The 57671-nt window shown below is 42.2% G+C and carries 52 protein-coding genes (2 of these 52 cut by a window edge); 20 read left to right on the top strand and 32 right to left on the bottom strand.

The window, feature by feature from the left end:
- From V7L01_RS24490 to V7L01_RS24470, 5 genes are all read right to left on the bottom strand, one after another.
- Positions 1-431 carry the beginning of an Hsp70 family protein gene (locus V7L01_RS24490; protein ID WP_335039310.1) on the bottom strand. It extends 1168 nt beyond the left edge of the window, so only the first 431 of its 1599 coding nucleotides appear in the window; its start codon is at positions 429-431; its stop codon lies off the left edge, out of view.
- Between the two features lie 444 nt (positions 432-875).
- On the bottom strand, positions 876-1115 hold the full coding sequence (locus V7L01_RS24485; protein ID WP_335039308.1) for a hypothetical protein: 240 nt from the start codon (positions 1113-1115) through the stop codon (positions 876-878).
- Positions 1116-1515: 400 nt separating this feature from the next.
- Complete coding sequence (locus V7L01_RS24480; RefSeq protein ID WP_335039305.1) at positions 1516-2499, bottom strand: polysaccharide deacetylase family protein; 984 nt, start codon at positions 2497-2499, stop codon at positions 1516-1518.
- A 98-nt stretch (positions 2500-2597) separates the two neighbouring features.
- Positions 2598-3482, bottom strand: a complete 885-nt coding sequence (locus tag V7L01_RS24475) for an aspartoacylase (RefSeq protein WP_335039303.1) — start codon at positions 3480-3482, stop codon at positions 2598-2600.
- 52 nt (positions 3483-3534) lie between these two features.
- Positions 3535-4572 carry a glutathione S-transferase family protein gene (locus tag V7L01_RS24470; RefSeq protein WP_442937014.1) on the bottom strand — a complete coding sequence of 346 codons (1038 nt, stop codon included), beginning with the start codon at positions 4570-4572 and terminating at the stop codon, positions 3535-3537.
- Between the two features lie 829 nt (positions 4573-5401).
- Here V7L01_RS24470 and V7L01_RS24465 point away from each other — a divergent pair.
- Together V7L01_RS24465 and V7L01_RS24460 are read left to right on the top strand one after the other, a co-directional pair.
- Positions 5402-6889, top strand: coding sequence for a galactose oxidase-like domain-containing protein (locus tag V7L01_RS24465; protein ID WP_335039299.1), 1488 nt, complete (start codon positions 5402-5404; stop codon positions 6887-6889).
- Between the two features lie 67 nt (positions 6890-6956).
- Positions 6957-8099, top strand: a complete 1143-nt coding sequence (locus V7L01_RS24460) for a hypothetical protein (RefSeq protein WP_335039297.1) — start codon at positions 6957-6959, stop codon at positions 8097-8099.
- A gap of 146 nt (positions 8100-8245) precedes the next feature.
- Here the strand turns inward: V7L01_RS24460 and rbsK are convergent, their stop codons facing one another.
- The 4 genes from rbsK to V7L01_RS24440 form a co-directional block, all read right to left on the bottom strand.
- A complete protein-coding gene (gene rbsK / locus V7L01_RS24455) occupies positions 8246-9181 on the bottom strand; it encodes a ribokinase (protein WP_335039295.1) in 936 nt (311 codons plus the stop codon).
- A gap of 103 nt (positions 9182-9284) precedes the next feature.
- On the bottom strand, positions 9285-10613 hold the full coding sequence (locus V7L01_RS24450) for an Nramp family divalent metal transporter (protein ID WP_335039293.1): 1329 nt from the start codon (positions 10611-10613) through the stop codon (positions 9285-9287).
- 439 nt (positions 10614-11052) lie between these two features.
- A complete protein-coding gene (locus tag V7L01_RS24445) occupies positions 11053-12735 on the bottom strand; it encodes a SulP family inorganic anion transporter (RefSeq protein ID WP_335039292.1) in 1683 nt (560 codons plus the stop codon).
- Between the two features lie 236 nt (positions 12736-12971).
- On the bottom strand, positions 12972-13130 hold the full coding sequence (locus tag V7L01_RS24440) for a hypothetical protein (RefSeq protein ID WP_335039291.1): 159 nt from the start codon (positions 13128-13130) through the stop codon (positions 12972-12974).
- A gap of 16 nt (positions 13131-13146) precedes the next feature.
- Here V7L01_RS24440 and V7L01_RS24435 point away from each other — a divergent pair, with 16 nt between their 5' ends.
- The gene (locus V7L01_RS24435) at positions 13147-14955 is read left to right on the top strand and encodes an ABC transporter ATP-binding protein (RefSeq protein ID WP_335039288.1); all 1809 of its coding nucleotides are present in this window, start codon (positions 13147-13149) and stop codon (positions 14953-14955) included.
- 38 nt (positions 14956-14993) lie between these two features.
- Positions 14994-15422: a beta-carboxysome assembly chaperone CcmS gene (gene ccmS / locus V7L01_RS24430; RefSeq protein WP_335039286.1), complete on the top strand. Its 429-nt coding sequence runs from the start codon at positions 14994-14996 to the stop codon at positions 15420-15422.
- A 66-nt stretch (positions 15423-15488) separates the two neighbouring features.
- Here ccmS and V7L01_RS24425 read toward each other — a convergent pair whose 3' ends face one another.
- The 3 genes from V7L01_RS24425 to V7L01_RS24415 form a co-directional block, all read right to left on the bottom strand.
- Positions 15489-17069: a HEAT repeat domain-containing protein gene (locus tag V7L01_RS24425; RefSeq protein ID WP_335039284.1), complete on the bottom strand. Its 1581-nt coding sequence runs from the start codon at positions 17067-17069 to the stop codon at positions 15489-15491.
- Between the two features lie 112 nt (positions 17070-17181).
- Positions 17182-17589, bottom strand: coding sequence for a helix-turn-helix domain-containing protein (locus V7L01_RS24420; RefSeq protein ID WP_335039282.1), 408 nt, complete (start codon positions 17587-17589; stop codon positions 17182-17184).
- A 225-nt stretch (positions 17590-17814) separates the two neighbouring features.
- On the bottom strand, positions 17815-18117 hold the full coding sequence (locus V7L01_RS24415; RefSeq protein WP_335039280.1) for a type II toxin-antitoxin system HigB family toxin: 303 nt from the start codon (positions 18115-18117) through the stop codon (positions 17815-17817).
- Positions 18118-18355: 238 nt separating this feature from the next.
- Here V7L01_RS24415 and V7L01_RS24410 point away from each other — a divergent pair, with 238 nt between their 5' ends.
- Positions 18356-18949, top strand: a complete 594-nt coding sequence (locus V7L01_RS24410; RefSeq protein WP_335039278.1) for an acyltransferase — start codon at positions 18356-18358, stop codon at positions 18947-18949.
- 47 nt (positions 18950-18996) lie between these two features.
- Here V7L01_RS24410 and V7L01_RS24405 read toward each other — a convergent pair whose 3' ends face one another.
- Positions 18997-20379: a cytochrome P450 gene (locus V7L01_RS24405; RefSeq protein WP_335039276.1), complete on the bottom strand. Its 1383-nt coding sequence runs from the start codon at positions 20377-20379 to the stop codon at positions 18997-18999.
- 232 nt (positions 20380-20611) lie between these two features.
- Here V7L01_RS24405 and V7L01_RS24400 point away from each other — a divergent pair, with 232 nt between their 5' ends.
- Both V7L01_RS24400 and V7L01_RS24395 read left to right on the top strand, forming a co-directional pair.
- A complete protein-coding gene (locus V7L01_RS24400; RefSeq protein ID WP_335039274.1) occupies positions 20612-21244 on the top strand; it encodes a ParA family protein in 633 nt (210 codons plus the stop codon).
- 2 nt (positions 21245-21246) lie between these two features.
- Positions 21247-21870 carry a hypothetical protein gene (locus tag V7L01_RS24395; RefSeq protein WP_335039271.1) on the top strand — a complete coding sequence of 208 codons (624 nt, stop codon included), beginning with the start codon at positions 21247-21249 and terminating at the stop codon, positions 21868-21870.
- A 261-nt stretch (positions 21871-22131) separates the two neighbouring features.
- On the opposite strand, the gene V7L01_RS24390 is transcribed toward V7L01_RS24395, so the two are convergent.
- Positions 22132-23022, bottom strand: coding sequence for an alpha/beta fold hydrolase (locus V7L01_RS24390; RefSeq protein WP_335039267.1), 891 nt, complete (start codon positions 23020-23022; stop codon positions 22132-22134).
- Between the two features lie 272 nt (positions 23023-23294).
- Between V7L01_RS24390 and V7L01_RS24385 the strand changes: the two genes are divergently transcribed.
- The 7 genes from V7L01_RS24385 to V7L01_RS24355 all read left to right on the top strand — a co-directional run bounded on the left by V7L01_RS24385 (position 23295) and on the right by V7L01_RS24355 (position 33736).
- Positions 23295-23606, top strand: a complete 312-nt coding sequence (locus tag V7L01_RS24385) for a BMC domain-containing protein (protein WP_094352432.1) — start codon at positions 23295-23297, stop codon at positions 23604-23606.
- An 85-nt stretch (positions 23607-23691) separates the two neighbouring features.
- Positions 23692-24039, top strand: a complete 348-nt coding sequence (locus tag V7L01_RS24380; RefSeq protein ID WP_335039264.1) for a carbon dioxide-concentrating mechanism protein CcmK — start codon at positions 23692-23694, stop codon at positions 24037-24039.
- A gap of 1285 nt (positions 24040-25324) precedes the next feature.
- The gene (locus tag V7L01_RS24375) at positions 25325-26512 is read left to right on the top strand and encodes a HetZ-related protein 2 (RefSeq protein ID WP_335039262.1); all 1188 of its coding nucleotides are present in this window, start codon (positions 25325-25327) and stop codon (positions 26510-26512) included.
- A gap of 301 nt (positions 26513-26813) precedes the next feature.
- Complete coding sequence (locus V7L01_RS24370; RefSeq protein ID WP_335039260.1) at positions 26814-28052, top strand: pilus assembly protein PilB; 1239 nt, start codon at positions 26814-26816, stop codon at positions 28050-28052.
- A 199-nt stretch (positions 28053-28251) separates the two neighbouring features.
- Positions 28252-28935 carry a Crp/Fnr family transcriptional regulator gene (locus tag V7L01_RS24365; RefSeq protein ID WP_099101639.1) on the top strand — a complete coding sequence of 228 codons (684 nt, stop codon included), beginning with the start codon at positions 28252-28254 and terminating at the stop codon, positions 28933-28935.
- Positions 28936-29045: 110 nt separating this feature from the next.
- A complete protein-coding gene (locus V7L01_RS24360; protein WP_335039258.1) occupies positions 29046-31160 on the top strand; it encodes a hypothetical protein in 2115 nt (704 codons plus the stop codon).
- A gap of 305 nt (positions 31161-31465) precedes the next feature.
- Positions 31466-33736: a pentapeptide repeat-containing protein gene (locus V7L01_RS24355; protein WP_335039256.1), complete on the top strand. Its 2271-nt coding sequence runs from the start codon at positions 31466-31468 to the stop codon at positions 33734-33736.
- A 7-nt stretch (positions 33737-33743) separates the two neighbouring features.
- Here V7L01_RS24355 and V7L01_RS24350 read toward each other — a convergent pair whose 3' ends face one another.
- Both V7L01_RS24350 and V7L01_RS24345 read right to left on the bottom strand, forming a co-directional pair.
- Positions 33744-34991: a vWA domain-containing protein gene (locus V7L01_RS24350; RefSeq protein WP_335039254.1), complete on the bottom strand. Its 1248-nt coding sequence runs from the start codon at positions 34989-34991 to the stop codon at positions 33744-33746.
- Between the two features lie 14 nt (positions 34992-35005).
- A complete protein-coding gene (locus tag V7L01_RS24345) occupies positions 35006-36007 on the bottom strand; it encodes a MoxR family ATPase (RefSeq protein WP_335039252.1) in 1002 nt (333 codons plus the stop codon).
- 429 nt (positions 36008-36436) lie between these two features.
- Between V7L01_RS24345 and V7L01_RS24340 the strand changes: the two genes are divergently transcribed.
- The gene (locus V7L01_RS24340) at positions 36437-38218 is read left to right on the top strand and encodes a M61 family metallopeptidase (protein WP_335039250.1); all 1782 of its coding nucleotides are present in this window, start codon (positions 36437-36439) and stop codon (positions 38216-38218) included.
- A 160-nt stretch (positions 38219-38378) separates the two neighbouring features.
- Here V7L01_RS24340 and pyk read toward each other — a convergent pair whose 3' ends face one another.
- Complete coding sequence (pyk, locus tag V7L01_RS24335; RefSeq protein WP_335039248.1) at positions 38379-40148, bottom strand: pyruvate kinase; 1770 nt, start codon at positions 40146-40148, stop codon at positions 38379-38381.
- Between the two features lie 367 nt (positions 40149-40515).
- On the opposite strand from pyk, the gene crtR reads away from it, so the two are divergent.
- A complete protein-coding gene (crtR, locus tag V7L01_RS24330; RefSeq protein WP_335039246.1) occupies positions 40516-41415 on the top strand; it encodes a beta-carotene hydroxylase in 900 nt (299 codons plus the stop codon).
- Positions 41416-41657: 242 nt separating this feature from the next.
- Here the strand turns inward: crtR and V7L01_RS24325 are convergent, their stop codons facing one another.
- The 7 genes from V7L01_RS24325 to V7L01_RS24295 form a co-directional block, all read right to left on the bottom strand.
- A complete protein-coding gene (locus V7L01_RS24325; RefSeq protein ID WP_335039244.1) occupies positions 41658-41894 on the bottom strand; it encodes a serpin family protein in 237 nt (78 codons plus the stop codon).
- Positions 41848-42843, bottom strand: a complete 996-nt coding sequence (locus tag V7L01_RS24320) for a serpin family protein (RefSeq protein WP_335039241.1) — start codon at positions 42841-42843, stop codon at positions 41848-41850. Before V7L01_RS24320 ends, V7L01_RS24325 begins: the two co-directional genes overlap by 47 nt.
- 100 nt (positions 42844-42943) lie before the next feature.
- Complete coding sequence (locus tag V7L01_RS24315) at positions 42944-43495, bottom strand: opioid growth factor receptor-related protein (protein WP_335039238.1); 552 nt, start codon at positions 43493-43495, stop codon at positions 42944-42946.
- A gap of 252 nt (positions 43496-43747) precedes the next feature.
- Positions 43748-44242: a hypothetical protein gene (locus V7L01_RS24310; RefSeq protein ID WP_335039236.1), complete on the bottom strand. Its 495-nt coding sequence runs from the start codon at positions 44240-44242 to the stop codon at positions 43748-43750.
- A 156-nt stretch (positions 44243-44398) separates the two neighbouring features.
- On the bottom strand, positions 44399-44812 hold the full coding sequence (aroH, locus tag V7L01_RS24305; protein ID WP_334883875.1) for a chorismate mutase: 414 nt from the start codon (positions 44810-44812) through the stop codon (positions 44399-44401).
- A gap of 131 nt (positions 44813-44943) precedes the next feature.
- Complete coding sequence (gene sppA / locus V7L01_RS24300; RefSeq protein WP_335039234.1) at positions 44944-45765, bottom strand: signal peptide peptidase SppA; 822 nt, start codon at positions 45763-45765, stop codon at positions 44944-44946.
- Positions 45766-46279: 514 nt separating this feature from the next.
- Positions 46280-46576, bottom strand: a complete 297-nt coding sequence (locus V7L01_RS24295; protein WP_335039233.1) for a hypothetical protein — start codon at positions 46574-46576, stop codon at positions 46280-46282.
- Between the two features lie 460 nt (positions 46577-47036).
- Here V7L01_RS24295 and V7L01_RS24290 point away from each other — a divergent pair, with 460 nt between their 5' ends.
- The 4 genes from V7L01_RS24290 to plsY all read left to right on the top strand — a co-directional run bounded on the left by V7L01_RS24290 (position 47037) and on the right by plsY (position 50646).
- Complete coding sequence (locus V7L01_RS24290) at positions 47037-47831, top strand: MlaE family lipid ABC transporter permease subunit (RefSeq protein ID WP_335039232.1); 795 nt, start codon at positions 47037-47039, stop codon at positions 47829-47831.
- A gap of 114 nt (positions 47832-47945) precedes the next feature.
- Positions 47946-48332 (top strand): DUF3119 family protein, encoded by a 387-nt coding sequence (locus V7L01_RS24285; protein WP_335039229.1) that lies wholly within the window; start codon positions 47946-47948, stop codon positions 48330-48332.
- A gap of 215 nt (positions 48333-48547) precedes the next feature.
- The gene (locus V7L01_RS24280; RefSeq protein ID WP_335039226.1) at positions 48548-49822 is read left to right on the top strand and encodes a DUF3086 domain-containing protein; all 1275 of its coding nucleotides are present in this window, start codon (positions 48548-48550) and stop codon (positions 49820-49822) included.
- Positions 49823-49968: 146 nt separating this feature from the next.
- Positions 49969-50646 (top strand): glycerol-3-phosphate 1-O-acyltransferase PlsY, encoded by a 678-nt coding sequence (gene plsY, locus V7L01_RS24275; protein WP_335039223.1) that lies wholly within the window; start codon positions 49969-49971, stop codon positions 50644-50646.
- 152 nt (positions 50647-50798) lie between these two features.
- On the opposite strand, the gene V7L01_RS24270 is transcribed toward plsY, so the two are convergent.
- The 8 genes from V7L01_RS24270 to V7L01_RS24235 all read right to left on the bottom strand — a co-directional run.
- A complete protein-coding gene (locus V7L01_RS24270) occupies positions 50799-51056 on the bottom strand; it encodes a hypothetical protein (RefSeq protein WP_335039220.1) in 258 nt (85 codons plus the stop codon).
- Positions 51057-51119: 63 nt separating this feature from the next.
- On the bottom strand, positions 51120-51359 hold the full coding sequence (locus V7L01_RS24265) for a hypothetical protein (protein WP_335039218.1): 240 nt from the start codon (positions 51357-51359) through the stop codon (positions 51120-51122).
- Positions 51360-51702: 343 nt separating this feature from the next.
- Positions 51703-52272: a hypothetical protein gene (locus V7L01_RS24260; protein ID WP_335039215.1), complete on the bottom strand. Its 570-nt coding sequence runs from the start codon at positions 52270-52272 to the stop codon at positions 51703-51705.
- 124 nt (positions 52273-52396) lie between these two features.
- Positions 52397-53998: a hypothetical protein gene (locus V7L01_RS24255; RefSeq protein ID WP_335039214.1), complete on the bottom strand. Its 1602-nt coding sequence runs from the start codon at positions 53996-53998 to the stop codon at positions 52397-52399.
- Entirely contained in the window at positions 53995-54699 is a 705-nt protein-coding gene (locus V7L01_RS24250) for a hypothetical protein (RefSeq protein WP_335039212.1), read from the bottom strand. The genes V7L01_RS24255 and V7L01_RS24250 overlap by 4 nt, the downstream gene beginning before the upstream one ends.
- Positions 54700-54850: 151 nt before the next feature.
- Positions 54851-55678, bottom strand: coding sequence for a hypothetical protein (locus V7L01_RS24245; protein ID WP_335039210.1), 828 nt, complete (start codon positions 55676-55678; stop codon positions 54851-54853).
- A 285-nt stretch (positions 55679-55963) separates the two neighbouring features.
- Entirely contained in the window at positions 55964-57025 is a 1062-nt protein-coding gene (locus V7L01_RS24240; protein WP_335039208.1) for a hypothetical protein, read from the bottom strand.
- A 200-nt stretch (positions 57026-57225) separates the two neighbouring features.
- On the bottom strand, positions 57226-57671 hold the 3' portion of the coding sequence (locus V7L01_RS24235; RefSeq protein WP_335039206.1) for a hypothetical protein. 412 nt of this gene lie beyond the right edge of the window; the window shows 446 of its 858 coding nt (coding positions 413-858); its start codon lies off the right edge, out of view; the stop codon is at positions 57226-57228.

Genomic DNA, 57671 nt, shown 5'->3' with positions numbered 1-57671 from the left:
CCCAACCAATGACGATAGGCTTCAAAACTGTCTACGGGCACGGTTAACACTAGAGAATCTAACCCACCTTGCAGGGGTGCTAGTTCCTCAATTACTTTGGTGAGGAACCATTGCCCTACTTGCTCAAAGGTGACAATTTGCCCATCTAGTTCGGGTAAGAAACCTTGGATATCTGCACCAATGCCGCGCTTGAAGCTGCGGAAAAATCGCGTTTCGCCCTTGAGGTCAAGACCGCGATCGCGTACTTGTTGCCCGACTAAGACTTTATTTTGGGCTGCGTCTTCAACATAAACCAAGCTGGGAATCAGTGGCGGATTGAGACTTTGTTTAATTGACAAGCCTGGTAGAGTCAGGGTTTCTGGCTGCTGGGTTACAGGGTTCCAACGAGCAATGACTGTGTTGCTAGTACCAAAATCGATTGCGATCGCCATATTTTATATTTATTCTCTCGCACGAAGATGCCAAAGCTGCTTTATTTGTGATTATTCTCTATAAGCTACCAAGAAAGCAAATGCACCCATAGGCATACTCTTACAAGGAAGCAAGCTACGCTGTCCTCATGCATCAATCATCGGATTTAAATTTTATATCAATTTCTTAGACTACAAGCTAAAACGTAAGGGTGCAAAGCTGGTTGAGATTCATAAATAATTCCCTAGTTCCAAACTCTGTTCTAATTGTTTCCATCAAATGAAGCGATAAATATTAGAGCAGAAAGTATCAGATGGCTACTGGGGGAAGATTCAGCCGTCTGTGCTGTAAAAGGGGAGGTAACACCTTATGCTGGGCGAAAGTCTAAGTGGAGGCACTGGCTAATGAATATTAGTACAGAAACCCGATCTAACCCGGAACTCCGGGTTAGTGGTGGTTCACGCTCAATCTTCATGCCGTAACTGCCAGACTGCACCAAAAGCAGCCCCAGCCCCTGCTACCAATCCGGTACTCATCCCTTGGATAGTTTTTTGGATTGGATCTTGGGTGAGACACTCACTTGTAACCTTGCTGTCATCCAAGCAGAGACTACTTTCTGCCCAACCGGCAGTACCTCCCAAAATTACGCCAGCTATACTACAGGAAACAACTAGCAGCAAAAGACGTTGCGTTTTTCTAACCATAGATGGATGTGTCAAATATTAGAGATAGTGATTGACTCTTAATTACTTTACACATTCTTGCCAGCAAATGTCAGCTGGTTTCAAGAGAACTGGCTGTTATTTAAAATCTAGATAAGTAGTGACATGCTCTATACACTGATTTGGAGTACCAAATGAGTGTGGGGGACTTATGGGCAATTAGGTAAAAAAATCTGATTGGACATCACATCTTAAAAAAATAACCTCTGGGGAAGGGATATCACCAGAAGTTTTTGATAAAGACATTGGAATAGGGAACTATTATAAGGATAAATTTATCTTTTTGCCAACACTATTTCTTTCTTCTCCAAGACAGGTCAAAGTTAATTTTGCCTGTAATTAAGGATACAAATTGGATTGAGAAATCGCATAGATCGTATTTTTACCTCTTTTGAGGCACTAATACAGGCAGTTGATGGGCGTCGGCTACGAATTTGGCGTGTTGTCCAACAGTCAAAACATTGAACTGGCTGGATATAAGTTCTAAACTTTTGTTCACTATTGCCAGCTTTTTGTAGGTGGGAACGCTCATACCAGGAAAGAATGATAGCTCCGGCACATCCTCTTGACTTACAAAGTCTGTAGGATGGAGTAGCAGAGAAGGCTGGACGCGTGTAAGTTTACATAGCCACAGGGCAATTCGCAGGTAGAGTAACGCCACTTCCGAAGAAAATGTACTCAGATACATTATGTAACTGAAGTGAATTGGCACCTTGAAAATTGGCATGGTGGTAACGGGAATCTCGGTGAGTTTATCCTTACCCATGTGCCACTGGTAAGGTTTCAGAGGCTGCAAACCCTCTTTAAAACCGCCAAACAGGGCTTCCCGTTTCTTGCGTTCTTCCTTGCTCAGTTTACAGGTCATCAAATAATATGCTCGTGCTACGGGCCCCAAAAATGTGGGAAAAGTCGAAGCATCATATTGGTATCCCCGTCGTGCTAAGACTTTCAATACCGCAGGAGAAAAACTGTATCCAGGCCCCCGGAAGCCGATAGGATGTTGATGAGTCACCTGCTTGATATGTTCTTCGGCCAAGGCTACTTCTTGTTCAATCTCATCCTCTGAATACAGATGCAGCCAAGGATCGTGGTAAAATGAGTGATTGCCAATTTCGTGACCAGCGTTGGCGATCGCTTGTAATGCCTTGGTGTTCTTTTCCAGCGCTGCATCCTGACCCACAATGAATACTGTGATAGTCAAATCCCATTGCTGGAGAATATCTAAGAAACGAGGTACTGCGATATCCAGGTAAGAAGGGAAAGTCTCCCAACCCGGAGCACCCTGATTTTTCAGGTAAGACCAAATATTATCCAAGTCTAAAGAAAGACTGGCTATTGGTTTGTTTACTGCTCGCTTGGTTTGCATTATTAGTTTAAGTATTTAGATAATTTTAAACGTAAATTATTATAGTGTCATGGGCTTGAGCAACTGTTTAAAGGTACGCAAACTTAAGCGACAGTTTACTAGATATTAATTTGCTGCTTCTTAGTAAAACACATTGCAATTCCTTTTTCGTAGTAAGCTGCCTCATTAATAAAAATAGGCCAAACGGTAGATACACCTTCATAAAGAATTGTTTTACCTTCAAAGTCCAAAAACATTGGATCTCCTGGGTTTAAGGCTTGATAATCTTTATCCTGAAGCTGTGGATGAATCATTCCAAAAATTGTCCCATCCTGTTTTTTTGGATAGTCCACAACTGATAAATGGTCGTAGATAATTAACGTTTCTTTGGTTGATGAAATTTCATCCTGGTTAAATTGTTCCAGATAGTCCAGAACCGCATGAACAAGTTCTTCTGCTTGTTGGAACAGCGTCGCTTTTAAGAGTCCTTGGGCAATCGGGCCAACCTCGATCGCAAAGCCTAATTCGCACAGAGAATTTACAAATGGGTTTTCTTCAATTGATTTAAAAGAGCAGCGATAAACCCTTACCAAAGGATTAATCCGGCTCAGATGAGCAGCCAGCTTCAAATTGAAAGGATGACTGTTATCGAGAATAATTGTCAGACCCATATTAGCTGTACTGCTGTGCAAGTCTAAGATGAAATCTGCTTGTTTATCCCTGTTTGATGCTAGGGTGTTCTGAATTGATTTAGCTTGCAATTCTTCATAACTGCTCAGAGTCGGATTTTGTAAATCTTGCTTGAGAAAACAGCGATTTAAATCCTTCTCTACATATCGCCTGCCCGCCGCAAAAGCGTTAGGATTTGCTAATAGAGTGACTGTCTCAAAACTTGGTCTAGTAATCAAGTCTGGAAACTGGGCAAATTTTTGGATCAGGTAAGCTCCCGTAAACTCATTACCATGAGTTCCACCGACAATTGCAACTCGATTAATCTGGTTCACGATTACACCAACTGCGGAATGCAGCCATCGAGATATCAATTCTCAATGTAACTTATGAAGCATTCACTTTGCCGATGCGATCGCGATCGTGTGGTTGATTAAGATAAGACATATCAGGCCCATCGGGAATAATCCCACCGGGATTGAGTGGGAATAGGTTCCCGTAGTAATCTCGCTTCACACTCTCGACATCGCAGGTGTCAGCTACACCAGGAAGCTGATATAGATCCCTTAGGTAACCTCCGAGATTTTGATAGTCTCGAATTCGCCGCCTATTGCACTTAAACAACCCGTAGTAGGCGCTATCAAAACGAAATAACGTCGTGAATAAACGGACATCTGCGAGTGTGAGTTTGTCTCCACACAGATATCGACTAGTCTGCAATGCAATCTCTATCTCATCTAGAGTTGCGAACAGTTCATTACAAGCTTGATTGTATGCTTCTTGACTCTGGGCAAAGCCGCAACGATAGACACCGTTATTTACTGCGTGATAAATTTTCTCATTCCACCAGTCAATTTTCTCTTTGAGTTCTTCTGGGTAAAGATCGAGTGTGGGATTATTGGCGAACTCGTTAAATTCAGAGTTCAGCATCACGATAATCTCTGAACTCTCATTATTAACGATAGTTTTTGTTTGGTTATCCCATAAAATTGGAACTGTGACGCGTCCGCTGTAGCCAGGTTCTGCCAGCTGATAAAATTCAGCTAGCGTGCGGCAACCCTGTTCTTCTTCGTTGAATATCCAACCGCCTTCAATGGGAGAAGGAGAGACGATACACACTGATATTACCGCTTCGAGTTTTTTGAGCGATCGCACAACCAGAGTTCGGTGTGCCCAAGGACAGCCCAGCCCAACATAGAGTTTGTAGCGCCCCGCTGCTGGTGGGTGTGGGTTTCCTTCTTCTGTGCCAATGAACTTCCGAAACTGGCTATTAGGACGAATATAGGCTCCCGATTGATTGCTAGGAGCAAGCTTTGACATCATTATTTGCCACATAGTCGTCCAGACAAACTTTCCTAGCCAGATGATTAGCTTGGGAGGCAGTGTCTTACCCTTTTTCTTTGGGAGATTTTTCTCGTCATCCATTGGATTTGAGTTCCTCATGGCGACAATCTTGCTTTGGGAGCGATTGACGTTACCACTGTTTCTACTGAGCAGGTTTCCATACTTACAACCTACTCTGAGTTTTACTACTTTACTACGCTTTGCCTGTACTTTATATGATATTCATATTTATTGCGAAAAATCTCTGAGCTTTAGGCTAATTTTCATTTTAATTGCATATTTGCCTGAACTACTCTACGGATAAATCCGGGGGTTTCAATTCCATTAGAGTGAGTTTCGTATTATATGTATGTAACCATTGTAACATCATCCTATTGGTGACAAATTAACGCGATCGGCCATTTGTCAAAAATCGAGGTTCCAAACACAATTTTTAAGCCAGCAATACCCAATAGCAAGCTGCTTTCAAAGTTATGAACAAAAGGGAACTGACCCTTAAACTTCTCATTTGCGTCTACGCATTATATTTAAAAGTATCGTTTATCCTTACCCGAAAAAATCAACAAAAGGTGTAATTAAGTACGGACTATACAAAAATAATAACAGTATAATTACTATTGACAAACCGAATTTTATCTTAGCTTTAAAAAAAAAATATTACATCTTAACAGTAAGTAAACCTAAATCAGTATAGATATAATTAGGTGGGCATGAATAATTAAAGGTTTGTAGTAAGGGCTGAAGCCCTTTTTTTTAGGCTTCAGCCCTTACTACAAACCATTTTATTGAGTACTACATTACGTAATACATAGAATTTGATTTATTCTTGCCCACTTACTTAAATTTCGGAAAAAATTACTGAAAGAAAGAACAAAACTAGGAAATTTACGTAGGTAAAATTGCACATAAAATGACCCAACTTAATAACAAGACTAACCTTCAAGAAGATCCGGATTTAGGGACTTTCATAGCTCAGGGTACTACCACAGACAAATGGGAAGTATTGCCGTACAATGCTCCAATCCTACCTATACATGCCGCTCTACTTCGTACTGGTAAAGTATTCTTTTTCTGTGGCTCAGGTAACGATCCCAGTCGCTTAAATACTCCCTATGACAGCGTGGTCTGGGATGTAAACAAGGGAACCTTTTCCCGTCAACCGGCTCCATTGGATGATAATAATCAACCTATTGATATTTTTTGCGCCGGTCAGTCCTTCCGCCAAGATGGTCTGCTACTGGTTGCCGGTGGAACTCTGCGCTACGATCCATTTTATGGTTCGCCCTCTGCTCTGATGTTCGATCCCATTGCCGAGAAATGGATCAAGAAGCCATCAATGAATAATGGGCGCTGGTATCCTACTGTATTAACACTAGGCAGCGGTCGTATCTTTGCACTGTCTGGGCCGGATAAAGATGGCAAGCTCAACAGACAACCAGAAATTTATTCGGTTACATTTCCAAATGGTTGGAACGCTTTTCCAACAACTAGTCCCTTCCCACCATACGCACAGTTGTTTCTACTAAGTAGTGGGAAAATTTTCTACTCAGGTGCTCAGATGGGTGGCAACTCTGGAGTAGCGCCAACTATACTAACCCTGCCAGGGACATTTACGCAATCCATTGCAGAAAAAGTAGTGCCAGGGCTACAAGACCCAGATTTCGGTAACCAAGGTACTAGTGTACTTTTACCACCTGCACAAGACCAGAAGGTGATGATTCTCGGTGGGGGTAGTGGTAGTGCGGCAACAAACAGAGTCAATATTGTAGATTTCAAAGCTACTAACCCAACTTACGTACCAGCAAAGCCTCTAAATTATGCCCGGATGCATCACAGCGCAGTTTTGTTACCCGATCGCACAGTGTTTGTTTGCAATGGTAGCAAAATTAATGAAGACAACAGAGGAGCGATGCTGCCAGCAGAAATCTACAATCCAACCACAAATACCTGGACAGCAGTAGCTAAACAAAATGTCCCCCGCGTATATCACTCGGTTGCCTTGCTCCTGCCAGATGGTAGGGTAGTCACAGCTGGGGGTAACCGAGCGCGGACTATCAATGAAATGCGATTAGAAATCTACAGTCCTGCGTATATGTCGCGGTCGCGACCAACTATTCAGACCGCTCGCGGAGTATTGAGCTACGGACTGCAATTTACGATTCAGACACCCCAGGCTGCGAATATTAAATGGGTTAGTCTGATTAGACCATCGGCAAACACCCATTCGTGCGATACAGAACAAAGGTTAGTGGATGTACCGATTACTTCTAGGAACGGTACTTCTCTTAATGTCACGGTAACAAACAATCGAAACATAGCGCCACCAGGCTGGTACATGCTTTTTATTACTGATAACAATGGAACACCATCAGTAGGAAGGTGGGCGCGATTATCTTAACCTGACGGGTTGATGTTCAACACACTGCACTTTACTGAATAAAAGACATTATTTCTAGGATGGAAATATGAATTACAAGGTATCACGCCGACAGTTTGGCCAGCTGGCAATTGCTGGAACTATAGTATCTGTACTTGGTTATGTAACTAACAAAACTTTGGCGCAAACACCAAGTTTTAAAATTTTAGGTATAGGTTCTGGCTCTATCATCACCGCTGACAAAACAGTTATTCCAGAAGTAAACAGCACTGAACCAGACGACAGCATTACCTCAGACAGTGTACTTACAGATATTAAGCCTGTAGGACTGGGACTTGTTTTGCAATCCTTTGGTTTGCAATCTTTAAGTACAGGAAAGATTCAGCTTATATCTCCATTAGTCTCTAAGATACTTGCCGAGCAAGGTACAGCTTTAGTAGAGGCTAATGAGGCATTGAATGAGGCATTGAGTATCGTCGGTTCTTTAAGCGATGGCGCATTTGGCGATAGCCTTACAGATTTATTAGACTTTAATGACCTATTTGATGACTTCACTTCTTCAAGCAATAACACATCTAGCGATCGCGTTAAACCTTTAGTAGAGGCTAACGAAACATTGAGTGGCTTCACTTCTTTAAGCGATGGCACACTTGTAGTAGCCGTTACTCCTGTTAGCGCTAGTAGGAGACAGGATAAACCTACTCGCATTACATTTTTGGGTACACCTGTAAAAAGTTTGGTCGTCTCAGGACTTAAACAGAATCAACAGCTAGGGAGCTTGGTAGGCACTAATGATGGACGGCTCATCGGTCTAGTAGGTAAGAAGAATGGTACACCACCGATCAGATTGGTAGATATTGACATTCAAACAGGAGAGATCAGTTTCATTAGTAAGATTAAATTCCTGGACAATGAGCGAGTCAGCAATCTAGCTCAATGCCCAGATGGAAAACTCTATACGTCCTTAGTTGGAGCAAATGGTGATACAACTCTGGTGCAGCTAGATTCAAATCAAAAAAACCCGATCAGACTGGCACAATTGAAACTTAATGGTCAAGCGTGGAATAATGGCTTACAAAGCTTAGTTTGTTCTGCAACAGGTCAACTCCTCGGCTTTGGAGCCATGAGGTATGTGACACCTAATACTGTGTATAGCATAGATAAAAAAAGTGGAAACATGACTCGCGTACAAGACTTTGACGCTGGTCAGATTACCCTTGCTCGTAGTTAGAAGGGATTGAAGAAGAGGCAAGGGAGCAGGGAGCAAGGGGGATAGAAAAGAATGGGGATTTGACCCTGACTAAATGAGAACCACGCTTATTGAACTGGGGCACTCAGACCGATGTTGCCCCCTTCATTCCACAGCAGGAGGATGGATCATTTCCCGCTGCTCCCTACCCTTTCCTTAAGAAATGCATCAAATGTAAACCTATCCGGTAGCGAAGTTTGTGCGCCTGGTTTTGTCGTCGCTAAAGCACCCGCTGCTGCACCCCAAATGACTGCCTGATGTAAAGAAAGTCCTTGAAAAAGTGCTGCCGCCAAGCCGCCATTAAAAGCATCGCCAGCAGCTACTGTATCAACCGCATGAACTGGAAACACCGGGACAAAAAACTTTTCCTCAGCAGTGGCACAAAAAACACCTTTAGCACCTAGTTTGACGATCGCACATTTCACACCCCTTTGTAATAAAACTCCAGCTGCTTTGGCTGCTTCTTCCTCTCCATTTACAGGAAAACCCACTAACTGCGCTGCTTCAACTTCATTGGGTGTAATAATATCCACTAATGGGTAAAGTTCATCTGGGAAATCAGATTGGGCGGGTGCAGGATCGAGAATTACCGTTATTTTGGTTTTTCTTGCGGCTTTAGCAGCTGCTAACGCGGCAGTAATCGGAATTTCTAATTGTAAAAGCAGTGCTGTAGCTTCTGGTAATAAATGGGACAATCGTTCTACATCTTCTTGATTGACACGCCCATTTGCGCCAGGAATTACAATAATTTGATTTTCACCAGCATGATTTACGGCGATGATGGCGACTCCAGAACTAACAGTCTCATCTACGAAAATATTGCCAATCTGCACGCCAGATGCTTGCAAATTGTTGACAAGTTCTACACCAAAACCGTCTGCACCTACACGCCCCACCATTTGGGTAGGAATTCCCAATTTTGCTAATGCTACTGCTTGATTAGCTCCTTTTCCTCCCGAAACTTTAAAAAATTCTTCTCCTAGCAACGTTTCTCCTGGGACTGGCAACCTAGATGTTGTTGCTACCAAGTCTATATTTATGCTGCCGAAGACGATAATGCTCATGATGCTTATTTTTATTGATTTTAGAGACCATTTATAAAGTAAATATTTAGGTGATGAGACAATGATTTTTGCAACTGGTGATGGTACTGTCTTTACCTTCATGTTAACTGGGAACTTGTACCAGCCATCCCAAAAAAGTTTGTAATAGTAACCAAGTATTTAAGCTAACGATAATAATAGCAACTAACCAGGCTAAAGATTTTAACCACAAGGGATTCACAAACTCACCCATCAAGCGACGATTACTCGTAAATATCACCAATGGAATCACTGCAAATGGTAACTGTAAGCTGAGGATAACTTGGCTGAGAACTATCAGGCTACTTGTACTATTTTCACCAAAAATAATGATTGCAATTAATGCTGGAACGAGCGCAAGCAGACGGGTTATTAAACGGCGTAACCAAGATGGAAAGCGAAATTGCAAAAAGCCTTCCATAACAATTTGTCCTGCCAGAGTTGCAGTCAGCGTTGAACTTTGCCCAGAAGCAAGTAAAGCGATGCCAAAAACAGCACTAGCAGCACTAACTCCTAATATTGGTGAAAGTAATTTATAAGCATCTTGAATTTCTCCCACATTCTGATTACCAGAAAAATGAAATGTTGCAGCAGATACAATTAAAATCGCTGAGTTGATAAACAGTGCTAATGACAAAGCAAAAGTTGAATCAATTGTGCCAAACTTAATTGCTTCCCATCTTTTTTCAGTATTAGGTTGCCAAGCACGGGTTTGCACAATAGAGGAGTGTAAATATAAGTTGTGAGGCATCACTGTTGCCCCTAAAATGCCGATAGCGATGTAGAGCATTTCTGGATTTTGCAAAATCTCTGCCTTGGGCACATATCCCAACAAAATTCCCCCCATATCAGGGCGGGAGAATAGAATTTCCGCTGTAAAACAGATGCCTACAGTTGCCACCAGCATTATTACCAGGGCTTCTGTATAGCGAAAACCTTTATGTTGCAGAACTAGCAATACCAGGACATCCAGTGCAGTGATGCACACACCCCATAACAAGGGAATACCGAATAAAAGTTGCAATGCGATCGCACTTCCTAATAGTTCTGCTAAGTCACAAGCGGCGATCGCAATTTCACACAGTACCCACAAACAAAAGCTTACCCTTCGACTGAAATAGTCTCGGCAGGCCTGCGCCAAATCTCGCCCTGTAGCAACTCCTAAACGTACACATAGTGATTGGAGTAATATCGCCATCAGGTTCGACAGTAAAATCACTGACAACAAAGTGTAGCCAAACTTCGATCCGCCAGCGATGTCTGTTGCCCAGTTTCCAGGGTCCATGTATCCGACTGAAACCAGATACCCTGGCCCTGTATAAGCCAGCATCTTGCGCCAAAAGCTGCTGCTGTTAGGGACTTTAATACTGCGGTGAACCTCTGGTAAGCTAGGTCTGTTTTCTGGGGGAGTCATTTACTTTGCCATTAAATATTCTCATATTCTTTTCATAATGTCAGAAAATGTAGAATAAACATCAACCTTTAGACAAGTAGTAATGTTGTAATACCTCAGTAGGCAGTCTTAAAATTCCATATTCCTCATGAGCAACTAGCTTTGTGTTACAGCCAATGGTGATTAATCATTAGTGCCAATGACTAATGACTAATCACCAATGGCTTCGATTTACCCACAGCTTCAAACCGTGGCGATATCGAAACTGCAATTGCTGTCTGAGCTTAGAATTGCTGTACCTTTAGGGAACTCCAAAAAATAAATTATCCAATTTTTCCTCCCCCTGCTCCCTGCCCCCTGCCCTGCCCTAAAAGCAATGGGATATTTTTTATTTGGAAGTCCCTTAAATCGGGGAGTAAGTCAAAGGTATCTATTTTGCTCGCTTTATGGGAAAATGTTCTTAGTCATTTGATTCCATCAATTCTTTGGTTTTAAAATCAGCCACTATAGGTTGAGAACATTCTCGAATCTGAGGAGAGATAGAGCAAATCGCATCTGTCGTTGTTTCAAAACAATTTGATAAGCCAATTGTTTTTAACAATCCGGTTCGTTCTAATAGTTGTTTGACTTCGGGTTGTAAACCTGTGAGAATTAAGCGGCAATTGTGCCGTTCCAAGTCGTGGTAAATATCCTCTAAGGCAACTAACCCAGTTGTGTCCATATTTGGCACAAACCGCAACCGGAGAATTAAATATTTCACTTCCGGTTCATCCCGGAGGAAGGTAGCAAACCGTTCGGCAGCACCAAAAAATACGGGGCCATCTACCCGATAAACGGCAATTTCTTTACCTAATTCTAGAGGAGTACCAGGGGGAAATACTTCGGTTTCAGGTATTTTGACTAGGCTCAATTCGCTCATCCGTTTGATGAACAAGGCTCCGGCTGCAATCAATCCCACTTCTACAGCGAGAACTAAGTCAAACAAGATTGTCACTAGCCAGGTGAGAATCATCACTGCAAAGTCAGAGTAGGTAGCACGCATCAATAAACCAATGGCTTCCCACTCAACCATCCGCACGCTAACTACCATCAAAATCCCAGCAAGTGCTGCTAAAGGAATCTGTGCTGCTAGGGGTGCTAAAGTTAAAACAATAATGGCTAAGGCAACGCCGTGAATTACCCCAGACAGTCGAGTTTTGCCGCCAGAACGGACATTGACAACAGTCCGAGCGATCGCACCTGTTGCGGGGATGCCACCAAAAAATGGCACAATAATATTTGCCAACCCTTGACCAATTAATTCGCGATCGCTATTGTGTTTTTCGCTCACCGTCATCCCATCAGCCACTACCGCCGATAGCAACGATTCAATACTTCCCAGTGCAGCCAAAGCCAAAGCAGGATTAATCAGTTCCCGAATCAAGCCAAAATTATTCCAGTGGGGAATACCTTGGGGCATCGGTAAAGATTGGGGAATGCTGCCAATTGTGGGTACATTCAGATGGAAATAAGCAGCGATCGCTGTTGCCAAAACCAACCCCATTAAAGAACCCGGTATTGTAGAATTAATTTTGGGCCACAAAATCGTGGTTGCAATCACCACTATTGCCAACCCAACAGCAGCCCAATTTAAAGCTTCTACATGACTTGCACTTTGCCAAAGTCCCGGCAGAAAATGTTCGCTGCGGGGTAGTTGTAAACCAAAGAAATTATTTAATTGGCCACAAAATATAATCACGGCAATACCATTGGTAAAGCCTGCCGTCACTGGATAGGGAATAAATTTCACTAGCTGTCCAAGTTTGGCAACCCCCAAGGCAATCTGGATAATCCCAGCCATTACCCCAGCAATCCAAACTTTTTCAATGCCGTACTTGGCGACAATTCCCACCAAAACTACAGCCATTGCACCTGTCGGCCCTGTAATTTGTACTGAGGAACCACCAAAAATTGCGGCTACAATTCCCGCCACAATAGCCGTGTAAAGTCCAGCTTTTGGTTCTACTCCACTTGCCACCGCAAAGGCTAAAGCTAAAGGCAAGGCTACCACTGCTGATGTCAGCCCTCCCGTCAAATCGCCGCGCAATCCACTAAACAAGCGATTCAGACGCTGTGGCTCTTCGAGGATATTAGATATTGCCATATTCCGTTTCAACTCTCATACAAACTTTGTTGATGCACAGATAGATATCACATGATATCCGGGCAATTAAGCATAATACCCGGAACCTCAAAAAACCTGGGGCGAAAAGCCCTTTCATTATAGACATCTGCCAAAAAAGTCAAAATTATTTTGTCATTAACTTCTAGCGGGCAGTCTTGAAGAATCCGTCCATTTGGGTTTTAGATGAAGCTATCGCGGTGGTGGATAATTAGACATCAGCGGCAATCTAGCGATCGCTCGAACAAATTACAGTAGATAGAACTACAATTGCGTTCGCGTAGCGTACCGTAGGTAATCGCGTAGCGTACCGTAGGTAATCGCTCATCTTTAGACTCAAGACTCAGAACTTTTTTCCGTGGTAATATCAGTTGCACGAAACCGCAAAAAGCCGTGGCTACTGTATTAAAATCTCATCGGGCATCAAAAAGGCGTAAACATTCAACGCATCCTCTCCAGCGCTTGCTTGAGTATGGACACCAGTATCGTAAACAAATTTGGCTGGCGACTACTTATTCTACCCTCAATAAATTTTTTGACTTAGCACCACCCGGCTTAATTGGCGTGGCGGTGGATGTGGTAGTTAAGCAGCAAGATTCCATAATTGCCCAGTTAGGGGTACGCGATGTCTTTCAACAATTTTTGATTATTTCCTTCCTGACTGTCATCATTTGGATACTAGAATCTGTTTTTGAGTACGCCTACGCTCGACTTTGGCGGAATTTGGCTCAAAATATTCAGCATGACTTGCGTTTGGATGCATACAAACATTTGCAAGAATTGGAATTGGCTTATTTTGAAGAACGCAGCACTGGTGGTTTAATGTCTATCCTCAGTGATGATATTAACCAATTAGAGCGGTTTTTAGATGGGGGAGCGAATGATATTATCCAAGTTTCCGCAACTGTTATAATTATTGGCGCTGCTTTCTTTATTTTGGCTCCTAGTGTCGCGTGGATGGCTTTATCACCGATGCCATTTATTCTCTGGGGTTCCTTTGCCTACCAAAGACTACTTGCACCTCGCTACGCCGATGTGCGCGAAAAGGTAGGTTTTCTTAATTCGCGTTTGTCAAACAATATCAGCGGAATTACTACTATTAAAAGTTTCACTGCTGAAGCTTATGAAGCTTATCGCTTGGAATTAGATAGCGAAGCTTATCGCCGGAGTAACTCTAAAGCAATTACTCTTTCTGCTGCTTTTGTGCCGTTAATTCGGATGCTAATTTTGGTGGGTTTCACGGCATTACTTTTATATGGTGGGATGGCAGCAGTTTCTGGAAAAATGTCTGTAGGGACTTACAGCGTATTAGTGTTTTTAATCCAGCGATTGTTGTGGCCTCTAACTAGATTAGGCGAAACTTTTGACCAATATCAAAGGGCAATGGCTTCTACTAATCGAGTCATGAACTTGTTAGATACTCCTATCGCTATCCATACAGGTGATGTATCGTTACCTGTGGATGAAGTGCGCGGTGAAGTGCAATTTAAAAATGTTTATTTTGCCTATAAAGATAGATTTGCAGTTATTAAAAATCTCTCTTTGGATATTCCGGCGGGAAAAACTATTGCAATTGTCGGTTCTACCGGTTCTGGTAAAAGCACTTTAGTCAAACTTTTGTTGCGGTTATACGAAGTGCAAGCTGGAAGCATTACTGTCGATGGTATCGATTTGCAAAGTTTGAAATTGCAAGATTTACGGCGCTGTATTGGTTTGGTGAGCCAAGATGTCTTTCTATTTCATGGCACTGTAGCAGAGAATATTGCTTATGGCAGCTTTGAGATTACAGAGCAAGAAATTATCACGGCGGCGAAGATAGCGGAGGCGCACGAATTTATTATTAACTTGCCCGAAGGTTATGAGACAATTGTGGGGGAAAGAGGGCAAAAGTTATCTGGTGGACAAAGACAACGGATTGCGATCGCTCGTGCAGTTCTCAAAAATCCCCCCATTCTGATTTTAGATGAGGCTACCTCGGCGGTGGATAATGAAACAGAAGCGGCAATCCAGCGATCGCTAGAACGGATTACAGTAGATAGAACTACAATTGCGATCGCTCATCGTCTTTCCACTATCCGCAATGCCGATTGCATTTATGTCATGGAACATGGGAAATTAGTAGAGTCGGGAACCCATGAGCAATTGCTGGAGAAAGACGGTATTTATTCCGGCCTCTGGCGTGTACAGTCAGGTTTGAGATAAGTTTCGCCTATTGTCTGTGTCTTCATTACGAATGATTTATGTTTTTTGGTAATAGTCAACCAGAATCAGGTGATACTAAGTGGCGTCGCCAGTTGGATAAGTTTGTCAAAGCAAATCAGCAGGAATTGGCGGCGCTGTTTTGGGGATTGTGGTTAGCAAATGGCGATAGTCAGGGTACTGTTGGTATTGATTTACAACCAACGCCGCATTTTGTTTATTGTCCGAAAGAGCAGATAGAGAATTTAAATATTAGAGTTGAGAATCGGCTTCAGGAAATTTTGGGAATTGTGGAGAATCACAAGCCGGATGTGGAAGTTGTGATGATTGGGATTGGGAAGGGGGAAATTAAGTTAATTCAGTTTGCACCGGAACCAGCGCCACCGATTTGTTTTGAGGAAGTTGGGAAGGATGTGGATGGGTTATTGGATGTGTTGGAGGAGAGGATGAGGGGGGAGATTGTTTTTTAACGCAGAGGGACGCGGAGGGAAGCGCAGAGGTACGCGGAGGAGGAGAAAGAATTCTGCGCTTGTTGTTTAGTTGATTGCTTTGTGGAAGTCTGGGTAAGTGAGATTCTGGGCACAATGCCAGATAATGTTAAATACGGCTTCGTAGCGATAAGAACTGTTTTTGTAGAACTGTTTACTCAGATAGTCTTTTAGGGTTATGACTACTTGTGGTAAATGTTCGCTTTGGAGGATTTTTGTCAAACTATCAGCTATATCTAAGAGACAGGATTCATAAGATAATTGATGTGTGGGTTGAACGCTGAATTGTTTTTTGTAGTCATCATATTCCTGAAAAATCTGAATGTTTTGAACAAGAACAAGGACAGCTTGTTTTAGCTTCTCTTTAACTAATTTGTTGTCTAGATCGAGTTGTTCTAGATGTTGAACGGCATTGACTAAACTTTCAAATGCTTGCAAACGGATAAATCTATTTTGACTACTTTCCCGTATTTGGCATAAAGTAGCGATCGCCTTTGGATTACCAGGATCAATTTTTACTAAAGCTTCGGCTGCATACAAACACTTCCATTCGTCCTCAGAAGCTTGATGCTGAGAAGTTTCAAGTATTTGGGATAACGTTGCAATAGCCACCTTATTACCTATAGCGATCGCAGTTTTATTTTCTGGATCAATTTTCAGTAAATAAGTTACAGCGCTATTTATAAGAGATGCACTTGCAGAAGTTTCGAGGATATAAACTAGAGCCTTTAGTGCGACTGCATTACCTGGATCAATTTGCCATAAAGCCTGACTTGCACCAAAGCAGATTCTATCACCTTGGTTGATCTGTAAGAATTTGACGAGGGAGGCGATCGCAGTTTGATTACCCACAGCAATTTGTCCTAATGCTGCGATTGCATTGGAACAATTGTCCTTATTTAGTGTAGTCTCTATAAGGTGAACTAATACAGCGATCGCAGTTTGATTACCATAGGCAATTTTCCCTAAACCTACGATTCCATGCCAGCAAATCGGCTCATCTGGAATCGTCTTGATGTCGTGGATGAAAGTAGCGATCGCAGTTTCATCACCAACTGCTATTTCCCCAGGATTTTGATTTATCTGGCAGAATATTTGTTTATTTTCAACAATCGGTGTTAACAGTGTCAAGGCTGCGATCGCACTTTTATTACCCGGATCGAGTGTTCCTAATTTATCGGCTGCAACTCCAAGAACTGTGCGACTTTCAGTAGTATGAACCAAATGGACAAAAGCAGCAATAACCCGTTTTCTATCGGTTAATTCCAGCGTTTTTCTAGCTGTCTTCACCAATGGTTTTGGTAGTATCTGCCAATCACTTTTATCTTGCCGAAAATAGGCATAACTCCATTTGAGTAGCTGTTCTACAATTGCATCACCCAAACTACATTCTGGGAACTGGGATAAAGCCTCAGCCGCCAAAAAATAGGCGCGATACCGATAAAAATCGCCACAACTGTCATCAAAATCTATTAAAGCTTGGATAAAATCTTCTTTTTGCTGCTTATCTACATCCTTTTGGCTGAACCAGTAGAGAATCTCTGCTTTCCACTCCGGTTCAAAGATGCGGTAAGTACCTTGATTTAAATTACTGCGATCGTCGTTAAAGAAATACTGCCAATCATGCATTGCCTCCTACCCACTTCGAGATGTGGGACGAAAGGGACTTAAATGAATCTTGCTACATCACTTGGCTTGTTGTCAAGTCTGGACGCGATGAGGATCTGTAAAGTTTTCCCTTTTATGACTCAAAAAAAGCAGCAGGCGAAATATGAAAAAACTCCGCAAGGCGAGCGATATGGTTAACTGTCAGTTTCCTCTGTCCACTCAAAACTTCAGATACAATAGACTCGGTTTTAAAGATAGGAATTAAATCTTTTTGTCGCAAACCAAATTCGGCTATTAACGCTTGAAGTAATTCTACGCCATGAATATCAGGTATAGAATGATGCTTTTGTTCGTACTCGTAAACCAGAGTACCTAAGACATTGAGATAGTCTTGTTCATCTGGTGTTAATTCACCTTTATCAATCAAGGAATCGATTACTTCTTGCGTAGCCAGTAATTCTTCCTCGGAAGTTACCGGACGAGGAGGGAAAGACTTAAGTAATTCAATATACGTTTTAGTAACAGGTGTTCCAGGGGTCATTTTGCCAGATATCTTATTGTTTCAATCCCTAATAGGGATTTTGATTAATTGGAACTCAAATACTTTGGCTCATATTATCATCCAGATAACTAATAGTTTCAATCCCTAATAGGGATTTTGATTTATTATAACTTAGGAATTATATTCATACTGCTGTTCAAATATCTAAGAGTTTAAATTCCTAAAAACGATTTTTTAAAATGTTACCTAAGAGAATGGTTAGCATCAAGCGAACCAACGATCATTTTTCCACTCATCTTTATCATATTCGGCATGTGTCAGTATATGACGAATAAAAATTTTTCGATATTCGTAATCCACTAAAGTAATCAGTCGATAATTATTACCACCGATGTTAAAAACTGTGAAATTACCGACTTGATCGGCTGAGGGAAAAGTTTGGCGTAACTCTATCAAGTTCTGCCACTCTGCTACAGATGTAAGTTTGTACCATAAGCGCAGGCTAGTTTGTGCATTAGAGTGCTTTTCCCAGAACTCAGAAAGTCTTGCACGACTGATGATGTGCATAAATTTTTATTAAATAGTATTTTTTCATAGCAGTATCTTTTGATGGGCTAGTAGATAATATTAGCAAATTGCGAAGTTCTTGTGTGTATTGCCCAACCCACTTTTAAAGAAACGTATTTACGCGAGAGAAAATACTCTAATTGGGGAAACCTAATAAATGTGAAGGGTGCTAAAGTACCCGCGTCGTTTTCTCTCCTTGGTTGAAAGCCAGAGGGTTCTTAAACTTATGTGAGGTTTTATGAAAGAGATCAAAAATAAAATTACGAATAAATTAGAGCGATTATTGGAACAATGGTTAGTACCTCGTCTGGTACGGTGGGGAGAATATCTAGAAACCAAAATCAGGCGCTACAAGCATCAAGAACTGAAGAGTCAATTGAAATTTTGTGGCTCAGGTCTACGATTTAAGCGAGATATTAAAATTGACCATCCCCAAAATGTATCTCTGGGGAACAAGGTCTACATCGGCCCGGATGTCTTTTTAGATGGCCGTGGCGGAATTACAATTGGCGATAACACAACACTTGGATTTAACGTAGTTATCCTCTCTGCAAATCACGACTATCAAAGTAATGATTTGCCTTATGAACATAACGTTTACATTCATAAACCTGTTGTCATCGGTCGCAATGTTTGGATTGGCGGAAATGTCCTAATTGTTCCAGGAGTTTCCATTGGAGATGGTGCGATTGTGGCGGCTGGTACGGTTGTAACTACTAATGTTGAACCTTTAGCAATTGTTGGAAATCAACCGATGAGAACAATTAAATACCGCGATAAAGAACATTATGAACAACTTGCTAACAAGCAAGAGAATCAGGATTTATCGTAAATATTACACGATAGTAAGGTGGGCATTTCAATCCCCACCCTACTTGCCTAAATGAGGGCTGGTGTATTTCCACGCTTAACTTGAGGTGTTGCAACCATCCGCATTCCGGCGGGTGCGGCTAAAGTTAAACCACGGCGCACAGGACGCACAGGACGCTTATTCATTCGCGATACTTGAAATTCTGACAAAACAGTTGCCAAGACAATTTTCATTTCATACTGGGCAAATGCCATGCCAATACAGCGACGATTCCCGCCGCCAAAGGGTAAATATTCATAAGGTGAATATTGCCTTTCTAAAAAGCGTTCTGGTTTGAACTGCTTGGATTGTGGGTAAACTTCTTCTCGATGATGCGCTAAATAAATACTGGGGACTATTACCGTTCCCTCTGGCAGTTCGTAGCCCATAATTGTAATTGGCGTCTTCACAATCCGCACGAAAGCAGTCATGGCAATTGGATAAATTCGCAATGTTTCTTGGCAAACTGCTGTCAAATAAGGCAATTTAGCTATATTACTCAAATCGGGGTTAACTCCAATGGTGTTGAGTTCCTGTAGCAACTTCTCACGCACCTCTGGTAAATGGTCAACCCAGTAAAAAGCCCATGTTAATGCGGAAGCGGTAGTTTCATGTCCTGCAACTAGCAGCGTCATCAACTCATCGTGTAATTCTTCATCTGACATCCCTTGACCATCGTCGTAACGAGCCGCCATCATCAAACTCAGGATATCTTGGCGATTTTGTTCAGATTCAGCTCGACGTTCTCGAAGCAAAGCATAAATCAGCCGATCGATTTTTTGCCGTTTTTGCAGAATCCGACCCCAGGGACTCCACGCCCCAAAATCTTTTTGCACGAACCTGAAAAAGAAGGCGGTAGACATTATGGGCGAACTGATGAAGTCTAGTAAGTCACTTAGCGATCGCCTCAATTCTTCAAAAAGCTGTCCTTGATCCAAACCAAATACAACCCGGAGAATAACACGCAAGGTGATTTCTTGCATCGACTCTCGGATATTAAAAGGTTTGCCAATTTGCCATTGATTAGTCACCTGTCGGGTGATTTCCCGAATTTCCTCGCCGTAAGCCCGCATCCTTTCGCCATGAAAGGGAGGAGTTAATAGTTGCCGTTGGCGCTGGTGGCGATCGCCATCTGATAACATAAAGGAGCGATCGCCTAGTAAAAATTTTAGTCCGATATTCCCCCTCCCAATCTCAAAATGCCTGGAATCAGCAGTAAAAATCTGCTCAAGCGCTTGTGGTTGACTAAAATACACAAGATGGTTATTAGAGCGACTACTCCTGATGGTAAAAGTGTCACCAGAAATTTTGGCAAAATCATCCATATATTTTAGTGGCTGACTAATAAACTTGATCGTCCGCAGCCAGCGCGGCATTTCAGGCCCATCAGGCAAATTGTAAGTAGTTGTCATAGAACTTTGTGGAGTTGATGGCTTCTGAATTCTATTCTTACGAGTTTTCATGTTACTTAGGGTTACAGAAAGCGCTATATTCATGATTGGGGACTAGGGACTGGAAACTGGGGACTGAAAAAGAAGACAAAGAGGATAATAATAACTCTTGTACAGACGCGATTAATCGCGTCTCTACTCCTAACTCAGCACTCAGCACTCAGCACTAAAGAGGCAGCATCGGAAGTAAGCAGTGCCAAAAATCATCGCTATTCTCAACGGTAAAGGAGGAGTCGGTAAAACGACTACCGCAGTCAATCTGGCTGCAAACTTTGCGAAGAAAAAAAAGGTGTTGCTAATTGACGCAGATATTCAAGGTTCTGCCAGTTGGTGGTTTGGGCGCAGTCAGCAGGGAATGGGATTTGATTTATCTCAAGAAACAGATCCCACACTTTTAGGGGATTTAGGAAAGATAACAGGTTACGATTTAGTAGTGGTGGATACGCCTCCCGCGCTGCGCTCTGAAGCATTAGTGGCGGTAGTTGCGATCGCAGATTATCTAGTTTTGCCTACACCCCCAGCCGCAATGGATTTAGCTATCCTCGTGGAAACAGTCAAGCAAGCCGTCATCCCCGTGGGAACTCCCCATCGGGTACTGCTTACCAAAGTTGATACGCGCAGTATTGGGGAAGCACTAGAAGCAAAAAACACACTTACTCGATTAGGTATTCCTGCTTGTAATACCTTTATCCGTGCCTATAAGGCTCACGAACGAGCGGCACTTGAGGGTGTAGCGATTAGTCAATGGCGAGGAAGTAATGCACGGGAGGCGGAGTTAGACTACCGCCGTGCAGCTGATGAATTACAGCGTGATTGGAGAAAATAATAATGGCTAGGAAACAAAGTCTCTCTGACTTATTACAAGAAGAGGCGCAAAAATTTACACCCCCAGAAGGTGAATCTGCGATCGAAGTTACAGCCGAAAAAATTGCCGAAGAAGAGGCTTCTTCTGATGAGGAACCTTCAGCACAAATACTTGAGCCAGCTTCTACGAAGCGCACAAGTCCCACTAAGGCTGATTTAGAAACAACTGTCAAAGAATTGACAAGTAATTTAGAAACAAGCCACAAAAAAGAAGCATCTCTCGGACTGGAAGTTGCTGATTTGCAATCAAAATTATCTAAACAAAAAACATTCGTATCGGAACAAAAAACATTACTAGAACAGCTAACAAAAGAACTTGAAGAAACAAAAAAAACAGCACTACAACTTGCAGAAGCAAACTCTCAGCTTATAGAAGAAATTAATGCTTTAAAACAAACAGCAGAAGATAAGTCTAAACTTGCTGTAGCTGTAAAAGAAACTAGTGCTATAAAACCCGTAAAAGAACACTACAATCCACTTAACTACAAAAAATCACATCGCTCATCGGAAACACTAGCTCAAAATCAACCACAAAATCAACCAAATGAGTATCCTGATAGTTCTAATGAGATGTGGTTACTTGACTAAAGTCAGTTAATCTTATCTTGGCTCTCCCTTCTCTACCAGGGAAGGGAGCTAGAGGGTTATTTTTTGATTGCTGAATCGATGTTTTAGATCGCAAACTGTTTTAAACGAGTTAACTTTAATAAATAAATTGATAATCCAGTAAAAAATACAACTTATTTAAAAACGGTAGAAAGATTAAAATCATAAGTAAATTTTTTTAGCATCCAGAAGATTGGAACGCAATGGTTGAAACTATTAGAGATTGCCAATTGTGACTTAATCTTATTCACCACAAAATTTTAAAATATGCTGGGCAGTGATTTGTGGTTGTTCCAGGTGAGGGAGATGTCCACAATCTTGAATCCAGACAAGGGTACTGTGTGGAATTGCCCTTTTAAACCTTCTGGCGTCCTCAGTACCTAAAATTTTATCGGAATCGCCCCACAAAATTAGCGTTGGTTGCACAATTTTTGATAGGATTCTAAATCTAAAAGCACTGTAACCACCACTTTTAGTGAAAGCAATCATAGCTTGATGCCAACTGGGCATTTGTAGGTGTAATGCACCACAAGACAGCGCATCGGCAGAGGCAAGACTTTGATTTTTATATCCAATCCGGGAAACGCGATCGCGCACCTTCATATTACTCAAAAACTGAGTTGCTAAATAATCTAAAGGGGGAAACATTAATTTACTTAATGGTGAACCACCTGCTAACCCCGCACTATCAATTAACACCAGCTTTTTTACAACTTCCGGGTAAGCCAGCGTAAAATCAATTGCTGTCGCACCACCCATCGAAGCGCCCACCAAAATTACAGGTTGGTTAATCAGGCTTTTCCAAAAATAATAAAGATGGGTTTTAATCGCAGTGGGGCTATAAGCAATTCCTGAGAGTCTATCTGTAAACCCAAAACCCAACAAATCCACTGCCCAAGTTTCATTATTTCCAGAAAGCAGTGGCAAAAGCCGGCGAAATTCTAATACGGAACTGTCAAAGCCGTGAATTAATAAAATAGGAGTTCCACCACTCCCTTGCTTGACATAGGTTGTGGTAACTGGTTGATTAGTTAAAGGAGTTGCGATCGCAGTTGTTTGAATACTCCTAGCTAGTGCGATCGAGGCAGATTCTGTTAGTTGCCCAACTGCTGTAGGAAGAAAATTCGGAAACATAAATTTCAGTTTATCGTACTAGCTTGCTTCCACGCATCGCTGATTTTGTTAAACAACAAAGTTACACAATCTAAGATGCTAAAGTATTATTTGTAATATATAAAACATCAACCAGTGGCTCTCAAAATATTCTAACTCTCACAGACGCAATTAATCGCGTCTCTACTCCCCCAAAAAATATGGCATCAAAGAAAGTTTTCCAAAATGTCAAAATTGGGACTAAAGCCACGTACAATTAAAATCGCTTATCCCTTAATCCAGGAGCTAATGCCATGCCAATGGCGGTTGGCGTAATTGAAACTTTAGGTTTTCCTAGTGTCTTAGCAGCAGCAGATGCAATGGTCAAAGCTGCCGCAGTCACAATTGTGTATTATGGTCAAGCGGAAAGTGCTCGCTTGTTAGTCGCCGTCCGGGGACACGTTTCTGAAGTAAATAGAGCTGTTGAAGCCGGAATCGTAGCTGGAGAAGAAGTCAAGGTTGGTACAGTAATTACCTACTACATCGTTCCTAATCCCCCAGAAAATGTGGAAACCATATTACCAATCCATTTCACTGAAGAATCAGAACCTTTCCGCATGTTCTAAGCAATTTTGCTATCAAAATCTGTAGCGAAGCTTCGTACAATTAACTTGTAGCCCCGATATCGTTTATTCATACAGGAGATTAATAATGTCATTACAGGCAGTTGGAGCACTTGAAACGAAAGGTTTTCCTGCGGTGCTAGCAGCAGCAGATGCGATGGTAAAAGCTGGTCGAGTTACCCTTGTTGGTTATATCAGGGTAGGTAGCGCTCGTTTTACAGTTAATATTCGTGGCGATGTTTCTGAAGTAAAAGCCGCTATGGCTGCCGGTATTGAAGCCGCAGAAAATGTTCATGGCGGTACACTTGAATCCTGGGTAATTATTGCTCGTCCCCATGAAAACGTTGAAGCTGTTCTGCCAATTGGTTACACAGAACAAGTCCAAGGATATCGAGAATCTGTAGAAAATCCCATTGTTAGATCGAACAATCGATAGATTAAACCTTGTGCGGGGGAATTTAAAAGAAAAAATTCCCATAAATGAATTTAAAGAGAAGTTTATTGTCAGGCTTCTGACTATTAAAACTTTAGAGGGTTACATTCTTTCTCTTTTTAGATTTTACATAAGTTGAATTTTAAAGTAGAGGGAAAGCAACAGTCAGAGTCAATAGTCAAAATTAATATTGACTGTTGACTATTCATTTTTAGGAATATAAAAGTTTTAAGAATAACTTGCCAATAATGAAAGGCGTAACTATAGGTAAAGCTAGTTTAAAAAAGATAAATTTGCCTATCAATCCCTACCATCCAGAATAGCGTAGGCATAGCCCGTCGTAGACATCGCCATATGGCAGATTGGGGCTGATTCTACACTATAGCGGTAGTATTTATCCAAGAATTTATTTAGCTTTTATATAACGACTTACCAAACATCTTTTTAGAGGATGTTTAATTAGTCATAAAGTATACTAGAAACTCCGCTTCCATTCCTCTCGCCGAAAGGTTGAGAGGCTTTGATGTTAATAAAAATATTTTTGAAATACCCTCTAGTAGTCTGTCAGCTTTGAATTGAGGGGTAAACAAGTTCGTAGTAAGGACTTTAGTCCTTGTTTTCTACGCACTAAAGTGCTTACTACAAATCCTCAAAACTAGCTTGACAGACTACTAGTGGTTAATCGCGTTAATTCTGCGGGGTTTGAGGAACGAACCGCAAAGACGCGAAGTACGCAAAGAAAGAGAAAGAAGAAAAGAAATTAAAAGTTAGTTCACCGCGCAAAATTAATGAGACAGACCACTAGGGAACTCCAAAAAATAAATTATCCAATTTTTGCAATCAAAACGACTTTTCCTGCTCTCTGCCCCCTGCCTCTTCGTTGAAATTTAACTAAGTATTTTCATCCATAAGAGATTCTAGATGGTTGGAACTTATACTGGTGAAGTAACGTCTAGTATTGAGTTAAATTAGATTCGTTCCTCGGTTCGGTTAGAAAATGTATTTCCTCAACCCATCTCCTGCATAGGTGTATCCTCACCGCTCTAGGCAGATTACTATTGTCAGTTAAATAACATAACTTTACAAAAAGTTTTATTTAACAGAATTGTCCCAAACGCTTCATAGACATGGGTTTGGGGAATATTGAAATTGAAAGCAAAGCATCAATGTAGAAATTTCTGCATAACTTTAGTGAATTAAGACGTAATAAAAGTGGAATCACTGAGGTATTTTCATGAAACTCATGAAATCCGGGGAAGTTGCCAGTTAAACAATTTAGGTGGGACAAATGGGGGTTGTGATGCAAACTTCAAAATTGAGTTTCGAGGAACGCAATCTCACTATGACAGCGGATGTGGAACAACTGGCTCTAGATTGGCGAAAGCGCTTGGCTGTGGAATGTCCAGACCAAAATGAAGCTGCTAGGCAAAGTATTATTCTCTGGCTATTTGGATCTGACTCAAAACGGTTCGATCTGTTTAACCCTAAAGAACTCGATATTGCCAAACAAGCGATGGAATATCGCTGGAAAATTTTACGTCAACGCTACTTGGGGCTAGGGCGAGAACGTGCTTATCGTAACTTGATAACGCGATTGGGGAGTTTAGTGACATTACGGAATAAGATTCAGACTTGGGTTGCTCTTAGCCGCGATCGCCAGCGCAGCGTCATGGATGTATTGCAAGAAGTACTCCAAGAATTACTGCAAAGCGATAGCCATATGCAACAGCAAATGGCTGATATTGCCAACTATACAACCGATCGACGATTGGGGGATGCTCTACTATTTGCCAGTGTAGAAGAATATTCTCTGCGGCCAGTACGCAACCAACCCCTATTAGTTTACCGATTTGTGAATTACTTGCGTCGCACTCAGCGCGGTGGCTTAACCCAAGTACCCGGACGTGACTTGATTAGACTGGTGTCGGAAGAAGTTCTCACAGACGACAGTGATAATCGGGTTAACTTAGTGGATAGTCAGGCGATCGCAGAATATATTGAAGTACAACAACTAGAGGAACAACAGGCGCTGCGCCAGTCAGTACAAAAAGAATTTGAAAATTATTTACAAGAAAATCTGGGGAAAGACGCAGTAGAGTGGCTACGGCTGTATTTGCAAGGTAAGTCCCAGGAAGAAATCGCCCACAAATTAAATAAGCAGACTAAGGAAGTATACCGTCTGCGAGAAAAAATTAGTTACCACGCCGTGCGTGTCTTTGCTCTCAAAGATAAACCAGAACTCGTAGAAAGTTGGCTCTCAATTTCCTTGCAAGAACATAAGTTGGGATTAACACAAAATCAATGGCAGCAACTCGATCAAAAATTGACTCCTCTGGGGCGGCAGATCCTAGATTTGCGGAAAGCAGGTAACTCAATAGAAGCAACAGCCCAACATTTAAAACTCAAAACCCATCAAGTGCTAGGCGAATGGACAAAAGTCTATCTTGCAGCCCAAACTTTAAGAACTCAGGAGTAGTCTGTGAGGCATCTAGATCGATTCAGGCGGTGTACAAAAGTGGAAGATGGGAGCAGGGGAGAATTCATAGCAAGTTCCCCCTCTCTGCCTCTTTGCCTTTTTATCCCCTCCTAACTTAGTTACTAGAGTAGATTGCAACTCAGTATTATCCTCAGTCTATAATCTAAAATTCATCTTCTACTTATGTTTACTTAGGTATATATAATTTAAATTTTAACAATCGAACAAAATATCTTTATTAACTACCTATTAAATTAAAGGCAAAATATTATAACTAAGTAAACACCAACGAATCAAATCTATGTTGTCTTCAGAGGGTGAACTAAATGATACCGCAGAAACGGGACGGCACATGCTAACTGCGACTCAGATGAAGTGGGAGGAAGAAGGCGATCGCGAGCAAATATTCCAGCTGATTGATAGTCTTTTGTCCTTTGAAGCTTGCCTCTACCACCAAATTTTGCCTTTTGGATTAAAAGACAAAAACCTCTTGCTAGGTATGGTTCATGGAGAAGACAGCGAAGCCCTAGATTACGTTGGTCGCATTTTGTCTTCTATCAACTGCACAATGGTGATTCAGGCGATCGCAGGCGATGCTCACCGGAGAATACTATCAGCCTACCTCAACCATAAGAATACATCTCAGCTAGATGCCCAACAAGTGCATCAGGCAACAGCGGACTCTCCTCCAACAAATAGCCCAACTACCGCTGCTGACACAGCTATTCCCTCCCTATATACCGACTCGGAATCAAATCAGCAACCAATATTGATGGTGTTTCAGACACAAAAACGTCAACATTCTGGGCAGCGGGTAGACTTGCCTCCTATCCCAGAGCTAGACCAATTATCTCAAACCACGACATTCTTGACGCCTATTGAGGGCGAGAATTCCGAAGCAGCACCAAACAATTTACCAATTTTGTCCGCACGATCCGAACTACTTAGTTCTATTGAGGTATTACCAACACTACCACCCAAAAAATTACTAGAAGAATTACTAGGGCGAATACTGGCTGGGGGAATTGGTCGCTTGTATTTAGAAAGACAAGCTTACGAAGGCAGAATACTGTGGAGTGACAATGGAGTTTTACAGTCTGTATTAGACAAACTGCCGCTCTCGGTTTTCCAAGGAGTACTGAATGAATTAAAGCGGTTTGCTTCCCTACCTGTCACTACGGTTGCAGAACCAAAACAGGTAGAGAAGGAATACGTATATAAAAACAAACGCTTGTTATTACGCTTGCGAGTCATGCCGGGAATCTACGGTGAAGAGGCAACCCTCCAAGTGTTGCGGGGAGCAGCATTAAAGTTTTATCAACAACAACAGTTAGCTCGTCTTGGGCGCGATACCTTAGGAATTTCTCAGCAACTCAGCTTCAAGTTACACGAACTACAAGAACGGCTTTTACTGAGTTCCAGCCTTGATTCTCAGCAATTAGAGGCTTTGGTTACCCTGAATAAACTAGTGAAAAATTTAGACCAACAGATTAAAATACTGGCACTAGATAGTAATCCACCAACAAGCAGTAATTCATAGGTCTGTCAGTGAAACCGCTGATTTCGATCGCATACATAATTGTTATGTTGTAATGGAATCCTAGACTGATAAAGCTTAGAGGTTCATCTCCAATAAATACACATTTTGCGATCGTATTCTGAGTAAGATTACGGTTTAATCAAACTTATAGTAGCAAAGTTAGTTTCCCGCTCTTGAATCCTATTGTTGCAAATATTTCATGCTAACTGAGGTTTTTAGTGAACTTTTCCCCTTAATGAGTACAGCCAATCCACAGACATTGGAATGGCTACTCAACGTTGCAATTGAACATGAATACCCATCTGGGCGAGCCGTTGTGATGGAAGATGCCTGGGGTAACGCTGTTTACTTTGTGGTTTCTGGTTGGGTCAAAGTCCGGCGTACCGTCGGGGAAGATTCAGTAGCTTTGGCAATTTTTGGGCGTGGCGATTTTTTTGGAGAAATGGCAATTTTGGATGAATCTCCACGCTCAACCGATGTCATTGCTCTTTCACCGGTGAAGTTGCTGAGTATTTCCAGAGAGCGGTTTATTCAAATATTGTTTAAAGACCCGCAGTTACATCACCGGATGTTGCAACTGATGGTGCGGCGATTGCGGCAAATTAACGTGCGCTTGCAAATGCGGTCTTCACCACCAGCAGTTAAACTCGCTCATACTCTAGTGACTTTAGGTGAAAGCTATGGTCAGGAATCAGACTTAGGAAGAGAAATTTTTAACATTCCCTTTAAAGATTTAGCAGAGGTGACAGAAATCGGTGTTGAAGAAACCACCAAAATCATGGAAAAGCTGCATGAAAAAGGGTGGATCAAAATTGATAGCGCCAACAACATTACTTATCTTGTGAACTTCAAACAGTTGATGAACTTGGCTGGCAAAGTGTAATTATTTTATTTATTCAGCGATACAAATTTTGGTATTAAGTTAAGTCAACCGACAAGATGCTTCGGTTGACTTGCTTATTAGAGGTGTAAGTAGTTCACAAATTTAGACCAATGGATGACACCACTCTACCCCTGACAAAAAACGTCACCCAGGCACAATTAGCAGCAACAGAACCTAGTACTGACCCTGAACTGTTGCGAGAACTGGCATTATCTACCGACAAAATAACCCGCCAGTCCGTTGCAGGCAACCCCAACACCCCATCTGATGTACTTTTGAAACTGGGAGCAGAATTTCCGTCCCAATTGCTAGATAATCCTGTGTTTCCATTACTACTTTTGGAAAATCTCAATCTAGTTGCAGAAATTCCCTTACCTACTTTGCGAAGCATTCTCAAGCAGGAAAATGTTCCAGTATATATTTTGGAACAAGTAGCAGATCGGGCAGATTTGGAAGTGCAACTGGGCTTAGTTAAAAATGTCCAAACTCCCAAAGGTGTGTTAAATCGCTTAACTCAAAGCCGACATTCTCAAGTTGTGGAATCTGCCCGTCTGCACATCAATCTGGCTGGAGAATTAACAGAAAAATACGAAGAAAGAATTCAAGAGGTAGTTCAAGGAATAATCCCTGACGCTTACAGAGCTAGAAACGGTACTGTTTTTCTAGCAGTTTTAGCTCAGATTTGCCCTATTCCAGAATTTATCGTTGAACATTGGGTGCAGGACTCAAGTTATCAAGATTCTGTGTGTAGAAGACTTGCTTCTTCTCCGGCTACATTTCCTAGTATTCTCAAACATTTAGCCAACCATACTGATGATTGGACAAGGTGTGAAGTAGCCGAAAATCCCAATACTCCCGTAGAGACTCTACGAAAATTTGCCACTGAAGAGCAAGCTTGCTTTAGTCTTGCTCTTAATTTAAGTACACCTGCTGATATTCTGGAGAGTTTGAGTACAAATCAAAACCAAACAATTCGTATTAAAGTCGCTCAACATCCTAATACACCGCTAAATGTGGTGAAAGACCTAGCAAACGATCCAGATATGCACGTTGCTAATGCTGCGACTAAGGTAATAGGAGAAGTACAAGGGGAATATACTGCTGAAGCAATCAGAAAAAATCCAAAAACTCCAGCCCATGTTTTGGAAAAGTTATTACAAAAAGACCCCCATACTGTCTGCGAACATCCAAATACACCGCCTAAACTGCTCGTAGAACTTTCTAAAAGCGTTAGTTGGCGAGTTCGTCAAGATGTTGCGAAAAATCCCAATACACCAGTCAGTATTCTACAACAGTTGGCTCATGATGACTCTTGGGAAGTTCGTTGCGGAGTTGCCAAAAATCCTAATACACCAATAAGTCTTCTGTTTAAGGAATTAGCTAGAGATGCACGGGTAAGTAGTGCGATCGCTTATCAAATGTCCAGCAAAAAATATAACTACCCTGAAGCGGAGAGTATCTTGGATATCTTAGCAGAAGAAAGTACCAGTCCCCTAGAAACCATTTTGCAGCGATTAGCACAGGATGGAGGAGAGTCGGCTCGTCTTTTTCTCGCTCGGCGCTTTGATTTGCCTGCTAATTTTTTCACACAGTTTGCTGAATCAACTGAAGTGAATGTGTGTGAGGCTGTAGCACAAAACCTCAGTACCCCTGCAAGCTGCTTAGAAAAACTAGCTCAATCACCAGAAACAAAAGTTCGTGAAGCAGTAGCCCAAAACCCGAATACACCAATTAGTATTCTGGAACAACTAAGCAAAGATAACAAGTATGACGTTCTGTTGCAAATCGCACAAAGAACTAACCTGTCATCTGAAACTTTAGAACTGCTAGTGGGCAGCAAATCAGACCAAGTGCGTGAAAAAGCAATGCTGAATCCAACTTTGCCAAAAGACGCTGTAGAGCGTATTCTTTGCGGGGAATATGCTACACATTATTTAAAACTGAATCCTGATTTTTTATCTCGTCATCCTGATAGCCTTGCTGTGGCGCTTAATCATTATGCCAAGTCTCAGTTTTCCTTGGTTAGCTTTATTGCCTTAAATCAACCCCAGATTTTCCAGGAATTATTACAAGAAAAAAGCCTTTCTATCTCTTGGTTGGAACGGCTAGCCGTAGCTCAAAATCCCCAAGCTACTCAACAAATCCTCACTCAACTAGCACAAGACAGCAATCAGCTAGTTCGGGCAGCAGCAAAAGATAAATTGCAGAATTCCTCCCAATCTTAAAACTCATACCATCAATTTTAAATTTTAGACTAGGAATTCCTTCTAGTTTTCTAAATACCCTCTTATCTTTGCGTCTTTGCGCCTTTGCGAGAGAGGTTGTTTGAAAAGTCCTCTTGTCGGTAGCAAAACGTTCTAGATCCCCCTAAATCCCCCGATAAATTGGGGGACTTTGATTCCGGTTCCCCCCTTTTTAAGGGGGGCTAGGGGGGATCTATAAGTACTTAAAATCACAAACAACCACTTTTAAAACAACCTCTAAGACTGAATTCATCCTCTTTTAAATTCGCAATCAAAAATTCATAATTATGCTTCCAAAAAAACATACTTTAACATCATTCCGAGAAATTGGCGGCGCTGAGGGATTACTAGCAGCTTATCAACTTGGAGAGCGTGATTTCACTCAGGTAAACCTCGAAAATACTGACCTTAGTCAAGCCAACTTAACAGGAATTAATCTAGAAAAAGCTAACCTAAAAAATGCAAATCTTTCCCAGACAAATCTGAGCAAAGCCAATTTGATAGAAGCAGACTTGCGTGGTGCAAACTTGACTCAAACCAACTTAAGATGCGCTCATCTCAATGGTAGTGATTTACGCCACGCAGTAATCAAAGAAGTTGATTGGTATCGCGCTAATCTCAGTTGGGCAAATCTCAGCGAACAAGACTTGAGAGGAACCAATCTAGCAAGAGTTGATATGCAGGGCGCTGATTTGAGTGCAGCCAATCTAAGTGAGGCCAATCTCTACGAAGCAAAGCTGGATGCAGCTAACTTGAAAGGTGCAATTTTGGTAGGAGCTAATCTTTGTTATGCTTATATGCCTCGTGTCCAACTAGTGCAAGCCGACCTCCAAAAAGCTGAATTAGTAAATGCCGATTTAACAGCTGCTAATTTAGAACAATGTGTTTTAGATCGGGCTAATCTAGCGCGAGTTAGACTACGAAAAGCGCAACTACAACAAGCCAGCCTGCAAAAAGTTTATTTGCAGGGAGGTAAATTACAGGCAGCAAACCTGACAAATGCCAACTTGCAGAAAGCAAACTTGTCTGGGACTGAATTAGAAGGGGCAATTTTAACACAGGCTAACCTACGAGGAGCAGAAATTGCTCAGGCAAAGCAGGCTAACTTGGAATTAGCAATTTTGGGCGAACTGAATGAAGTAATTAAACAGTCTCTACATTTAGAGCTAAAGGTATGCGGGTCATCTTTTGCCTTCAGTCCTGATGGTGAGATGCTGGCATATACTGACTGGAAAGAAAAAATTATCTTGGTTCATTTCAACACTGGCCAGCAAATTAGCCAGATAAATATCCAATCAGAACCAGTTGTCTCAGTCGTTTTCAGTGCAGACGGACAAACTCTCTACGAAAGTTTTTATGTCAATGAGTTGAAATTATGGAACCCGTTAACGGGGGAGTTAATTCAAAATCTCAAAAACCACTCCGCCAATTATACGGCTATTGTATTTGATGGCAATGCTAAAGGTCTAGGCATGATAGGTACAGGAGAACCCTTTGAGTTAATTAACGTTGGTCATGAAACACGGACTTTAAAGGGTTATTCTAGCGGTATCCTCACTCAAGCACATAGCCCAGATGGGCAGTTCACCGCCCGAAGTGCGCCGGATGTAGACGGTCAGATTGAACTGCTAGACAGACAAACTGGTAAACAAATTTGCCTTCTTACCGGACACAGAGCAGCAGTGCAATCTTTGGCTTTTAGCCCAGATAGTCAGACCCTAGCTAGCAAAAGTGCTGAAGATTTTAAGCTGTGGCAAGTTACAAAGGCGAAGGAAACGTACAGTTGCTTGCAATCGTCTCGCGAATACTACCCTAATATTGCTTTTACTCAGGCGAACAATAGTTCAAATCCAATATTAATCAGCAGCGATTTCTATGGTAAATTTGGACGTAAAAAGAGAAAGCCTGAACCAGATAGAGACGGTGGAGTTACTTTCGGTGGCGGCGGAGGTTCATCTTCTGCTGCTAATGTTACTCTGAGCGCAGATGGAAAAGTACTGGCAAGAGGCTATAACGAGCAATCAGTGTCACTGTGGAATTTACAAACTGGCGAGGAATTGGGTGTTGTAAATTTAGATGGTGACTATGGCTTTCCCCTAGCACTCAGTTCGACTGGAGATATTCTTGCAGCTGGGTATCGGGGAAAAATTGCACTGTGGGATGTAAAAACAAACAGGATGATTTACACTTTTACAGATCACTCTGACTCGATAAAGCAAATAGTCTTTAGCCCAGACGATCGCATACTGGCCAGTGGAGGTTATGATCGCGCAATAAAACTGTGGAATTTGCAAACAAATTGTGAAATAAAAACCCTGCAAGAATATTCTTGCATTCAGGCTCTAGCGTTCAGTCCCCTAGAGCCAATTTTAGCTAGTGTCAGTGGAGACAGTACCCTCAGACTCTGGGACTTGGAGACAATGGAAGAAATCCACAGTTTCAAAACCGATCAACAAGAAGTAATCAATTTAAAATTTAGTCCAGACGGAAAATTGTTAGCCAGTAGTAACAAAGACAGCATTCGATTGTGGAAATTAAAGCGAACATCGCAATTATAGGCATTTTTCAAACCGACAATAACCGCACCGCTTCCCCAAAAGGAAACTCCTCCAAAGTCAAACCACCAGGAGTTACCACCCACAACACAGGTAATTCCGGTACTTGATCGGGGAAAGTACCATAACCATCCGTTAAATAAATACAAACGCCTTGAGTTTGCCCATCCCAACTTTCTGCGACTTTCTCAAAAAACGGTACAAATGACGTGCCACCACCACCTTGGGGTTTTGGCAGAGTCAAATCGAGATTGAGTTTGTAGGGGCCGTAAGCTTCAGCATCAACGTAATAAAGCTCACACTTTAAATGCGGATAAGCACTCAGAATTCCCTGCACCTCGCCTAAAAACATCCACAATTGCTCATTATCAATAGAACCGCTAGTATCTACAGCTACATATACCTCGACATTTTCTGCTTGTAGAGTTTCCAAATACAGTCTCCGCCCAATAAAGCGGCGATCAAAGCCTGCAAAGTCTGTAGGTGTCTGTACCAAATAACGCCAAAGGTAACTACGCCAATTAATGTGAGCAGTGGTTAATGCTCCCAATTCCCGTTCTATCCCTGCTGGTAGTAAGCCTTGATTAACTGTACGAGCAATAACAGCAGCTTGTTGCAAAGCATTGCGCCAGTGTGCTTCTAAAGCTGCTTTTCTCGCTTCTGACAGACTATCGCTGTTTGTTTCAGCAGTCGGACGGGCAAAGTCGTTAAGGTGTGCTGTCTTTCCTGCTTCCTGAGCCTCTCCTGCCTGATTTCTGCTGTCATTGTTAGTCACATCTGAAAAGGATGAGGCATCAAAAGGGGCTTCATTGAGTAGATCGGGATGCAGTAGTTTTACGGAATCATTAGTATTCTTTAACAGTAATTCATAAATTTCTTCTACACTCAAATGCTCCAGCTTAGGTTCTCGCAGTCTTCCCGGAGGCAGTTCAAATACACTCTGTTGGCTAATAATGCCATTGACTACAATATCTGCGGCAATATTCCACAGTTCTGCTTCTCGCACACCCTGGCGCGGCACATGAAGCAGTGCAGCGTGTAACACTTCATGCAGTAGCAGTCCATCCTGTTGAGCGGTGGGTAAAGAAAGCAAATACTCTGGATTAAAAAAGATATCTTTACCGTCAGTGGCAGCAGTTGGTAGTTGCTGGGAAGGAAGGAAGCGAGCAAACAATGCCAGGGTAGCGAAAAATGGCGACTTCATCCGCAAACGCAGCACAGAAGCACTGATGATCCGGGAGCTATTTTCATTATTCATCTGTTCTGTCTCGCTTACAAACCCATTAGCTGTTGAAAATCTTTCATAAACTGCTGTAATTTTGCGTCTTTCTGGACTAATTGCGCCAAAACACCCAGATGTCCTCTACTCCGCATGACTCGAAATAAATCCACTGCAAATAACTGCACCCATTCGGCTGTTGCAACTTGACTTAGCCAAATAAAAGCGTTGTAAGCTTGGTTTGCGTCAGCAGCCCGCACTGTTAAACCAACTGCTGTGGCATATTTAGTACTTGGTTCTTGAGGCCAGGGAATGCGATCGCCTTTACCTGCCAAAATAGGTGTCAGATTCGGTAGTGTTTTGTAGAGTTGAATAAAAGCCTGAAACTCAGTCGCAGTAGCCACCCCCACCGCCGGAGTAATATCTAATTCTGCATGGTGTAGCGCACTTGCCATTTCCCAAGAACGAGGTGAAGGCCAAGCGGGTTGCTGGGGATCGATTTTATGCAATAATGTAGGGCGAAAGGAAAGAAAGGCTATTATTTGCTCGTGTACGCCTGTTTCTAAGGCATAAGCTTTAAAGCTGTCAAAATCAGCTTGTGCCTCCAGATGTAAAAACCTATTTGCTAAAGGTGCAGGCATATCAAATACAGCTGCACGGTCTTCTTTACGGTTGCCAGCAGCCCAGACAAACCAACCTGATGGTACAACGTAGGAGCCAACTTTTCGATCTAAAATCAACTGTTGAGCGACTCCCTGCATTGCTGGCGGTGCCATATTTAGTTCATCTAGAAACAGGATGCCTTTACCGCCACGGGGCAGGAATTCTGGCGGATACCACTTGGAAATACCATCTTCGGCAACGGGTAAACCGCGCAAGTCGGTAGGCGCGAGTTGACTGAGGCGGACATCCACAAAGTCGATATCATACTCTTGAGCTATCTGTCCGACGATGCTTGATTTGCCAATGCCGGGAGGCCCCCAAATCATCGTACTAATTTGCAAGTTTTTACGGATAAGGTTGTCTAAATATGCTTTTAGCTCGGAAGGGGTCATGGATTTTCAATTTTCGATAAATGCTCATTAGATGGAACTTCGGCTTCTGTTGAGAAGTCAAGGATACGGGTATTATATTTGAGCATCTACAGTTTGTACCTGAAAACTATATTTTCAAAATGGGTTTTACAATCGGAGAATCTGCACTATCCAGCTTACTTTTGACTTGGCCTTACTAGTGCGGTTTTTTGGTGCGTTGGCGTAGCCCGTCGTAGACATCGCAGCTATTAAACATCGCTGAAGTACTCAAATTGCGTGTAGCATTTATGTACTATAACTTTAGTTATGGAAAATAAATAAAGTGTAATCTTTATTTGAGAGTAAGCGGATTTATCTGTAAGGTCTTAACTACGAATTACTGTCTTTTCTATGAGATGCTCCGCGATCGCAGTGGGGCGTAGCTTATTAACAATTACCTCAGCAAACAAGATGACTGAAGCAACCGCAACTCGTCCCAATACCTACGTTGAGGAAACTGGGTCAACGATTCATTACCTGGTGGCAATGTCCCAACCAGAAACCCATCTGTTTGAAGTGACTTTACGCCTTGTGGATTATTCCTCTCCGATGCTCGATTTAAAATTGCCCGTTTGGACACCAGGTTCCTATTTAGTCCGGGAATACGCCAAGAATTTACAGGATTTTGAGGCTTTTGCAGAGGATAAGCCTTTAACTTGGCGGAAGATCGGTAAAAATCACTGGCAGGTAGACAAAATAGGTGTTTCGGAATTAACTGTACGTTACCGCATTTTTGCGAATGAGCTATCGGTACGAACCAATCACTTAGATACTACTCACGGTTATTTTAACGGTGCGGCACTATTTTTTAGAATACCAGGTTGGGATAAACAACCCATTCGCGTCACCATCGTACCACCACACCCGGAATGGCAGGTAACTACTGCCTTACCTCCCGTTGGTGAGGAAACAAATACTTTCTTAGCTGGCGATTTTGATACTCTGGTGGATACTCCGTTTGAGATTGGTAGCCACCAATTGTATAAATTTGAGGTATTAGGAAAACCCCACGAATTGGCAATCTGGGGGCAAGGTAATTACCAAATTCAGCAGTTGATTGCTGATATTCAAAAAATTATCCAGGTAGAAGCGCAGATGTTCGGCGGTTTGCCTTATGAACGATATGTGTTTTTGCTACATTTATTTAGCCAAGCTTTTGGCGGTTTGGAGCATAAAGACTCTTGCTCCTTAATTTACCAGCGTTTTGGGTTTCGCGCTCAGGAAAAATACGATCGCTTTCTGCAATTAGTCGCACACGAGTTCTTTCACTTGTGGAATGTCAAGCGAATTCGCCCAAAAGCATTAGAGGTTTTTGATTACGACCAAGAAAATTACACCCCATCATTGTGGTTTTGTGAAGGCACTACTAGTTACTATGACTTGTTAATTCCTTTACGGGCGGGAATTTATGATGTTCAGTCGTATTTAAATAACTTAGGTAAGGAAATTACCAGATATGAAACAACACCAGGGCGGAAGGTACAACCCGTTTCCGAGTCGAGTTTTGATGCCTGGATAAAACTTTATCGCCCCGATGCCAATAGCGGTAATTCCCAAATTTCCTACTATTTAAAAGGAGAAATGGTATCGTTATTGCTGGATTTGCTGATTCGCTCTACTCACAACAATCAGCGTTCCCTCGATGACGTGATGCTGAAAATGTGGCAGCAATTTGGGAAAGATGAAATTGGCTATACTCCAGAACAGTTGCAAGAAGTTATCGAATCTGTTGCCGGAATCGATTTGACTGATTTCTTTAAACGCTACATTGATAGTACTGAAGATTTGCCTTTCAATCAGTATTTGGAACCCTTTGGCTTGCAGTTGGTAGCCGAACAGCAGGAAGAACCTTACTTGGGCGTGAGAATAAATACAGAGAATGGGCGGGAGATAGTTAAGTTTGTGGAGACTGGTTCACCTGCACAACTAGGGGGAATTGATGCAGGTGATGAGTTGTTAGCAATTGATGGGATTAAGATAACTGCGGGTGGCTTAAGCGATCGCCTGAAAGATTACCAACCAAACGATAAAATCGAAGTCGCAGTTTTCCACCAAGACGAACTCCGTACTTATTCCATCACCCTGGCGTCACCACGTCCAACTAGATATCAGGTAAAGCCTGTTGATTATCCTAACTCCACACAGCAGCAAAACTTTGCTGGATGGCTGGGGGCTGCGATCGCAACTGTTTGATAAAGGGATTGGGTATAGGGCAGAAGAGGCGGAGGGGCAGAGGGGCAGAGGGGCAGAGGGGCAGAGGGGATAAAACTTACTACAACTCCTCTGCTCCCCTGCTCCTCTGCTCCCCTGCTCCCCTGCTCCCCTGCTCCCCTGCTCCCCTGCTCCCCTGCTTCTAAGCCGTTCTCACCGCCCCAGAGTAAATCAAACCCCGTTGCAGATCCAGCGTTATAATCGCTCCATCTCGAATCGCCTGCGTTGCCTGCTTCACGCCGACAATCACTGGTACGCCAAGACGCAACCCAATCACTGCTGCGTGACTTGTAAGACTTTCATCTTCAGTAATAATCCCGGCAGCTTTCCGAATTGCCTCTACAAAATCGGCACTAGTGCGGGGTGCAACTAATATGTCTCCGGGATTAAAGTTACTCACATCCATACCAGTATTGGCTACCCGTGCGCGACCACTGACTGAACCTTGTCCTAGTCCAATTCCGTGACCTAATACTGCCGTCACCACCTCTACCTTAATCAAATCTGTGGAGCCAGAAATCCCTTGGAGTGTACCAGCCGTCATCACTACTAAATCTCCCTGAGACAGCAACTTAAGTTCCTGAGCTACGTTAATCGCAGCTTGAAATGTCTGACCAGTGGAAGGTAATCCTAGCACCAACAACGGTTTGACTCCCCACACCATCTGTAGCTGCCGCGCCACATTTACATGGGGTGTCACCGCCAAAATTGGTGTATGAGGACGGAACTTAGAGACATTGCGAGCTGTTGCCCCCGTTTGCGTTAGGGTCATGATTGCCGCTGCACCTAGTTGTTCGGCAATTTGACCGACAGCTTGACTAATCGCATTGGGAATGGAGCGTCGGGCATCTCTCGAAGAACGTAAGTTTAAGTGTTGGGCTTCTTCCTGCTCCATCCGCTCGGCAATTCGTGCCATTGTCGCCACTGCTTCTACAGGGAAGCTACCCACCGCGGTTTCATTGGAGAGCATCACCGCATCTGTGCCATCTAAAATCGCATTTGCCACATCCGATACTTCGGCGCGAGTGGGACGGGGATTGCTCACCATGCTATCTAACATCTGAGTAGCAGTGATGATGGGAATCCCCAAGCGATTTGCTGTGGCAATTAGCCGTTTTTGGAGTACTGGAACATCTTCCGCTGGCAATTCCACGCCTAAGTCACCTCTGGCAACCATCACGCCATCACACAAAGCCAGAATCGCCTCCATTTGTTCAATGGCTTCGTGCTTTTCAATTTTGGCAACCACTGGCACTTGCTTGCCTGTACTAGAAATTAGTTCTTTAATTTCGATCATGTCCTGGGGATTGCGGACAAAGGAAAGTGCCACCCAATCTACACCCTGATCTAGACCAAACATCAGATCCTCTCGGTCTTTGTCGGTCATTGCCTTAATTGACAGGTAAACGCCGGGAAAGTTTACGCCTTTGTTGTTAGAAAGTTTTCCAGGCACGGTGATCCGACAATGCAAATCACCTTTGTCTCGGTTAATCTCCTCGACTACCATTTCTACTCGTCCATCATCGAGGAGAATTTTTGCCCCAACTGGAACTTCTTCGGCTAAATAATCGTAGGTGACGCAACTAATTTCCTGCGTACCCACTACCGGACGATTTGTCAAGGTGAAGCGATCGCCTTTTGCCAAAACTATAGACCCGTTATCAAACTTCCCCAAGCGAATTTTTGGGCCCTGCAAGTCTTGGAGAATAGCCACTGGCTGATTTAGTTCAAAAGCGGTTTGCCGAATTAAGCGAATACTACGCTGATGGTCGGCATGAGTTCCGTGGGAGAAGTTTAGCCGTAGCGTCGTGGCTCCCGCTTCAATAATCGCCTTAAGCATTTCAGGACTGCTAGTGGCGGGGCCAATAGTAGCGACAATTTTTGTCCGGCGCAGAGAATCTCTTAATTGCATAGGGGCTGAAGTTAGGGAGCTATCTGGGAAGTCATAGTAACTTAAGTGGCATCTCCTTTTCAGTCACTGCTATATCAGATATGAGCAGTTAGAGAGAGTTTATGGGAGAGTGGGGGCTGTGGGATAGACTAGATATAGTACATCAATCTTGTATCCATCTTTCCGACAAAGGAGTTTATCCCATCAACTTCTTACCAATTTTCATACCCCACTTATCAGTAAAGACTAGGCTTCGTCTGGAATCATAGCGTTATTCATCTGCTGATATGCAAAGCTGTGGATAAATATTGCTATACAAAAGTTTACAAAACTTTATTCGTCCCTAATATTTATCGTATATTCGTAATGTTTGATTAAGAAGGAGACAATGTTGGAGACGATCGCATCGGAGGCACGAAAGCCACTGACAATCCCACCCAAGGAATTTTTAGCGCCTCCTGGTGATTTTAATCCCACGCTACTGCTATTTTTCGTAGCTGTAGCAATGCTGGTGTTATCTAACTTTGGTTACTGGCTTTGGGAATGGCCGCACTGGCTGTGCTTTAGCGTTAACACTATTGCCTTGCATTGTGCTGGAACGGTAATTCATGACGCTTGTCATCAATCTGCCCATCGCAACCGAACGATTAATGCGATGTTAGGGCATGGCAGTGCATTGATGCTAGCTTTTGCTTTTCCTGTATTTACGCGGGTACATTTACAGCATCATGGACATGTCAATCATCCGGAAGACGACCCAGATCATTATGTCTCTACAGGTGGCCCGCTGTGGCTGATTGCGGTACGATTTTTGTACCATGAGGTGTTTTTCTTTCAACGGCGACTGTGGCGTAAATATGAGCTATTAGAATGGTTCATCAGCCGCTTAATTGTCGGTGTAATTGTTTATATATCAGTGCAGTACAACTTTTTGGGTTACATTCTGAATTTTTGGTTTATACCAGCTTTTGTGGTGGGGATAGCACTGGGATTATTTTTTGACTATTTGCCCCATCGTCCTTTTGCGGAGCGCGATCGCTGGAAAAATGCTCGCGTCTACCCGAACCAAGTTCTCAATATTCTGATTATGGGACAGAATTACCACTTAATTCATCATTTGTGGCCTTCGATTCCTTGGTATAATTACCAGCCTGCATACTATGTCATGAAGCCCCTGTTAGATGAAAAAGGCTGTTATCAAACTTCAGGATTGTTGCAGAAAAAGGACTTTTTTGAGTTTGTTTACGACATCTTTTTAGGAATTCGGTTTCATCACCAAAAAGAATAGAGTTATTGCATAGAGCGATGCCTACTACGGCGGCTCCTACGCCTACGAATGGCTAGCACCAGTAAATTAACAAAAGTACCTCATATCAAAGCTAGCCTTCATTGTCAACCTTGGTATTCAAGAGGAAGCTTGATATTGAAACACTATTCAAAGTTAGCTTGCTGGCAGATGCCTTAACATAGAAGCAACTACAATATTTCGCCTTGGGATACTCATAACTTGCCCAATTATTTAGCCCAAGGTTACAAACTCTTCTCAGGATTGACTATTTTCCCAAGAAACAGGATACTCGCTGTTATCCTCTCACGAATCAGAAAGATGAAGGGACAATCGACTTTAAAAACTGGTACTGGTAAAGGTTGCTCAGACAAGAACAAATTGAACATCCCCATAGCTGTTGCGGCTGCGGCTTCAGTACCCTCATCATTTACATCAACAAAAGCCTGATGGATGGACAACTGCTCCAATGCAGAACCCATTTTCTCTGCCATCCATACCAGAGAAATTAGCTTTATTTTTATCAAAACCATCTCTCATCCCCATCGCAATCAGAGTCTCATTTAATTGAAACTGAGAACTGACTCTAAAACGTGGCAGAAATACACGAACCTCTGTCTCCTGAAGTCCCTCTACCCAATTCGCCAGATTTTCCAGGGTTAAGTTGTCTTCAAGTTCCCTCAGTCCGTTAATCTGTTTGGGTAACAGAACAAGCATTGATAGATCGTTGCCAACGTAGGGCAACTGAAGAACCTGTAAGTCCTCGGTTTCTTTGTACCCAAATCTCTCCTTCTGCTCCATCATAGGCACTTGAATCTTTTTGGCAGATGTTATCCAAAATGGAGCTGTTTCTGTAAGGGTATTGTCAAACTTATTTTTCCAGTCTCCTTGGAAATAAATGGCATTGACTAAGACCAGACGCGTCAATTCATTGAGAGAATTTGATGGAATCAGATTCTGAATCTTATCCTCAGTTTTTTCTGCAACCCAAGCATTAATAATCTTTTCTGCTGCTTCTGGATCTTTCTGATAATCTACGGCAGTAACTACCACCCCATAAGAATTGTTTACGAGGTTTAAAAACTCTTTAAGCAAAGGGTATCCTGTTTGGGGCCACAGGGAATTGGCAGTTCGCAACAGAATTCCTGACCAATCTTGTACTGCTTTTAATTCCATTTCTAGGCAAGCAAATGTTTGGTGAAGTTGTTCCTGCCCCGATGTGAAATGGAGAACTTGAGCTATTTGCATTTCTGTATCTTTACGAGCACCAGCGTAAGTCATAGCTAATGCTAAAGATATACTGTATGGGGAAAAGAATAGGTTGTTTTCCGTTGGCTTAAGTCTTTCATATAAATCAAGAGCGAAGGCAGTGTTTGCCCTCACAATACTTTCGATGTCTGGATTAACTTCTTCTATAGGAGAATCTTTCATCTTCGGACTGGTTTAAAATTCTTTTCATACTAGCCTCAAAATACATCAGGCTACGAGTCTCAGCAAAGCATCTCAATCCCATCGGCATTTAACGAGATTGTTACATTCTCGCATTGTGTTTGACTGCAATTGTCCAATACTGAAATGTTTCACCTCCAATGCGATCGCTATCCTCACGGTAGATTTGCCGCAAACATTCATAAAATGCTTGGGCTTCATTCTCCAATCCAAATGTTATTAAACACTTTAAGATCCGGGTAATGCGAAGATAATTGTGGTCAAATGTACAGACCCATTCGCGTTTACGATTCGGATAGTCTTCTGACTGGCTGACAAGTATTTTTCCGTCATTACTCTCGTGGCGTTGCAACCCATAAAATTTAAGCATAACTGTGAAGGAACGCAGCAAATTTTGACGTAGGTGTGGGTTGCTTTGAAATGCTTGAATTACTTCCTCATCAACGATGGGTGCATTAGAATTGAATGCGCTTCGCTCAGGCAAAGGGAACAACCACTGAATGTAATCATGGGTACACTCCAATTGTTCAAAATCCCAAGTCCACATCTCTTGAATTGTCCGACCTTCTGAATCATGTTGCTCCCCTAAGTAGAACGGAACAAGCATTGCACTGAGTTGTTTTTGATGATTCATTGCAAATTCCCTTCACAACTCAACATCTTGATTTTGGGCGCATCCTAACACACCGCTTTAAAATGCTGAACCTGTCTGACGTTTTCACAACGAACACACGCAATGTGGATGTTATGGTCGTTGTGTCTCGCTATGATCCCACTCCACCCCGCGCTTTAGTTCTCTATGGTACCAGTAACTAAGAGAAGACCCAAATTTTAACCACCGATAATCTTGTGTCCTTCGGCTGCAATAGCTGGTTAGCCCGGAAGCTTAATCGATTTTCCAGACAAACTTTAAGCGCCTAATCTGTTTCTCTAGCATTGCTGTAAGACTTGGATAGTTAGGAGAACTTGTATCAAAGTCAGCTTCATCAGTAACATAGAGTGTTGCAAGCTCTTGCTGCGTTTCTGGTAGAACAGTCCAGTAATATGTGCCCTCAAATCCAAATAAAGGCAGCACATGAACTATTGGAGTAAAATCTTGTTCCCATTCTTCTCCTAATTCCAGAGCGCTTGCCAGTGAGTAGAATTCTTGCTCGTCATAACCTGACTCTGCTGACGGGAACAGAGAACCATAACCTGTGCCATTGCGCCATTGGTAAAGTTCAATGATTTCTATCGGCAGTGTGAAGGATTTGCCCTCAAGATAGCTCTGAATTTGTTTGGGAGTTAATCCAGGATCTAAATTAACTTTGTGCCATTCTTCTGAGTTGTACTGCTGCACCAATTCAACGATTTGATTTAGAAGCTCAGTCACTCTAGGCATGATTGACAAGGTTCAAATTTGAGATTTTTTCAGTTTTATGTGTTCTTTATCAACAGCTTGAGTTGCAAAAATGATTGGTCACAACTACTTAATTTAATACTGGCACAACACAATAACTTGAGCGCTAACTAGTTATTAGACTTAGATGTAAATAATTTACACTTTTGATTTAACTGTTGGCTGTGATGTTTGTAAAGACTGGGGCAAACTCCAGTCGGGACGCAAGCTAGCGGCGTTGCGTAAATAAATATGATGAATTGAGGCGGAGGCTGGCAGATAGGCGTGGATTAAGAACCGAATGCAGCGCTGTAAGCTGCCTTCGACGTGCATTTGCTGCACATCCAACATGGCCACATTATCCCAACCAGGACGCGCTCTGGCGATCGCAGCTGGAAAAATCGCATCCAAATCGCGTGTCACTGAGAAAGTCACACTAATCATGTCCCTCGGTTGGAATTGGTTCCGGTTTTCCAACTCATCTAAAAGTTCAGTCACTACCTCTCGCATTGCCTCAACGGTATTTTCTGAAACGGTTGTTGCTCCGCGAATCGCCCGCATTTGCCACTCCACGCCAAAATCCTCCTTAAAACAAAAAAGTGAGAAGTTAGGAGTTGAGAATGAGAAGTTAAGATTTTTAACTCATAACTCCTCACTCATAACCAGAGCAACGGAAACGTCTCCGGCTTTGCTCCTAACTCAAGCTAGGGTCGATATAACCACAACGGTAAACCACTAGTAGACATTTCAAATTCGAGCCAATCAATACCAGCCCCAATTCCTGATGAAAACTGACGACTCCCTGGTACAAGGCGACTCAAAAAGGGTTTACGTTCTTCTAGGGTATAGCAGAGAGTTTTTTCTGGATCGAGTCCGACCAGTTCTGCTGTCCAGCGACGGGCATCTTCTTCTGTGCCCAAACGGTCTACAACACCCAACTCTAGGGCTTGCTGTCCAGTAAAAATCCGGCCATCGGCGAAACTTTTCACAGCTTCTACTGTTAAAGAACGGCCATCAGCTACCGTTTGGACAAACTGCTGATAACTTGTGTCAATCAACTCTTGCAGGATGTTTTCTTCTGGTTGAGTCAGTTGCCGATCGAAAGCCAAAATGTCTTTGTAAGGGCCAGACTTAATTACCTGGAAGGAAACACCGATTTTTTCTAGCAAGCGTTCCAAGTTATTCCCACGCAGAATCACACCAATACTGCCTGTAATCGTACCTGGGTTAGCTACGATGTGTTCGGCTCCCATACCGATGTAGACACCTCCAGAAGCCGAAATATTGCCAAAGCTAGCGACGATTTTAATTTTTTCGCGCAAACGCTTCAGGGCGCTGTAAATTTCTTGAGAATCTCCGACTGTACCGCCAGGGCTATCAATACGCAGCAATAATGCCGGAAACTTTTTTTCTTCTACAGTTTTCAGGTCTTCTAGGACGCGTTTGCGAGTAGCACCGGCGATCGCACCAGTAATTTCAATCCGCGCAATTTGTTTTCTAAACTTGGGCTTAAACGGCCAAATCATGAGCTGTGAACATACCTCGTAATAAACTCAATATAAGATGCCCAGCGGTCAGACGACCTGCTTTGCTCTGTTAAGAAACATGAGCAGGCATTGTGTCCATCATAATTTTAAGGAAATTTTTATATTTTCCAGTTAGTTTTATTTGATATTCTCAAAGATTGCAGCTAACACAAAATGCCAAACTCTAGTCTAGCGTCCAACGTGATGATTTGGCACAGACTATTTTAGCTGTTTTACGGAATTCAAAATTCCAAAACCCTTTAAATTCTATATTTTTGACCTTTTGAAAATTAGCTGGCGACAGACGCGCAACTACATTAGTTGTCAATAATTAATAACTAATGAATGATAAATATTTAATCAATAACTTCGGCACTGAATTTAATTAATAAAAATTCATTCAAAAACACTAATCCTTATCTAGGTTAAAACCAGTAGTCCTTTCATTTTTGGAAATATTACTTTTTCCTCTCTTGTAGAGGCTTTGAGCACCTGACAAACTTATTTCCACTACTTACGAATCTATTCGTAAAATTTGACACCGATAATAAGCGTACATATCAAACAGTGAGCCGACAAAACTACAGGTCAAGCTAATCACAAATAATCCGCGTAGGGGGGTTCCAGTGCCAAAGGTGGCGAGAAAATGCATAATCTGAATAGCGATCGCCTCAGTTAACTCTTGTAAGCCAGGAAAGTAGCCCATGAGAGAGAGAAGGAGCAGTCCGCCGCCAATTAGGAATATGGGAGCAACAAAACTAAAAATAATCGTAAGTAGTAAAGAGCGGAGAAAGTTAGTGAAAATAGTCATTTAGCACAAACTCCGTGAGTAGAGATGACAAGAGCCAGATAACGGTTTGTCATTTTCTACAATACGTGCGATCGCTCCTGAGCAGGCAATATGTCAAAAATCTTAAGTTTTCATTAAAATAAACCGCTACCAGTTACAGCATATGCTGGGGATATAAAAAATGATTTTAATCTACAAAACCCTTGCAAAATCAAGGTTATAACCCAAGTTAACACCTATTTATTGGTTTGCTGCACGTTTAATAACAGCTTCATTTTCTGAGAACATGTTTAATCTAAGTTAATATTCTGCCCCTTTAGGGGTGTGGGGAAATGAGCGAAATAAGGGAGCAAGGGAGAAGAGTTTTTCCCCCTGCCCCCTGCTCCCCGCCCCTCTGCCTCTTGTCAATTCCCCATTCCCCATTCCCTATCCCAATGACTTCCGCTATTCTTAAGGCAGTTACCGAGTTAGCTACAGAACATTGAACCAGACTACATCCAAATCCAGTTTAGGAGAATGGAGTCAGCGGTTGCTGGCGGCGATTTTTCTGGGTGGGCAAGTACTAGTTCACCTATTGAGAGGCAAAATCCATCGGCGCAACACCTTAGAGCAAATGGCAGCAGTTGGGCCAGATTCCCTATTTATTGCCCTCTTGACGGCTATTTTCGTTGGTGCGGTGTTTACGATTCAGGTGGCCCGGGAATTTATCAACTTTGGCGCAGGAAACATTATCGGCGGAGTGCTTTCTGTCGCCTTGACACGAGAACTCTCTCCCGTGTTGACAGCAGTGATTTTGGCCGGGCGAGTTGGTTCTGCCTTTGCAGCAGAAATCGGCACTATGCGGGTCACAGAACAAATCGATGCCATGTTGATGTTAAGAACAGATCCAATCGATTATCTAGTTATTCCCCGCGTCCTTGCTTGCTGTTTAATGCTACCAATTTTAACCCTCCTGTCTTTGGTAACAGGGATGTTAGGGGGATTAATAATTGCCACAAATATCTACAACCTGTCTGATACGGTATTTCTAGACTCAGCCCGTAACTTTCTTGGTATCTGGGATATTTTGAGCGCCATGATTAAAGCGTGTTGCTTTGGTATTTTAATCGCCGTAATTGGTTGCAGTTGGGGGTTGACAACAACAGGAGGAGCCAAAGGTGTAGGACAGTCAACCACAACTGCTGTTGTGACTGCTTTGCTAATTATATTTGTTAGCAACTTCTTTCTTTCTTGGTTAATGTTTCAGGGGACTGGCAGTGCATTCTTAGGGCCATAAAACTGATGAGTTAGGAGTTGGAGTGAGGAGTTTTAACTCCTGCCTCCTGCCTCCTGCCAACTGAGCCTCCTAAAATAGGAGAGATGCCTATTAAATAAAGCAGGATTTAAGATTGTGACCAGTTCATTTGCTTCTAACTCCACATCAACTGTGGAACTCAAGCCTAGTTACAATATACCTATAGTGTTGGTAATTGCCGCTATTCCCCTATTGTTGGTACAACCGTGGGTAGGCTCCGTTTTCACACTATTTGGTTTGTTTCTCATGTTTCAGGCGTTAACGCTGCGTTTGCAATTTACCGCCACTGACTTAGATATTTACAGAGGCGAAAAATTGATTCGGCGCTTTCCCTACCAGGAATGGCAAAACTGGCGGATATTTTGGAATGGAGTCCCCATTTTGTTTTACTTTAAAGAAACTAAAAGCATTCACTTTTTGCCAATTTTATTTGACCCCAACACCTTGAAAACTTGCTTGGAACAACGTTGTCCACGTATTTAGCCCTCAGTTCCATCTGTGCTGAATTGTTTCGATCTAGACTCATAACTCAGCACTCATAACTCAGGACTTTTTCAGTCAAGACTACATATGTTTCAGGAAATTCTGTTTCCTGGTTACAAGCCCCATACCAAGAGTGGGTGGGGCAATTGAGGGCAGGTCAATTGTAATATTTCTGAAAGCTATTTATTCGCGTCATAGGAATTACACTATTGTTTATGAACCCAGAGGCATCTCAAACCCCAGAACCAATTGATGAGCGGTTGGCAGAAAAACAAGAACAGAATAATGCACTTGAATATCCACTCAATCCATCTGTTGAGTCAGTGGGAGAAACAGGGGCCATTAACTCATCACAGGACTACACAAATTTTGAGCCACTGATCTCGAATGCAGAAGTGGTAGATTCTACAGTAGAGCTAACAGAAAATTCAAATGGCGAGTTTGTAGCGCAGTCGGAACCGGAAAATACCGCACTGGGATCGGAAATAGGAGCAGGAAATAATTCATTATATGCAGAAGCAGAGCAGCGAGTGGCAGAGTTGCAGAGCGCTGAAGTAGCCCTCAAGGAAGAAATAGCCAAGCTGCAAGCTTCTTACAAAAACCTTCAGTCCCAAGTGAGTGAAACTCAGACATCACTGGGACGACTTGTGCAAGAATCGCTGGTGCAGTTAGAACAACGCAAACAAACCCTACAAATTTCTGTAGAACAACTAGAACGCCGTCAAGAACGTATCCGCAACGAGATGCGAACCACTTTTGCTGGTACATCCCAAGATTTGGCAATTCGGGTGCAGGGTTTTAAAGACTATCTCACGGGTAGTTTACAGGATTTGGCCTCTGCCGCTGAACAGTTGCAACTGACGCCAAGTGTGGTGGAACGAGAAAAACCATCTGTAAAAGAGGCTAAACCAGTTGAAGCCCAACCTGGAATACCACAATTTGCCCAACAGCAGTTTCAAGATACTACTAAGCAAATTCGCCGCCTAATTGACCAATACCGCAACAAACCAGATTACTACGGGCCAGCGTGGCAATTACGCCGTACCTTTGAACCAGTCCACGCTGAACGAGTCTCTAACTGGTTTTTTACCCAAGGGGGACGGGGTGGTTTGCGGACAATGGGTAGTCGTTTGCAGAATATCCTAATTGCCTCAGCCGCAATTTCGATATTACACAAGCTGTATGGCGATCGCGTCCGTACTTTAGTCTTAGCTAATACACCGGAGCGATTGGGTGAATGGCGGCGCGGCTTGCAAGACTGTCTGGGAATCGGTCGCCCGGATTTCGGCCCAGACCGAGGCGTGGTATTATTTGAGGCGTCTGATGCTCTGGCTCAGAAAGCAGACCGATTGACAAAAGCCAATCAACTGCCCTTAATTATCATTGACGATTCAGAAGAGCAAATCAGTCTGTCATTGCTACAATTTCCTCTGTGGTTAGCCTTTGCTCCTGACCCCAAAACAGTGAGAAACTATGATGATGACTTTTAAATGAGTCATTAGTCATTGGTCAAGAGTAATATCTCTTGACTTTTTTAAATTTTGTTAGCGTAGCGTAAAGCCTTCTCTTCGAGAGGCTTCGCCAACGGCATGGCTTCGGTTAGAGCGAGTCTTCGAGCGTCATTTTGAATTGGATTATGGCTATTTGGTTAACTCTGTGCGGGGCAATTGTGGTTATAGCTTACCTGTTGGGTTCTTTTCCCACTGGGTACATAGCTGTGAAGCAGTTAAAAGGTATTGATATTCGGGAAGTTGGTTCAGGTTCCACTGGTGCAACTAATGTACTAAGAACCTTGGGGAAAGGGCCAGGAGCATTCGTTTTAGTACTTGATGCCTTAAAGGGAGTATTAGCGATCGCTCTAGTTTATTGGATGTTCAATTTTGAGCCAATTCAAAATTATATCCCTCCAACGATAGATGCACAAGTGTGGCAACCGTGGATAGTAACCTTAGCTGGGTTAGCTGCCATTCTGGGACATAGTAAATCAATTTTTTTGGGCTTTACTGGTGGTAAATCCGTTGCTATAAGCTTGGGGATTTTGTTGGCAATGAGTTGGCAGGTAGGTTTAGCAACAGCGGGTGTGTTTGCCATTGTCGTGGCGATATCGCGGATTGTCTCTTTGAGTTCAATTGCGGGTGCGATCGCAGTTTCCATTTTCATGGTACTTTGGCATCAACCGTTACCCTATATTCTGTTTGGGATTGCCGGTGGATTATATGTGATTTTGCGCCATCGCACTAATGTTGAACGACTGCTTGCTGGTACTGAGCCAAAAATCGGGCAAAATGTAGCGACACCAGAACAAACGACATAATGAGTTTTTGGTACATACCTCGCTCCAAGCGATATCCTGAGCGTTAAATGGGCGTAGTATCTCTTGGACTAATGACTAATAACAAATGACAAATAACAAATGACAAATGACTAATAACTAATGACTAATGACTAATGACTAATGACAAATGACTAATGACTAACTTTGCCTTTAATTAAACGGTGGAAAAGGCGGCAAGGCCACAAAAAAGCTCCACAGATACTTACTGAGGCGATGGCGACCACAACTCGCCAAGTGGAACTAGACTCGGTGGCAGAATCTGAAGGGTGAGCTTGTGTGCTTTTCGCTAATTCTGGCACTGAATGAGATAGCTGACTGGCTGTAGTCACCCCTTCAATCGCTGCTCCAATTAGATAAGCTACCAGGGCAATTACTAGCCAGTTATTCATAATATTCAACTGTTTGAACTCTGAGCGTATGCTTGGCAGTGAGCAATTATTTGATTTATCGTGCTAATGATTGCCGCCTTGCCCATACGATAATCTACCTTCGGCTGTATCGCGAATGAGGGGCAGTTTAGATTTTATATAAGTATTGAGGGTGCTATCTGACTGAGGATCGATCGCCTGCTTGGCTTTTAACTGCTGGAGCAGAACTTGTACTAAAGCAGCATCATCAAACTGAAGCAGGGTGCTAACCTGGGTAGACTCGATTACAGCCCAAAGCTGTTGCATCATTTTGGCAGTGACCATGAGCCTGTAACCTCTTAAGCTTTTCTTTATATTTACACGTATTTTGAATTTTTGCTTACTTTTTCTCTGAAGATTTATAAACATGTAGGCTGAAAATACCTGAGCCAGTTAAATCATAGGGTTTTTCATTGATTGCAACTACAACGCTGTCTATCGTCCTATTTTAACCGTGCTCTATTAAGAAAAAAACTGCCCAAAGGCTTAAATCCTCTCTAACCCTTTTTTCTAAGGAGGGAATGAAAGTAAGGCTCTTGAAAAGCCACAATGCAGACATAGGTAGGCATCAGGGCTTTTTATGCAGGGGGAACTTCAGCGTTCGTCATTAGGTACTTTTGCTAGAAGTTTATTGTGAAACTCTCACGCAAGATCCTTCCTGACCAGAATCGGGAAAAACTGCTAAAGTGTGATATTCAGGGTTATCTGTTTTATATATCACTCGAAAAGTATACAACTTGTTTCTACCTTGTCCTTCGGTAACAACTGTTAAAAGTGTATTGCTAGTGGGAGGAAGTCCAGGAATGTCGAGTTTTTGAATTCGTCTGAGTTGAATTACATTCGCTGAGGAGTTTTTACAATCTCCTCCACTACTATTAGAGTCTTGACCAAACTGCATACATACTGGCCCATCAAAGTCTATAGTTACTTGTGATGGATCGTTTAACCAAACTTTTTTAATTACTTCTCCAGCCGGGATAAAGCTTAAGTTTGTTCCTTGTTGATACCAAACGTCGATCGTAGGTATTGCTCCCCCTAAACCCTGTGCTTGACAGGAAAATATAGAACGCAGAACAGCGTTATTAGCAACAGCGCGGCCTACCAAAAATAACATAGCAACCGAGAAAATTAAGGAAGCTATAGGTAGGAAATAAGAATTACCTGGGGTATTTCCTGACAAGTTAGGATTATTTTTCATGGTTGCAAAGGGGAAGATTGGTAGATAGAACAGGAGAATATGGAGAAGATGGAAAGAAAACTAATTCCCAATTACCATTACCCAATCAAAAATCTAAAATTGGTATAAATCCTACCTCTTAAAATTAGATTGGTTGATTAACGTATAATTCAACACTTGTGCCAGCTTTCATAAACCAAATATTAGTTGGTTGTGACATTTGGGCGATCGCCTGTTGATTGCGTTGCGCTATTTGGGGTACTACAGAGTTCATACCACCTTCCAGAAGCCCAGCTGCAAGGTTGCGTTTGTTCTCAGTCTCACTAATAAGGCCAGTGGAGGTATTGGTGGTGGTATTGTTCGGGTTGTCTTCGGTAGGGTTAGAAGATGTTGATGCTATAGAATATGGCACGAGTTTGGTATCAGGGCGATTTATTAACTCTGCGGCTTTACCAATACCTCCCAAAACGAATAGTCCTGCATCCATTGATGCTATGGACGAACTTTGACCGGGATATTTACTTGCTACTAAAGGTTTACCTTGAGTACCGCGAATAATAATTGCATTGTTGGGTAAGCTTTGTTCGGTAGGGTTGCCGTCATTTTGCGAGATAAGCTTAGTTACGTTCATCTGCATAAGACCTTGTTCGTTAATGGAACTAATTTCAGCTAGGAATTCGGTGTTTGCAGGTATGACGGTAGTACCATCCTTAGATTTTAGTGCTTCTTGCGATTTGATCACAAATACGTTTTTCCCTTCCGCTGTTTCATCACCACCGCCTGATCTAGTAGTAGTTTCCCCAAATATCGCTGTTGCTAACACAGCTCTAGCACTAGTCCCTACTGCTAAGGATTTTTGTCCCACGGGTTGCGCTTGGCTCACCTCAGGAGCAGGAGTTTCTGGTTTTGGTGTCTCTTCCTGCGGCTGCGGATTGTTTGCAGGTTCAGGAGCAGCTGCGATGTTATTGGATTGATTCGTAGCATCTACTTGACCGTAGCTACCTAACTTTGCTAACCTTCTCCACTCTTGAAGTGGGCTTGGTGGAGATGGTGGAGTTATATTGACTACGGGTTGAGTGTTTGGTTTCACAACTGGTAGTTGGGGCGATCGCAGCGGTTGAGAAGCAGGTACTCTAACAATGCGTTCAACTGTCACTGTTCGAGGTACATAAGCTGTTGGTGGGGGTGTTGCGATCGCTCTCTGTGTAGCTCTGGAAGAAACTGACGGTTCTGCTTTTAAGACTACTGTAGGCGTTGATTTGGCAGTTCTGAGCTGTTGTTGAGCAGCTTTCACCATCTCTGCTTGTTCAGTCAGGGCTAATTTCGTTTTCAGAGTATCTACTTCGCCTGCTAGTTGTTGAGAGGTAGATTCATCAGTTGGCTGCTCAGGCACTTGTGGAGCAACAACAGTTTTTGGCTTTTCAGTGCCAGGCATTAGCTGGGACAAAAACACACCACCCACCAAAACGATCGCTAAGGTAGCAGCTCCTACCAGGCCTAACTTTGCAAAAGGATTAGATGAAAAAGGTTGCTTAGTCTGAACTTCTTGTGGAAGAGATAGGGACTCTTGCGGCGTTGCAGAGTCTTCCGATCCTTGAGTATCGGTAGAAGATTCTTCTTCAAAGCCGACTAACCTTGACATCCGCGATTCCCAATCAAAAGATTCTACATCTTGTTGGTGAGCATCGCTATTTAGAGTAAATCCATTTTGAGCAGGTGTTTCCGCAGGAGTTGAGTATTTAGTCATGGTAAAGCTTGCTTGGGATTTCCAGAACAATTTTTATCTTTGATATCACATACATTATAAATTTCTAGTCTGGCTTCACCAAGGCGGTAAGCTGCGAACTGCAATGGTAGTGCTGCATTTGGTAGGGAAGTTGCGGGTTCATCTATTGCTCTAACTAAAATTTGTTTATTAAACGAAGTTGATTTTCCCAACCTATCATAACCGCTAAAAACTAGTTGATTAGCAAACATTTCCACTTTCCACTGTCCATTACCTATTTCTGTAGGTTGAGAGATTTTTTGGATTACTAATACATTCTCCGATCCTCTATTAACATTTTCAAATTGGCTATCTGGATTTAAATTAGTAAGTTCTGACTTAAGCTTTTCTTTAAAATTATCAGCGACGAGTTGGGAGGTAATTTCCCAGACTTGGGTTGGCGGCTGTTGTTCTGACGAGGTAAGCATTAAGCTCATAGTTTCACCCACAAACCGCCGAATAGCCTCTGGTTGTCGCTCTAAATTTGGTTGGGGGTCTACAGTTATAGTGCGACCATCAACAAGTTGCACTAAACTTTGAGGTGCGAGTTGCCGACTTAACTGCTGTAACATCGATCCGTGAAATAGTAGTAAAAGCAAGGTCAATACATGTAACCCAAATGTTCCTACTGCTAACAGTGGCAATGGGTTGTTTTTCCTATTTTCTGGTTTGAGTAATTGCATTAATAATTATATAAATTGAATTAGTTAATTATAAATCTATAGGTCTTATTTGATTAATTTTTTAAAAAATTCCTCAACTCGAAAAGCCTGATTCCCTACTCCCCATTCCCCAGTACAGACGCGATTAATCGCGTCTCTGCCCACTCCCTACTCATCTGATAAAGCTATCAGATGTTTGTCCAGCCCCGCATTGTGTAAATTTATCATTGTTAAGGCTGTTGTTGCCATCTAGCAAACATAAGTTACGAATTTCATAAATTTCTAATCTATCAGCGCGGACACTATAAATTGCTTTTTGCAAGTCTGTGCCATTGTCGCCTAGAGGATTATCAAAATAGTCTGCTGCACGTACCAGTAAATCTTTGTTAAAAGGAGTTATGAGTTTTGCACCACCAACTCGGTTTTTTTGAATTAAGTCGGCTACTATACCCACTTGCCACTTTCCTGGTGCAATTTGTTTTGGCGGATAAACGCGCTTAATAACTAATTGTGATGTCATCATTAGGCTGGGATTTTCAGAGAAAACTTCTGGCGGTGTCATTTCTGCAACTGTGCTTAAGAAACCTTTACGAAAGTCTTCAGATAAGGCAAAACTAGCTATCCAACTGCTGGTACTAACTTTTTGGCTACTCCCTTGAGGTGTTTGAATAAGAACTCCTAAATCTGGTTTGGGAGTTGCAACTTCTTCGATATTTTGTGGTGGTAAGGTTCCAGACCAGCTAAACATTGATATCATAGTTTTGCTGATGAATTGGCGAATTGCTTCTGGATCTCTTGCTAAATCATCAATATTAGTTACTGGTTTTCCGTCTATTAATTGCACAAAGTTGGGAGGTTTTCTCAGACTGAGTTGGCGAATATTTAGCCCTTGTAATAAGAATAAAAATAAAACTAATATATGTAAACTGAAGGTTGCGATCGCAAAAATTGTCAAAACACTTGCCGTCGTTCTTTGTCTTTTTTCCAGTAAACGCACCATTTACTCACCTCTTATGCAAAAAACTTCAGCTATTATTATATATTAATAATAGGGCTATTTTATATATAAACCGCCCATAACTAAAGTTCTAGGCTAATAGCTAAAGTCCGTTTTAACGAACTAGAATTTTTGCTCAGTCATCTTTTAGATGACTTTCGCTATTAGACTCAGAATTCATTCTGAGGCGGGCTAGATGAGAATGAAATAACCCTGATATTAATTACGGCAGATAATTCAGCAGTTACGACACTTATCAAAATTTTATTCATTTTGAATTTTGAATTATTAAATCCTCTCCCTTACTAAAGAAGCTGTATTGCTGATCCCACTGAAGACTGCAAAACCGCCAGCAGCAGCCACAAGTAACGATAAAATTGGTGCTAAAATTCCGAGGAAAATTATGAACCACATTAAATCTGGATCGGCACTAGCACTTTGACCTGGCCCATTTACAATAACTGTGGCAGTCACAACAGCAATAATATTGAATGAAATCTTGGCAATTCCAATAGATAAAAATCCGGTCAGCCATGCAAAAATTGGTTTGCCAGCTACAGGCAGTAAAGACCCACCTACGGCTATTGGCCCTAATAGTGCTATCAGCAACATGGTAGCTTCTATCAGATTCTGAAACGCATATTGCAAAGAAATTAAAAAGTTTTTGATGCTTGTTTGGACTGTAGAACCTAACAAAGAATTAAATGAGATTTCTGATACAAAGCCTTTGTCATATCTAATATCATCTATTTTAGTTTGTAGCCGATTTATCCAAACTCTCCTTCCGTATGTATTTCTATATTTCTGCAATAGAATGTTGATTCTATCGGCAGCGTTGGTAAAGCAGTGACTTTGTTGAGCGCCAGTAAGGGATTGGCAAGGACGCAGAAAAGAACCAGTTATTTCTTCTGCAATACTCATATTCAGTGCTTGTTGGTACATTTTACCCGCATCTGCTGTTTCCACTACTCGCTGATTCACAGTGTTTAAAGTACCCCGTAATCCTAGTGTCAGATTAGAAAGGATACTTCCCTTCCCTGAGTTACTTAAGAGGATCACCACCAAAAAAGGCCAGATTAAAGCTGATATTGGACGACTATATTCGTAGGATATTAAATCTTTGAGGAATTGTATCATAAAAAATAACAGGGTTCCTACCGCAAAAAAAATACCCAGATTTGTCAGCGCTCCATACAAATTCTTATCAGTGTTATTTACTAATAAATCAAGCCATTGTTTATTCCAACCTTCGGCAATACTTAGAGAAGTTGTGGCACCATTATTGAGAACCTCATCAATGCCTAGTTGGTTGCCTAGTTGGGCAAAAATTAGTTGAATAGCAAGTTGCATTTTGAGTTGATGGGCTATTTTTTTTTAGATTTAGTAGGGTGAATTAGGAACGAAACGCACCATCCCGGATGATTTGGATACGTTAGGACTGCGTAACGCACCCTACCAAACTGTTTTTTACATTTCCTGTTGGTTTGTAATAAGTTTAAGGATTTTAAAAATTGATTGTATGAAAATTAGAGTTTTTTTATCCTAAAATCCTACTTTACAACTTCTTTTCCCCTAAACAAATCTAGTTGAGAAGTAGCTCGTAAAAGTCGTGCCGCTTCTGTAGATGTATCTACTCTCCGAGCGCGATTCGCTTCTTCTGCCTGCTGAGAAATGTTTGCTAAATTTAAATTAGAATATTGTAAAGACTGATTCGTTTGTATTGTCTGAGCAAATGTTTCACCTATAATTGCTGATTGTGCCTGTTGAATCTTAATAGTTTGCAATTGATTATCACCTAGTGTTTGTCCTATTAATGATAAAGCCTGAGTAAAACCAGCAGTACTAGCACCAGCAGCAGTACTAGCACCAGCACCAGCTATTTGGTTAAATTTGCTGTTAATCAGGTTGTTACTTGCCCCTGCCGTATCGCTAATTGCGTCAATTTCTTTTAGTGTGTTTTCAGTATTTTCTAACTTTACTTGTGTCCGATTTTGTC

This window comes from Nostoc sp. (assembly GCF_036917095.1).
Taxonomy (GTDB): domain Bacteria; phylum Cyanobacteriota; class Cyanobacteriia; order Cyanobacteriales; family Nostocaceae; genus Nostoc.
This window is presented reverse-complemented; position numbering and strand designations above follow the sequence as displayed.

Coding starts and splice junctions, on each gene's coding strand:
- V7L01_RS24485 (WP_335039308.1), bottom strand. CDS start 1,115: ATGGTTAGAAAAACGCAACGTCTTTTGCTGCTAGTTGTTTCCTGTAGT.
- V7L01_RS24480 (WP_335039305.1), bottom strand. CDS start 2,499: ATGCAAACCAAGCGAGCAGTAAACAAACCAATAGCCAGTCTTTCTTTA.
- V7L01_RS24470 (WP_442937014.1), bottom strand. CDS start 4,572: ATGGATGACGAGAAAAATCTCCCAAAGAAAAAGGGTAAGACACTGCCT.
- V7L01_RS24465 (WP_335039299.1), top strand. CDS start 5,402: ATGACCCAACTTAATAACAAGACTAACCTTCAAGAAGATCCGGATTTA.
- V7L01_RS24460 (WP_335039297.1), top strand. CDS start 6,957: ATGAATTACAAGGTATCACGCCGACAGTTTGGCCAGCTGGCAATTGCT.
- rbsK (WP_335039295.1), bottom strand. CDS start 9,181: ATGAGCATTATCGTCTTCGGCAGCATAAATATAGACTTGGTAGCAACA.
- V7L01_RS24450 (WP_335039293.1), bottom strand. CDS start 10,613: ATGACTCCCCCAGAAAACAGACCTAGCTTACCAGAGGTTCACCGCAGT.
- V7L01_RS24445 (WP_335039292.1), bottom strand. CDS start 12,735: ATGGCAATATCTAATATCCTCGAAGAGCCACAGCGTCTGAATCGCTTG.
- ccmS (WP_335039286.1), top strand. CDS start 14,994: ATGTTTTTTGGTAATAGTCAACCAGAATCAGGTGATACTAAGTGGCGT.
- V7L01_RS24425 (WP_335039284.1), bottom strand. CDS start 17,069: ATGCATGATTGGCAGTATTTCTTTAACGACGATCGCAGTAATTTAAAT.
- V7L01_RS24420 (WP_335039282.1), bottom strand. CDS start 17,589: ATGACCCCTGGAACACCTGTTACTAAAACGTATATTGAATTACTTAAG.
- V7L01_RS24415 (WP_335039280.1), bottom strand. CDS start 18,117: ATGCACATCATCAGTCGTGCAAGACTTTCTGAGTTCTGGGAAAAGCAC.
- V7L01_RS24410 (WP_335039278.1), top strand. CDS start 18,356: ATGAAAGAGATCAAAAATAAAATTACGAATAAATTAGAGCGATTATTG.
- V7L01_RS24405 (WP_335039276.1), bottom strand. CDS start 20,379: ATGACAACTACTTACAATTTGCCTGATGGGCCTGAAATGCCGCGCTGG.
- V7L01_RS24395 (WP_335039271.1), top strand. CDS start 21,247: ATGGCTAGGAAACAAAGTCTCTCTGACTTATTACAAGAAGAGGCGCAA.
- V7L01_RS24390 (WP_335039267.1), bottom strand. CDS start 23,022: ATGTTTCCGAATTTTCTTCCTACAGCAGTTGGGCAACTAACAGAATCT.
- V7L01_RS24385 (WP_094352432.1), top strand. CDS start 23,295: ATGCCAATGGCGGTTGGCGTAATTGAAACTTTAGGTTTTCCTAGTGTC.
- V7L01_RS24380 (WP_335039264.1), top strand. CDS start 23,692: ATGTCATTACAGGCAGTTGGAGCACTTGAAACGAAAGGTTTTCCTGCG.
- V7L01_RS24375 (WP_335039262.1), top strand. CDS start 25,325: ATGGGGGTTGTGATGCAAACTTCAAAATTGAGTTTCGAGGAACGCAAT.
- V7L01_RS24370 (WP_335039260.1), top strand. CDS start 26,814: ATGTTGTCTTCAGAGGGTGAACTAAATGATACCGCAGAAACGGGACGG.
- V7L01_RS24365 (WP_099101639.1), top strand. CDS start 28,252: ATGCTAACTGAGGTTTTTAGTGAACTTTTCCCCTTAATGAGTACAGCC.
- V7L01_RS24360 (WP_335039258.1), top strand. CDS start 29,046: ATGGATGACACCACTCTACCCCTGACAAAAAACGTCACCCAGGCACAA.
- V7L01_RS24355 (WP_335039256.1), top strand. CDS start 31,466: ATGCTTCCAAAAAAACATACTTTAACATCATTCCGAGAAATTGGCGGC.
- V7L01_RS24350 (WP_335039254.1), bottom strand. CDS start 34,991: ATGAATAATGAAAATAGCTCCCGGATCATCAGTGCTTCTGTGCTGCGT.
- V7L01_RS24345 (WP_335039252.1), bottom strand. CDS start 36,007: ATGACCCCTTCCGAGCTAAAAGCATATTTAGACAACCTTATCCGTAAA.
- V7L01_RS24340 (WP_335039250.1), top strand. CDS start 36,437: ATGACTGAAGCAACCGCAACTCGTCCCAATACCTACGTTGAGGAAACT.
- pyk (WP_335039248.1), bottom strand. CDS start 40,148: ATGCAATTAAGAGATTCTCTGCGCCGGACAAAAATTGTCGCTACTATT.
- crtR (WP_335039246.1), top strand. CDS start 40,516: ATGTTGGAGACGATCGCATCGGAGGCACGAAAGCCACTGACAATCCCA.
- V7L01_RS24325 (WP_335039244.1), bottom strand. CDS start 41,894: ATGGGTTCTGCATTGGAGCAGTTGTCCATCCATCAGGCTTTTGTTGAT.
- V7L01_RS24320 (WP_335039241.1), bottom strand. CDS start 42,843: ATGAAAGATTCTCCTATAGAAGAAGTTAATCCAGACATCGAAAGTATT.
- V7L01_RS24315 (WP_335039238.1), bottom strand. CDS start 43,495: ATGAATCATCAAAAACAACTCAGTGCAATGCTTGTTCCGTTCTACTTA.
- V7L01_RS24310 (WP_335039236.1), bottom strand. CDS start 44,242: ATGCCTAGAGTGACTGAGCTTCTAAATCAAATCGTTGAATTGGTGCAG.
- sppA (WP_335039234.1), bottom strand. CDS start 45,765: ATGATTTGGCCGTTTAAGCCCAAGTTTAGAAAACAAATTGCGCGGATT.
- V7L01_RS24295 (WP_335039233.1), bottom strand. CDS start 46,576: ATGACTATTTTCACTAACTTTCTCCGCTCTTTACTACTTACGATTATT.
- V7L01_RS24280 (WP_335039226.1), top strand. CDS start 48,548: ATGAACCCAGAGGCATCTCAAACCCCAGAACCAATTGATGAGCGGTTG.
- plsY (WP_335039223.1), top strand. CDS start 49,969: ATGGCTATTTGGTTAACTCTGTGCGGGGCAATTGTGGTTATAGCTTAC.
- V7L01_RS24270 (WP_335039220.1), bottom strand. CDS start 51,056: ATGAATAACTGGCTAGTAATTGCCCTGGTAGCTTATCTAATTGGAGCA.
- V7L01_RS24265 (WP_335039218.1), bottom strand. CDS start 51,359: ATGGTCACTGCCAAAATGATGCAACAGCTTTGGGCTGTAATCGAGTCT.
- V7L01_RS24260 (WP_335039215.1), bottom strand. CDS start 52,272: ATGAAAAATAATCCTAACTTGTCAGGAAATACCCCAGGTAATTCTTAT.
- V7L01_RS24255 (WP_335039214.1), bottom strand. CDS start 53,998: ATGACTAAATACTCAACTCCTGCGGAAACACCTGCTCAAAATGGATTT.
- V7L01_RS24250 (WP_335039212.1), bottom strand. CDS start 54,699: ATGCAATTACTCAAACCAGAAAATAGGAAAAACAACCCATTGCCACTG.
- V7L01_RS24245 (WP_335039210.1), bottom strand. CDS start 55,678: ATGGTGCGTTTACTGGAAAAAAGACAAAGAACGACGGCAAGTGTTTTG.
- V7L01_RS24240 (WP_335039208.1), bottom strand. CDS start 57,025: ATGCAACTTGCTATTCAACTAATTTTTGCCCAACTAGGCAACCAACTA.